The 57,671-nt window shown below is 55.1% G+C and carries 53 protein-coding genes and 1 tRNA gene (2 of these 54 running past the window's edge); 30 read left to right on the top strand and 24 right to left on the bottom strand.

The window, feature by feature from the left end; all coding sequences use genetic code 11:
- The 4 genes from AACZ64_RS01910 to AACZ64_RS01925 form a co-directional block, all read left to right on the top strand.
- Positions 1 to 1,131, top strand: the 3' end of a protein-coding gene (locus AACZ64_RS01910; protein ID WP_293613699.1) for an insulinase family protein. Its footprint begins 1,698 nt before the window's first position; the window shows 1,131 of its 2,829 coding nt (coding positions 1,699–2,829); its start codon lies beyond the left edge, outside the window; it ends in the stop codon at positions 1,129 to 1,131.
- Between the two features lie 228 nt (positions 1,132 to 1,359).
- The gene (gene aceE, locus AACZ64_RS01915) at positions 1,360 to 4,008 is read left to right on the top strand and encodes a pyruvate dehydrogenase (acetyl-transferring), homodimeric type (protein WP_293613700.1); all 2,649 of its coding nucleotides are present in this window, start codon (positions 1,360 to 1,362) and stop codon (positions 4,006 to 4,008) included.
- Between the two features lie 15 nt (positions 4,009 to 4,023).
- Positions 4,024 to 5,808 (top strand): dihydrolipoyllysine-residue acetyltransferase, encoded by a 1,785-nt coding sequence (gene aceF, locus AACZ64_RS01920; protein WP_293613701.1) that lies wholly within the window; start codon positions 4,024 to 4,026, stop codon positions 5,806 to 5,808.
- Between the two features lie 155 nt (positions 5,809 to 5,963).
- Entirely contained in the window at positions 5,964 to 6,422 is a 459-nt protein-coding gene (locus tag AACZ64_RS01925) for a DUF4864 domain-containing protein (RefSeq protein WP_293613702.1), read from the top strand.
- Between the two features lie 151 nt (positions 6,423 to 6,573).
- Here the strand turns inward: AACZ64_RS01925 and AACZ64_RS01930 are convergent, their stop codons facing one another.
- The 11 genes from AACZ64_RS01930 to metG all read right to left on the bottom strand — a co-directional run bounded on the left by AACZ64_RS01930 (position 6,574) and on the right by metG (position 20,751).
- Entirely contained in the window at positions 6,574 to 8,388 is a 1,815-nt protein-coding gene (locus tag AACZ64_RS01930) for a DEAD/DEAH box helicase (RefSeq protein ID WP_293613703.1), read from the bottom strand.
- Between the two features lie 105 nt (positions 8,389 to 8,493).
- Positions 8,494 to 8,943, bottom strand: a complete 450-nt coding sequence (locus AACZ64_RS01935; protein ID WP_293613704.1) for a YaiI/YqxD family protein — start codon at positions 8,941 to 8,943, stop codon at positions 8,494 to 8,496.
- Between the two features lie 19 nt (positions 8,944 to 8,962).
- Positions 8,963 to 10,423 carry a DASS family sodium-coupled anion symporter gene (locus AACZ64_RS01940; protein WP_293613705.1) on the bottom strand — a complete coding sequence of 487 codons (1,461 nt, stop codon included), beginning with the start codon at positions 10,421 to 10,423 and terminating at the stop codon, positions 8,963 to 8,965.
- Between the two features lie 95 nt (positions 10,424 to 10,518).
- On the bottom strand, positions 10,519 to 12,246 hold the full coding sequence (locus AACZ64_RS01945; protein WP_293613706.1) for a thiamine pyrophosphate-binding protein: 1,728 nt from the start codon (positions 12,244 to 12,246) through the stop codon (positions 10,519 to 10,521).
- A gap of 113 nt (positions 12,247 to 12,359) precedes the next feature.
- Positions 12,360 to 13,076 carry an electron transport complex subunit E gene (locus tag AACZ64_RS01950; protein WP_036860917.1) on the bottom strand — a complete coding sequence of 239 codons (717 nt, stop codon included), beginning with the start codon at positions 13,074 to 13,076 and terminating at the stop codon, positions 12,360 to 12,362.
- Positions 13,066 to 13,752, bottom strand: coding sequence for an electron transport complex subunit RsxG (rsxG, locus tag AACZ64_RS01955; RefSeq protein ID WP_339639632.1), 687 nt, complete (start codon positions 13,750 to 13,752; stop codon positions 13,066 to 13,068). Before rsxG ends, AACZ64_RS01950 begins: the two co-directional genes overlap by 11 nt.
- Positions 13,749 to 14,816, bottom strand: coding sequence for an electron transport complex subunit RsxD (gene rsxD / locus AACZ64_RS01960; protein WP_293613709.1), 1,068 nt, complete (start codon positions 14,814 to 14,816; stop codon positions 13,749 to 13,751). The genes rsxG and rsxD overlap by 4 nt, the downstream gene beginning before the upstream one ends.
- Before the next feature lie 12 nt (positions 14,817 to 14,828).
- Positions 14,829 to 17,339, bottom strand: coding sequence for an electron transport complex subunit RsxC (gene rsxC, locus AACZ64_RS01965; protein ID WP_339639633.1), 2,511 nt, complete (start codon positions 17,337 to 17,339; stop codon positions 14,829 to 14,831).
- Complete coding sequence (gene rsxB / locus AACZ64_RS01970; RefSeq protein ID WP_339639634.1) at positions 17,336 to 17,968, bottom strand: electron transport complex subunit RsxB; 633 nt, start codon at positions 17,966 to 17,968, stop codon at positions 17,336 to 17,338. The genes rsxC and rsxB overlap by 4 nt, the downstream gene beginning before the upstream one ends.
- A 9-nt stretch (positions 17,969 to 17,977) precedes the next feature.
- Positions 17,978 to 18,553, bottom strand: coding sequence for an electron transport complex subunit RsxA (gene rsxA, locus AACZ64_RS01975; RefSeq protein ID WP_036860913.1), 576 nt, complete (start codon positions 18,551 to 18,553; stop codon positions 17,978 to 17,980).
- A 176-nt stretch (positions 18,554 to 18,729) separates the two neighbouring features.
- On the bottom strand, positions 18,730 to 20,751 hold the full coding sequence (gene metG / locus AACZ64_RS01980) for a methionine--tRNA ligase (RefSeq protein ID WP_339639635.1): 2,022 nt from the start codon (positions 20,749 to 20,751) through the stop codon (positions 18,730 to 18,732).
- 129 nt (positions 20,752 to 20,880) lie between these two features.
- Between metG and apbC the strand changes: the two genes are divergently transcribed.
- The 4 genes from apbC to AACZ64_RS02000 all read left to right on the top strand — a co-directional run bounded on the left by apbC (position 20,881) and on the right by AACZ64_RS02000 (position 24,432).
- Entirely contained in the window at positions 20,881 to 21,708 is an 828-nt protein-coding gene (gene apbC, locus AACZ64_RS01985) for an iron-sulfur cluster carrier protein ApbC (RefSeq protein ID WP_293613713.1), read from the top strand.
- A gap of 157 nt (positions 21,709 to 21,865) precedes the next feature.
- Complete coding sequence (gene dcd, locus AACZ64_RS01990) at positions 21,866 to 22,438, top strand: dCTP deaminase (RefSeq protein WP_272981128.1); 573 nt, start codon at positions 21,866 to 21,868, stop codon at positions 22,436 to 22,438.
- A 558-nt stretch (positions 22,439 to 22,996) separates the two neighbouring features.
- Entirely contained in the window at positions 22,997 to 23,536 is a 540-nt protein-coding gene (locus AACZ64_RS01995) for a manganese efflux pump MntP family protein (protein ID WP_293613714.1), read from the top strand.
- Positions 23,537 to 23,796: 260 nt separating this feature from the next.
- Positions 23,797 to 24,432 (top strand): hypothetical protein, encoded by a 636-nt coding sequence (locus AACZ64_RS02000; RefSeq protein ID WP_293613715.1) that lies wholly within the window; start codon positions 23,797 to 23,799, stop codon positions 24,430 to 24,432.
- 49 nt (positions 24,433 to 24,481) lie between these two features.
- On the opposite strand, the gene AACZ64_RS02005 is transcribed toward AACZ64_RS02000, so the two are convergent.
- Positions 24,482 to 26,521 carry an LTA synthase family protein gene (locus AACZ64_RS02005; RefSeq protein WP_293613716.1) on the bottom strand — a complete coding sequence of 680 codons (2,040 nt, stop codon included), beginning with the start codon at positions 26,519 to 26,521 and terminating at the stop codon, positions 24,482 to 24,484.
- Between the two features lie 207 nt (positions 26,522 to 26,728).
- Between AACZ64_RS02005 and AACZ64_RS02010 the strand changes: the two genes are divergently transcribed.
- Positions 26,729 to 27,766: a CNNM domain-containing protein gene (locus tag AACZ64_RS02010; RefSeq protein WP_293613717.1), complete on the top strand. Its 1,038-nt coding sequence runs from the start codon at positions 26,729 to 26,731 to the stop codon at positions 27,764 to 27,766.
- A gap of 100 nt (positions 27,767 to 27,866) precedes the next feature.
- Here AACZ64_RS02010 and AACZ64_RS02015 read toward each other — a convergent pair whose 3' ends face one another.
- From AACZ64_RS02015 to purM, 6 genes are all read right to left on the bottom strand, one after another.
- The gene (locus tag AACZ64_RS02015) at positions 27,867 to 30,002 is read right to left on the bottom strand and encodes a bifunctional diguanylate cyclase/phosphodiesterase (RefSeq protein WP_293613718.1); all 2,136 of its coding nucleotides are present in this window, start codon (positions 30,000 to 30,002) and stop codon (positions 27,867 to 27,869) included.
- Positions 30,003 to 30,071: 69 nt separating this feature from the next.
- On the bottom strand, positions 30,072 to 30,920 hold the full coding sequence (locus AACZ64_RS02020; protein WP_293613719.1) for a DUF3014 domain-containing protein: 849 nt from the start codon (positions 30,918 to 30,920) through the stop codon (positions 30,072 to 30,074).
- A 3-nt stretch (positions 30,921 to 30,923) separates the two neighbouring features.
- Positions 30,924 to 31,148 carry a CDGSH iron-sulfur domain-containing protein gene (locus AACZ64_RS02025; protein ID WP_293613825.1) on the bottom strand — a complete coding sequence of 75 codons (225 nt, stop codon included), beginning with the start codon at positions 31,146 to 31,148 and terminating at the stop codon, positions 30,924 to 30,926.
- Positions 31,149 to 31,191: 43 nt separating this feature from the next.
- Positions 31,192 to 31,938, bottom strand: coding sequence for a DUF3108 domain-containing protein (locus AACZ64_RS02030; RefSeq protein WP_293613720.1), 747 nt, complete (start codon positions 31,936 to 31,938; stop codon positions 31,192 to 31,194).
- An 82-nt stretch (positions 31,939 to 32,020) separates the two neighbouring features.
- Positions 32,021 to 32,677 (bottom strand): phosphoribosylglycinamide formyltransferase, encoded by a 657-nt coding sequence (gene purN, locus AACZ64_RS02035; RefSeq protein ID WP_293613721.1) that lies wholly within the window; start codon positions 32,675 to 32,677, stop codon positions 32,021 to 32,023.
- A gap of 11 nt (positions 32,678 to 32,688) precedes the next feature.
- A complete protein-coding gene (purM, locus tag AACZ64_RS02040; RefSeq protein WP_293613722.1) occupies positions 32,689 to 33,744 on the bottom strand; it encodes a phosphoribosylformylglycinamidine cyclo-ligase in 1,056 nt (351 codons plus the stop codon).
- A gap of 111 nt (positions 33,745 to 33,855) precedes the next feature.
- On the opposite strand from purM, the gene AACZ64_RS02045 reads away from it, so the two are divergent.
- On the top strand, positions 33,856 to 34,944 hold the full coding sequence (locus AACZ64_RS02045; RefSeq protein WP_293613723.1) for a DUF2066 domain-containing protein: 1,089 nt from the start codon (positions 33,856 to 33,858) through the stop codon (positions 34,942 to 34,944).
- Positions 34,945 to 35,649 (top strand): DnaA regulatory inactivator Hda, encoded by a 705-nt coding sequence (gene hda / locus AACZ64_RS02050; protein ID WP_293613724.1) that lies wholly within the window; start codon positions 34,945 to 34,947, stop codon positions 35,647 to 35,649. It begins immediately after the preceding gene.
- 104 nt (positions 35,650 to 35,753) lie between these two features.
- On the opposite strand, the gene AACZ64_RS02055 is transcribed toward hda, so the two are convergent.
- Positions 35,754 to 36,236, bottom strand: coding sequence for a TlpA disulfide reductase family protein (locus AACZ64_RS02055; RefSeq protein WP_293613725.1), 483 nt, complete (start codon positions 36,234 to 36,236; stop codon positions 35,754 to 35,756).
- A gap of 95 nt (positions 36,237 to 36,331) precedes the next feature.
- Here AACZ64_RS02055 and arsC point away from each other — a divergent pair, with 95 nt between their 5' ends.
- The 4 genes from arsC to sppA are packed head-to-tail and all read left to right on the top strand — an operon-like array spanning position 36,332 to position 39,538.
- Positions 36,332 to 36,676, top strand: a complete 345-nt coding sequence (gene arsC / locus AACZ64_RS02060) for an arsenate reductase (glutaredoxin) (protein ID WP_293613726.1) — start codon at positions 36,332 to 36,334, stop codon at positions 36,674 to 36,676.
- Positions 36,676 to 37,269: an NAD(P)H:quinone oxidoreductase gene (gene wrbA, locus AACZ64_RS02065; protein ID WP_293613727.1), complete on the top strand. Its 594-nt coding sequence runs from the start codon at positions 36,676 to 36,678 to the stop codon at positions 37,267 to 37,269. Before arsC ends, wrbA begins: the two co-directional genes overlap by 1 nt.
- Positions 37,266 to 37,688 (top strand): DUF2069 domain-containing protein, encoded by a 423-nt coding sequence (locus AACZ64_RS02070; protein ID WP_293613728.1) that lies wholly within the window; start codon positions 37,266 to 37,268, stop codon positions 37,686 to 37,688. The genes wrbA and AACZ64_RS02070 overlap by 4 nt, the downstream gene beginning before the upstream one ends.
- Positions 37,685 to 39,538, top strand: coding sequence for a signal peptide peptidase SppA (gene sppA, locus AACZ64_RS02075; RefSeq protein ID WP_293613729.1), 1,854 nt, complete (start codon positions 37,685 to 37,687; stop codon positions 39,536 to 39,538). The genes AACZ64_RS02070 and sppA overlap by 4 nt, the downstream gene beginning before the upstream one ends.
- 89 nt (positions 39,539 to 39,627) lie before the next feature.
- On the opposite strand, the gene fdxA is transcribed toward sppA, so the two are convergent.
- Together fdxA and mutS are read right to left on the bottom strand one after the other, a co-directional pair.
- Complete coding sequence (fdxA, locus tag AACZ64_RS02080; protein WP_293613730.1) at positions 39,628 to 39,951, bottom strand: ferredoxin FdxA; 324 nt, start codon at positions 39,949 to 39,951, stop codon at positions 39,628 to 39,630.
- 127 nt (positions 39,952 to 40,078) lie between these two features.
- Positions 40,079 to 42,658, bottom strand: coding sequence for a DNA mismatch repair protein MutS (gene mutS / locus AACZ64_RS02085; protein WP_339639640.1), 2,580 nt, complete (start codon positions 42,656 to 42,658; stop codon positions 40,079 to 40,081).
- Between the two features lie 239 nt (positions 42,659 to 42,897).
- Between mutS and AACZ64_RS02090 the strand changes: the two genes are divergently transcribed.
- From AACZ64_RS02090 to AACZ64_RS02120, 7 genes are all read left to right on the top strand, one after another.
- Entirely contained in the window at positions 42,898 to 43,845 is a 948-nt protein-coding gene (locus tag AACZ64_RS02090) for a glutathione S-transferase family protein (protein ID WP_293613732.1), read from the top strand.
- 169 nt (positions 43,846 to 44,014) lie between these two features.
- A complete protein-coding gene (locus AACZ64_RS02095) occupies positions 44,015 to 45,160 on the top strand; it encodes a TRAM domain-containing protein (protein ID WP_293613733.1) in 1,146 nt (381 codons plus the stop codon).
- A gap of 53 nt (positions 45,161 to 45,213) precedes the next feature.
- Positions 45,214 to 45,702, top strand: a complete 489-nt coding sequence (locus tag AACZ64_RS02100; RefSeq protein ID WP_293613734.1) for a nicotinamide-nucleotide amidohydrolase family protein — start codon at positions 45,214 to 45,216, stop codon at positions 45,700 to 45,702.
- A gap of 82 nt (positions 45,703 to 45,784) precedes the next feature.
- Positions 45,785 to 46,834 (top strand): recombinase RecA, encoded by a 1,050-nt coding sequence (recA, locus tag AACZ64_RS02105; RefSeq protein WP_293613735.1) that lies wholly within the window; start codon positions 45,785 to 45,787, stop codon positions 46,832 to 46,834.
- Between the two features lie 164 nt (positions 46,835 to 46,998).
- Positions 46,999 to 47,769, top strand: a complete 771-nt coding sequence (locus AACZ64_RS02110) for a sterol desaturase family protein (RefSeq protein ID WP_293613736.1) — start codon at positions 46,999 to 47,001, stop codon at positions 47,767 to 47,769.
- A 74-nt stretch (positions 47,770 to 47,843) separates the two neighbouring features.
- Positions 47,844 to 48,524, top strand: a complete 681-nt coding sequence (locus AACZ64_RS02115) for a DUF4126 domain-containing protein (protein ID WP_293613737.1) — start codon at positions 47,844 to 47,846, stop codon at positions 48,522 to 48,524.
- A complete protein-coding gene (locus AACZ64_RS02120) occupies positions 48,521 to 49,000 on the top strand; it encodes a regulatory protein RecX (protein WP_272993301.1) in 480 nt (159 codons plus the stop codon). Before AACZ64_RS02115 ends, AACZ64_RS02120 begins: the two co-directional genes overlap by 4 nt.
- Here the strand turns inward: AACZ64_RS02120 and AACZ64_RS02125 are convergent.
- On the bottom strand, positions 48,972 to 49,973 hold the full coding sequence (locus tag AACZ64_RS02125) for an alpha/beta fold hydrolase (RefSeq protein WP_036860876.1): 1,002 nt from the start codon (positions 49,971 to 49,973) through the stop codon (positions 48,972 to 48,974). The genes AACZ64_RS02120 and AACZ64_RS02125 overlap by 29 nt on opposite strands.
- Positions 49,974 to 50,107: 134 nt before the next feature.
- Between AACZ64_RS02125 and AACZ64_RS02130 the strand changes: the two genes are divergently transcribed.
- The 8 genes from AACZ64_RS02130 (at position 50,108) to AACZ64_RS02165 (ending at position 56,703) form a co-directional block, all read left to right on the top strand.
- Positions 50,108 to 50,512, top strand: coding sequence for a hypothetical protein (locus AACZ64_RS02130; RefSeq protein ID WP_339639641.1), 405 nt, complete (start codon positions 50,108 to 50,110; stop codon positions 50,510 to 50,512).
- A gap of 35 nt (positions 50,513 to 50,547) precedes the next feature.
- Positions 50,548 to 51,381: a M23 family metallopeptidase gene (locus tag AACZ64_RS02135; protein WP_339639642.1), complete on the top strand. Its 834-nt coding sequence runs from the start codon at positions 50,548 to 50,550 to the stop codon at positions 51,379 to 51,381.
- Between the two features lie 99 nt (positions 51,382 to 51,480).
- Positions 51,481 to 51,675 carry a Trm112 family protein gene (locus tag AACZ64_RS02140; RefSeq protein WP_036860872.1) on the top strand — a complete coding sequence of 65 codons (195 nt, stop codon included), beginning with the start codon at positions 51,481 to 51,483 and terminating at the stop codon, positions 51,673 to 51,675.
- Positions 51,676 to 51,692: 17 nt separating this feature from the next.
- Positions 51,693 to 52,043, top strand: coding sequence for a histidine triad nucleotide-binding protein (locus tag AACZ64_RS02145; protein ID WP_293613740.1), 351 nt, complete (start codon positions 51,693 to 51,695; stop codon positions 52,041 to 52,043).
- A 61-nt stretch (positions 52,044 to 52,104) separates the two neighbouring features.
- The gene (gene alaS, locus AACZ64_RS02150; RefSeq protein WP_339639643.1) at positions 52,105 to 54,705 is read left to right on the top strand and encodes an alanine--tRNA ligase; all 2,601 of its coding nucleotides are present in this window, start codon (positions 52,105 to 52,107) and stop codon (positions 54,703 to 54,705) included.
- A gap of 90 nt (positions 54,706 to 54,795) precedes the next feature.
- Positions 54,796 to 56,028, top strand: a complete 1,233-nt coding sequence (locus AACZ64_RS02155; protein ID WP_293613742.1) for an aspartate kinase — start codon at positions 54,796 to 54,798, stop codon at positions 56,026 to 56,028.
- 169 nt (positions 56,029 to 56,197) lie between these two features.
- Positions 56,198 to 56,377 (top strand): carbon storage regulator CsrA, encoded by a 180-nt coding sequence (csrA, locus tag AACZ64_RS02160; protein WP_036860863.1) that lies wholly within the window; start codon positions 56,198 to 56,200, stop codon positions 56,375 to 56,377.
- 235 nt (positions 56,378 to 56,612) lie between these two features.
- A tRNA-Ser gene (locus tag AACZ64_RS02165) sits at positions 56,613 to 56,703 on the top strand.
- A gap of 113 nt (positions 56,704 to 56,816) precedes the next feature.
- On the opposite strand, the gene AACZ64_RS02170 is transcribed toward AACZ64_RS02165, so the two are convergent.
- Entirely contained in the window at positions 56,817 to 57,539 is a 723-nt protein-coding gene (locus AACZ64_RS02170; protein WP_293613743.1) for a GFA family protein, read from the bottom strand.
- A 97-nt stretch (positions 57,540 to 57,636) separates the two neighbouring features.
- Positions 57,637 to 57,671, bottom strand: the end of a protein-coding gene (locus AACZ64_RS02175) for a cytochrome P460 family protein (RefSeq protein WP_272981001.1). 589 nt of this gene lie beyond the right edge of the window; the window shows 35 of its 624 coding nt (coding positions 590–624); its start codon lies off the right edge, out of view; it ends in the stop codon at positions 57,637 to 57,639.

The following is a 57,671-nucleotide window of genomic DNA, read 5'->3' on the forward strand; positions in this document are numbered from 1 at the left end:
CGGGCAGTTGAATATTCATTGAATGAAACCAGCTATGAGGCAGCTCTGGCTGGTTTGCGCTATGGCATCAATCGCCGTCCAGATGGGTTGGGCTTCATGATCAGTGGTTTTGACGACAAGCTGTCGGTGTTATCAGCTGATGTGGTGGACGCGCTGCTATCCACTGAGCTGACGGATGAGAGACTTGAGTTACTGCGTCAGGAACTGATTCGGAAATGGCGCAACAGTACTCAGGATACGCCCTATATTCAGCTGATGCGCGAAGTCGGGCTGTTGCTCAATACCACTGCATGGCAGCCAGCGCGACTGGCCGATGAATTGGAGAAACTTGATTTCAGCACGTTCAGGCAGTATGTGAAAACGATTTTTAACGGTGCTTCGCTGGAATTGCTGGCCAGTGGCAACCTGCAGGCAGAAGAGGTAAAAGTGCTGGCGCAGTCACTGTCGGAACAGTTGGCATCCAGCAAGCCGGCTGACTGGTTGGCCAGGGGGATTGCCAGGGTGGCGCCTGGGGAAAAAATTAAAGCGCCCATGTCCATTCCGCACAAGGATGCGGGGATTCTCCTTTACTATCAGGGTCGCGATGACTCGGTGGCGGAAGCCGCCCGCTTCATGTTTCTGCGGCAGCTGATCAAATCCCCGTTCTTTCACGAACTGCGTACCGAGCAGCAGTTGGGTTATGTCGTTGCGGCTGTGGATCAGGGCCTGGATAGGGTGCCGGGGTTTGGGCTGTTGGTACAGTCTCCATCGGCACCTCTGGCACGGCTTGAGCAGGCTATTGATCAGTTTCTCGATTCATACGCAGAGCAGTTGGCGGTAATGCCGGCTGAGGAATTTGAGCGCCATCGCGCCTCTATCCTCACAGGTCTGACAGAGAAACCGAAAAGCCTCGCGGAGCAGAGTGGCCGATTCTGGGCTAGCATTGACTTGAGGGATTACCAGTTTGATATGCGTCAGCAATTGATTGCAGAAGTCCAGAGTCTGACACAGGCGCAAATGCTGGAGGTCTATAGGGACGTCGTTGTCGCGGCCGGTTTTTCAATGCAGGTTGATACTTCGGCAGGGGATTTTATGTCGGGGTCTGGGCTGGCTAAAGAGCGGGACGTCTATCGGCTACCCGAAAAAATGTAATAAAACTATTTATTGTTTTTCGGGAAAACTATTAATAATATTAATATATTTCATGTAGTTATAATATTTTTAGAAAAATATATTTATAAGCACCTTTTGTTTTTGCGGTTGAATAAGTATTTTTTGGTAGATAAACTACACAAAATGGCTTGAATCGTCGGGTTAACGGTGTTTTTGGTTACCCGACTGATCAAGTTGCCAGTTACCATAAAAAGAAAGGTATCAATCATGCAAGACGATATGGATCCCGTCGAAACCCGGGAGTGGCTCGAATCGCTGGATTCCGTATTGAAGTTTCAGGGCCCGGAGAGGGCCGCCTATCTGCTTCAGAAGCTGCTGGATCGAGCCACTGCCACTGGGGTCGGCATGCCGCCTGCCATTGTTACCCCCTACAGGAATACGATCCCGGTCATTCGTGAAAAACGCATGCCAGGTGACCTGTTCATGGAGCGCCGGATTCGCTCGATCATCCGCTGGAATGCGCTGGCGATGGTGATGAGGGCCAACAAAAATCCCGATGAGGGTATTGGCGGTCATATTGCCTCTTTCGCCTCCTCGGCCACGCTTTACGATATTGGCTTTAATTATTTTTTTCGGGGCAACGAGGGCGAAGAGCAGGGCGACCTGATCTACTTCCAGGGCCACAGTGCGCCTGGAATTTATGCCCGCTCCTATCTCGAGGGGCGTTTCGATGAAGACATTCTGGATAATTTTCGGCGGGAAGTGGATGGCAAGGGTCTCTCCTCCTACCCCCACCCCTGGCTGATGCCCGACTATTGGCAATTTCCCACTGTTTCCATGGGACTCGGTCCTCTGCAGGCGATCTATCAGGCGCATGTGATGCGTTATATGTCGGCGCGTGGCATGTCTCCGCGTGGCGACCGGAAGGTGTGGGCATTCCTCGGTGATGGCGAGTGCGATGAACCGGAAACCCTGGGTGCTATTTCCCTAGCCGGCAGAGAGCAGCTGGAAAATCTGATTTTTGTGGTGAACTGTAATTTACAGCGTCTGGATGGGCCGGTACGCGGTAATGGCAAGATTATTCAGGAGCTCGAAGGTGTCTTCCGCGGAGCGGGCTGGAACGTCATCAAGGTCGTCTGGGGTCGTCTTTGGGATCCATTGTTTGAGAAGGATCAAACAGGGCTGTTGCAAAAGCGTATGGATGAAACCTGTGATGGTGATTACCAGAACTACAAGCACAATGGTGGTGCCTATACCCGGGAACATTTTTTTGGAGCGTATCCGGAGCTGGAGTCATTGGTTGAAGATCTCAGCGACCGGGACATCATGTATCTGAACCGAGGCGGACACGATCCCTACAAGGTTTATGCCGCCTATGCTGAGGCGCTGGCCCACAAAGGCCAGCCCACCGTGATTCTGGCAAAAACGGTGAAAGGTTACGGGATGGGCGTGGGTGAAGCGTCCAATGATACCCACTCCATCAAGAAGCTTGATCTGGAAGGACTTAAACACTTCCGCGATCGTTTCGGAATCCCGATAGGGGATGATGATCTGGAAAAGGTGCCCTACTACCGGCCACCTGAAGACAGTCCTGAAATGATGTATATGAAGAAGCGGCGCGAGTCGCTGGGGGGGCCGGTTCCCTCGCGGCGGGCAGAGTTCACATCACTTGAGATACCCGCTCTGGAAGACTTTGACAAGTTGCTTGAGGGCAGCGGGGATCGCAAGGTATCCACCACCATGACCTTTGTGCGACAGCTTGGGATGTTGGTCAAGGACAAAAAGATTGGCGAGCGGGTGGTACCCATTGTGCCCGATGAGGCGCGAACCTTCGGTATGGAGGGCATGTTCAGGCAATTGGGCATTTACTCCTCAGCGGGCCAGAAATATGTGCCTCAGGACCGCGACCAGATCATGTACTACAAGGAGGACAAGCGCGGCCAGATTCTTGAAGAGGGGATAACCGAAGCCGGTGCATTTTCCGCGTGGATTGCGTTGGCGACGGCCTACAGCAATTACGATTGCCCCATGATTCCTTTCTACGTGTTTTACTCCATGTTTGGCTTTCAGCGCATCGGCGACTTTGCCTGGGCTGCGGGCGATATACAGGCGCGGGGGTTTCTGATCGGTGCGACCTCGGGGCGAACAACGTTGAATGGCGAGGGCTTGCAGCATCAGGATGGACACAGCCACCTGCTGGCCAATACCGTGCCGAACTGCCGAACCTATGATCCGGCGTATGGTTACGAGCTGGTGGTCATTATTCAGGACGGTTTGCGGGCGATGTATCAGGATCGGGAAAACTGCTTCTATTACATCACCACCATGAACGAAAATTATGAGCAGCCCGCTGTACCAAAGGGGGTTGAAGAGGGTATCGTCAAGGGAATCTACCTGTTGGAAGAGGGAAAGAATACCAAGCTGAAGATTCAACTGATGGGCGCCGGGGCAATCCTGAATGAAGTCCGGGCGGCAGCGGAAATTCTCAGGGATAAATTCAAGGTGGCAGCGGATATCTGGAGCCTGACCAGTGTCAATCAGCTGGCGCGCGATGGGCAGGCGGTTCAACGCTGGAATCGCATGCATCCCGAGAGCGAGCCGAAGATACCTTACCTTACTGCGCAATTGCAGGACAGAAAAGGACCTGTGGTGGTGGCCACGGACTATGTCAAAACCTATACCGAACAGCTTCGCGCCTTTATTCCTGCCAATTACCATGTGTTGGGTACAGATGGCTTCGGTCGCAGTGATAGCCGTGAAAAGCTGCGCCATTTCTTCGAAATTGACCGTTATTTCATTGCGGTGGCGGCGCTGGGTGCGCTGGCCGATGAAGGAAAAATAGAGAAATCCCTGGTTGCCAAGGCTATTAAAGAGTTCGGCCTTGATCCGGATAAAGCCAATCCACTGTGCTGTTGAAAACGAGAATAAACTGTGACTTCTGAAACAATTCTGGTACCTGATCTCGGTGGCGCTGATACGGTCGACGTCATTGAGCTATGTGTTGCGGTGGGTGATACCGTGGCACTGGAGCAATCCCTCATCGTATTGGAGTCCGATAAAGCCACCATGGATGTACCGAGCCCTCAAGCGGGCCAGGTCAAAAAGCTGTTGGTGAAGGAGGGAGACAAAGTCAGTGAAGGGTCCCCCATCCTCGAAATCGAGAAAACGGCGGATGAAACGGATTCAGCAGAAGAGTCAGCCGCTTCGAGAGAGCGGGACGACGCTCCACAGCCAGAAGATAAGGATGAGACCCCTGAGAGTGCAGAGGAAGAAGACTCCGAGTCTGAAGCTGCAGAAAAGCCTGACAACCAGGCCGAGCCCTCTGAGGCTAAAAGCCCGGCCGTTGAAGAAGATGTGCTGGTACCAGATATTGGCGGTACCGATGCGGTTGAAGTCATCGAAGTTATGGCAGACTCAGGAGACCAGCTGGCCGAAGGCGATGGCATCCTGGTGGTGGAAACGGATAAGGCCAGCATGGAATTGCCGGCACCCTTTGCCGGGGAATTAATCAGTGTAGCGGTCAAAGTGGGTGACAAAATCGCCACTGGAGACAAGATTGCCCGCATGAAAATAATGCCGGATTCAGATCAACCCGGCACCACCGATAAGACAGCAGAGCCTGATAAAAAGACAGGCGCGGACAGCGCGTCCAGTCCTTCAGAAAAAAAGGTCGGTTCCGAATCTGACTCCTCTGAAACCGATATTTCTTCTTCCGGTAAAAAACCGGACGTGGCAGAAGCGCCTGTGGCCAGTGAGGAACCCTCCAAACCGGATGCAGCATCGACAATAGAGGATGTCGCAGCAGCCGAGGTTTATGCTGGCCCCGCCTCGCGGGCACTGGCCCGAGAGCTGGGTGTTGATTTGCGTAAGGTTTCCGGTTCTGGACCGCGCAATCGTATTCTCAAGGAAGATCTGCACGAATATGTCAAAAATGCGGTGGCAAAGTCAGAAAATGCTGCTGTCTCCGGTGCAACAGGCGCGGGAATTCCTCCCATACCCACGGTGGATTTCGCCAGATTTGGTGAAATTGAGATGGTGCCGTTGCAGAAAATTCACAAGCTGACGGCTGCAAACATGCAGCGCAGTTGGCTCAACGTACCCCACGTTACGCAATTTGATGAGGCCGATATTACGGAGCTTGAAGCCTTTCGCCATGCACTCAAGGCTGAGGCCGAGAAAAGGAATTCCCGGCTTACCCTGCTGCCATTTCTGCTCAAGGCCTGTGGCCATGCCCTGGCGGTCAATACCTCGTTCAATCGCTCTCTCGCCAGTGATGGCGAACATTTTGTCGAGAAAAAATATATTCATATCGGTGTGGCGGTTGATACCCCCCGGGGGCTGGTCGTGCCGGTGATTCGCGACGTGGATCGCAAGGGACTCTGGGAGCTGACCGATGAAGTCAATGAAATGGCAGTCAAAGCCCGCGAAGGCAAACTGTCAGCCGCTGAGATGCAGGGCGGCTGTTTCACGATCTCCAGTTTGGGTGCCATCGGTGGCAATGGTTTTACACCGATTGTGAATGCACCCGAGGCGGCCATCCTCGGTGTTTCGAAATCCCAGATCAAACCGGTCTGGGATGGAGCAGAGTTTCAGCCGAAGCTGATGTTGCCGCTGAGTGTTTCCTATGACCACCGTATTGTGAATGGTGCCGATTGTGGCCGTTTCTTTACCTGCCTCGTTGACGTGATCGCCGATATACGCCGGTTGTTGCTGTAGGCCCGTCCAGGACTCGACAAAACGTTGTCTTCCCCATCCAGGTTGAGGAAGACAACGTTTTGGAACTGATTGCCCATCCCGGGTTCTAACCTCTGAGTTATGTGCCAATAACGGCGTACCGTATTTGGCCTGTTCAAGCGACCAGAGAAACCGCTATGGCAATTCAACGTTTCCACCTGATTTTCTGCAGTTCTGTCATCATTGCTATCTTTATGGCTCTGTTCCTCTCCCCTGCTGTCGCGGCCAAGGAAAACCTGTTGAGCGAGTCCGATCAGCAGGCAGTGCAACAGGTGATTGATGGTCAGATCTCGGCTTTCAAAACCGATGATTACAATACTGCCTACTCTTTTGCTGCGCCGAATGTCAGGCATGCATTCCCGTCGGTCCAGATGTTTATCGAGATGGTCCGCAGTCAGTATATGCCGCTCTACCGGCCTGCAGCCTATCTGTTTGGCAGGAATACCCTCTCGGAGGGCCGTGTTTACCAGGAGTTGATTGTCACTGACCCCAACCGCCAGCTATGGCAGATTATTTATACCCTTCGTCAGCAGGACGATAAGAGCTGGAAAGTGACAAATGTTGTGATGTACCCCTATGACGGCGTTTCCGCCTAGGTCGGCATTGCATATTGTCTCGCGACGTATTGCCGTCGTGAAATCGACGTTGTTGGTTGACTGATCCCGGTGTATAAATCGGGAAACATTTCCAGCACAAAAAACCGGGCTTTCCAGCCCGGTTTTTTTAGCCCGATTGTCCTCTAAAAAATTACTTTTTCGCCGATCGCGAGCCGCTTCGTTTTTGGGCGGCTTCCGGTTTCCTGGCCCGTGGTTTGCCGCCAGGTTTGGTTTTCAGTGACAGCTTTCCTTTCGATGGCGGTGGTCTATGACCACCTTCCCCTCCGAGTGGACTCAGTTTCATCGGTTGTTGGCAAACCCTGACCTTGTTCTTCAGGTGATTGAGCAGCTCAGGTGGCATGCCTTCGGGTAGGTCAACTGTACTGTGGTCGTCATACAGTTTGATTTGTCCGATATAACGGCTTTCAATGTCGGCTTCGTTGGCAATGGCGCCGACGATATCGCCGGGGGTGACCCCGTGGTTCTTGCCCACTTCCATGCGGTATGTGGTCATCTCAAATTCGCCGAACTCGTCGCGTTGCTTGCGTTTGTCGGTGGGTCTTTCCTTGCGTTTCTGGCTGCGGTCACGGGGTAAAGCATCAGATCTTTTGTCGCGACCAATGGATTTTTCGTGGCTGGCCACTTCAATTGACGCCAGTTTTGGAAAGAGTGGACGTTCCTGCTGCAGTTGCCATGCCATAGCCGCAGCGATATCAGACATGGACAGTTCACGGTCGTGCGCCATTCCTTCCAGCAACTCACGAAAACGGTCGAGATCCTGGGTATCGAGATTGCGCAGAATATGCTCCTGGAACTGCTGAACCCGCTGGGTGCTCACCTGTTCGCCGGTGGGCAGCTCCATTGACGTCACCTGCTGACCCGTTGATTTCTCAATGGCGCGCAGCAGATGCCGTTCTTTGGGGGCGACAAACAGGATTGCGCAACCCTCGCGACCGGCGCGACCGGTGCGACCAATCCGGTGCACATAGGATTCATTGTCGTAGGGAATGTCGTAGTTGACCACATGGCTGATGCGATCAACATCCAGACCCCGCGCTGCCACATCGGTGGCAACGACGATATCCACGTCACCTTTCTTCAGTCGATTGACGGTGCGCTCGCGCAGGGCCTGACTTAAATCACCGTTCAAGGCGGCGGCGGAGAACCCCCTCGCTTCCAGTTTTTCAGCGAGTTCGACGGTGGTGGATTTAGTGCGCACAAAAATCAGCATGCCATCAAATTCTTCCACTTCCAGAATCCGGGTGAGGGCATCCAGTTTATGGCGGCCCTGTACCATCAGATAGCGTTGGCTGATTCGTTCCACGGTACGGGTTTTGGCGGCGATACTGACTTCCCTGGCATCGCCGAGGTATTTCTTCACCACACGGCGAATAGCCGGGGGCATGGTGGCCGAAAACAGTGCGCGCTGACAGGTGGAAGGGGTTTCCGCCAGAATGGTTTCTACGTCGTCAATAAAGCCCATGCGCAACATTTCGTCTGCTTCGTCCAGCACCAGTGCGCGGAGTTTGCTCAGATCCAGACTGCGACGGCGCAAGTGATCCAGGATGCGTCCCGGCGTGCCGACAATCACCTGGACGCCACGCTGTAATCCCCGCAGTTGTCCGCGCATGTCCTGGCCACCGTAAATGGGTAACACATGGAAGCTCTTCAGGTGGCGCGCGTAGGTCTGGAAAGCCTCGGCAACCTGAATGGCCAGTTCCCTGGTAGGGGCCAGTACCAGAATCTGTGGTGCTGACTGGCTGCTATCCAGTCGGCTCAGTAGCGGCAGGGCAAAAGCTGCGGTTTTACCGGTGCCAGTTTGTGCGATACCGAGCAGGTTGGCACCTTCCAGCAGGATAGGGATACTCTGGGCCTGAATGGGAGAAGGCTGTTCATAACCGAGTTCCTGAACAGCCTGAAGCACTGGTTTGGAGATGCCCAGTGATGCAAAGTCGGGGGAAGACATAAATACGCCTGTATGGCCGTGGGCCGGATGAAAATAGGGGCGTAAGTATACGCGTATCGCTATGAGGGATAAAGAATTTTCCCCTCTCAGACATATGGAGAGGAACTATTTTGGCCTCGCTTCCAGCAGTCTGTCCAGTACATTGGCAAACTGCTGGCGCTCGCTATGACCGAGGCTGCCGGGGCCGCCTTTGACCTCACCCGTATTGCGCAGTTCTTCCATGAGGTTGCGCATGGCCAATCGCTGGCGGATATTGGCCGGGGTAAAGTGTTCGCCGCGTGGCCCGATCACCTGTGCGCCTTTCTCAACAGCTTCCGCAGCCAGAGGGATATCTCCAGTGACAACGATATCGCCGGGCAGAACCTGTTGAGCGATATAGTTGTCGGCCACATCAAACCCGCTCTCTACCTGTCGTGCTTTGATCAGTGGTGATGGGGGAACTTTCACCAGGTGATTCGCAACCAGTGTCAAAGGAACCTGGCAGCGCTGCGCTGCCCGAAACAGAATTTCCTTAATGGGGTTTGGGCAGGCATCGGCATCGACCCAGATATGCATTGGAACTCCTTGTTTTGGGCTAGCCAATCAAGCCGCTTTTCAATGTCAGGTGCAGGGTCAGCGTAATGACCAGTGCACCGCAAATATTGAGCCAGAATCCGGCTCTGGCCATTTGTGGAATACGGATAATATTGGCGCTGAACACAATGGCATTCGGTGGTGTGGCCACTGGCAGCATAAAGGCAAAACTGGCGGCAATGGTGGCGGGGATAATGATAGTCAGCGGATCAATGCCCAGTCCGATCGCCATGGCCGCAAAGATGGGTATCAGTGTCGTGGTGGTGGCTGTGTTGCTGGTGAGTTCGGTCAGGAAAATAACCAGAATGACCACCAGAAGCGTCACCACCAGCGATGACAATCCTTGAGCGCCTGCCAGCTGCAGCGCCAGTAACTCCCCTACACCTGTGCTACCGATGGCCCCCGCCAGTGCCAGCCCGCCACCGAACAGTAACAGTACCCCCCAGGGCACACGCATTGCCGTATCCCAGTCCATTAAAAATTCACGCTCTTTCAGGTTTACCGGAATGGTGAATAATAACAGGGTAGCGATGATGGCCACGCCGGTATCACTGAGTCCACCTAGCCAGGGCAGTTTTGTCAGCAGTGGCCGGGCAACCCAGCCCAAAGCCGTCAGCAGAAAAATAACAAGGGTTAATTTTGCGCCAAGGGTCCATGGCTCTGTGGGTTCGTGGAGAAATTTGCTATCGATGGGCGTTTTGCCCGGTGGGTATATACAGTGGGTCAACAGCCACCAGGTAAGTGGCACAAAGATCACTACCATAGGTAGGCCGATGCTGAGCCAGCGGGTAAAACTGATTTCAATACCGAGCTCTCTCTGGATAAACGAGACGGTGAACATATTTGGCACTGTGCCGATAATGGTCCCTACACCGCCGATCGAAGCAGCATAGGCCACTCCCAAAAGCAGGCAGAGACTGAAGTTTTCACGGTTGGGCGCACGTTTGTCCAGCAGCTGGATAATGCTGAGCAGCATCGGCAACATTACCAGTACGGTGGCTGTATTGGTGATCCACATGCTCATGGCGGCAGAGACAAACATGAACCCGCCGACCAGAGTTGCCGGTTTGGTCCCCACCAGCCGCAATATTGTAAAGGCAAAGCGGCGGTGTAAATGCCATCGCTCCAGTGCCAATGCCAGGATAAATCCTCCCAGAAACAGGAAAATCATCGGGTGGGCATAGGCTTTTGCGGTGGCATTGATATCACTGGCCCCGACCAAAGGCAGCAGGGCGAGTGGCAAAAGTGCTGTCGCATAGATAGGGATGGCTTCCGTTAGCCACCAGACTGCCATCCAGGCGGCCAGACCGGCAGTGGCTCTGCCCGCCGTGCCGAGCACAATCGGGCTGTCATCCAGGGAGAGAGCCTGATCGGGGACTATTGTAAACACCAGTATGCCCAGCAGGGGGCCGGCAAGGATAGCTAACAGGCGAAACTGGCCGAGCCACAGAGTCGGGTTCATAGTCGGGTGCTTATTTTATTGGAAAACCGAGCCTAGCAGGCTTTGATGAACAGTTTAAGCGTCTTGTCCTGTCGGGTTTGTGCCTCTGTTGTCTCTCAGCCAATAATTTTTTCTTTCAGGGCGCGGGCAAACATTCTGGCCTTCGATGGATAGGCAAAGTGCTTTGGGCGGGTTGCCCGGATGCCTTCACTGAAGGCACTTTGTCGGCTGTAATCAATGAGGATGTCTATCATCACCGGCCTGTTTTCTGTCGCCAGAGAAAAGGCCGTATCCAGGGCCGATTCAATGTCGTCGTTGTCTTCAATGGCCACATATTCACAACCGATAGCATGGGCAAAAGATACCCAGTCCGCTTCACCGAGCTTGATCATCTGTGTTACCTGGCCGGGGAGTTGTCGGATCTCGCCAGATATCTCTCCATCGTTGAACAGGCAGTAAATGACACCGAGCTGATACTTGCTGGCGGTGAGGGCTTCCATTCCCGTCATCATCATCGCGGCGTCACCCACCAGGCCAATGACTGTGCACTGGGGATGGGCCATTTTCAGTGCGTTGGCTGCGGGCACACCATACCCCATGGCATTGAAATCGCCGGGACAGATAAAGCCCCCGGGATGATGGATCGGCAACAGCTCTGCAGCCAGAAACATGTGGTTGCCATCGTCGCAGGCCACCAGTGCATCATCTGGCATGTGCTGTCTCAGTGCGGTAAAAAAGCGGGCCGGATTGACCCGCTTGCCGGATTGTTTCTGCCAGTCAGCCAGATAGTTCCGCTTGTCGGTAGCGATTTTTGTGAGCAATGTGTTGTCAGGGGCTGAAGTCAGCACATGTTTTTTGATGGCCTCTGTCAGTGCTGCAGCCACGTCGGCCGCATCGCCAAGCAGAGTCAGCTCCGCCGGGTAATTGGCATTGAATACCGCCGGGTTGATATCCACATGGATCAAGGCCTCCGGCATGTTGAGACCGTAGTTGCCGGTGGGTATTTCCGAAAAACGGGTAGCGATTGCCAACAGACAGTCACAGTTTGCAAAGGCGTGTTGTGCCGCGGGTACAGCAGCGGGGCCAAAGCCCATGCCGGTATGCAGGGGGTGTCTGGCGGGAAATACGCTCAGCCCTTGCAGGGTAGTCGCAACCGGGGCATTCAGGTGGGTTGCCAGTCCCTGTATTGACTCACTTGCTTCGCGAGCACCCCAGCCAATCAAGATTCCCGGATGTTCAGCCTTTGCCAACATCCCGGCGGCCAGCTCGATGGCGGCCATATCCAGTGGGGGGGTGATGCGATGCCCATCGAAAACGGGCAGGGACCCGTCGTTATCGATGCTGTGGGTTTGCAGATTAATCGGAATTTCCACAAATACCGGGCCGGGCTCCCCTTCTATTGCGGTGCGGTAGGCCTCAAAAATGGTGGGCACAATGTCCGAGAGGTGTTCTACCAGATAGGTTGCTTTGGTGATCGGCGCCAATAGGGCACGGTGGTCGATATCCTGTCGCTGAAAACGGTGACTGGTCTGGTAATCAATACCCCCGGCAATCACCAGCATTGGAATGCCGCCGAGAAACGCTTCTCCAATCCCGCTTGCCGCATGGGTGACGCCGGCACCGGGGATAACCAGCAGTGTGCCAATCGACCTGGTTGTACGGCTGATGGCATCGGCCATAAAAGCAGCTGAGGCCTCGTGGGTCACCAGGGAGGGGGTGATGGTGTCGGACTGTTGGAGTTCAGTATAAATAGCCGTATTGTGAAAACCGGGTATCCCGAAGGTATGCGTGACCCCGATCTGTTCAAGTGCGTATCGAGTGAGCCAGGCGCCGGTCTTTTTCATTCGTCTCCCCAGATATCCTGAACTGCATACGGCTTGATGCTATGAGACGCGCGGGCCCGAGTCAACGTGGTAGTGTGGCGTTGTTCCCTGTCATCCGGTTTTGGCAAACAACCTCAGCTGATTGCACCGGTAGTTCTCACCCGTTTGGCGCCTTTGGTGACTGGTAACTGGCGCATCATCCTGCGTCGCTCAATACGACCGTCGATGACATTTTTCAGGGCGATCAGCATACCGGCCACCAGAAAAGCGCCGGGAGGCAAAATGATCACCAGAAACCCGTAACCATTGCCAAATAATTGCAGAGCCCAATTTTCCGCTATGGGGCCGAACAGCAGGTGCATGTTGGCAAACAGCGTGCCACTGCCCAGGATTTCCCTGATAGCCCCGATTGCAAGAAGCACCAGTCCGAAACCGGCACCCATCATCAGTCCATCCAGCGCGGAGGCCCCCACAGGATTCTTGCTGGCAAATGCCTCGGCGCGTCCCAGGATGGCACAGTTGGTGACAATCAACGGGATAAAAATACCCAAGATGACATACAGTTCATAGGTGAATGCCTGCATCAGCAATTCCGTGCAGGTGGTAAATGTGGCAATAATCATGACAAAAGCCGGAATCTTGACCGCTTCGGAAACCCGGTGGCGAATCATTGACACGACAATATTTGAGCCTACCAGTACCAGCATGGTGGCAAGACCCAAGCCCAGGGCATTCACCACTGAGCCTGTTACGGCCAGTAAGGGGCAAAGGCCAAGTAATTGAACCAGTGCAGCATTGTTTGTCCACAGGCCATTGCGGGTAATGTCGCGATAGCTGGTTTCATCCGCCATTTTTGGCATCCTCTTTCGCTGGTAGTGGGTTCGAAACTGGCCGTTGAGCGGCTTTCAGCAGTTGCTCCCGGTTTTCCTTAAAATATTGCAGAGACTTGCGCACCTGATTAACCACGGCTCGGGGAGTGATGGTGGCGCCGGTGAACTGGTCGAAATTTCCGCCGTCTTTTTTCACTTTCCATTTGTCAGGGGGCGGGTTGCGAAGTGATTTGCCGTTGAAGCCCAGAATCCAGTTACTCTTGTTCAGGTCGACCTTATCCCCCAGGCCGGGTGTTTCCCGGTGTGAAATCACTCGAACCCCCGCCACTGTACCATCCATATTGATACCGATAATCATCTGAATATCACCGCTGTAGCCATCCTTGGCCACCGAGGGCAGTATGACGGCGACCGGATCATCGCCCTTGCGGGCGATGTTGGCTAGGCCCTCTTCGACCCCGAGCATTGGCCAGAATTCGGCGGGGATGGCTACGGTATCCACCAGCAAATTGTTGGTGTGTCTGTCCAGCGGGACGATTTCCAGTAGGGCACGCTTGGCTACCTCCCGCTTGGCCTCGGCGATGGGTTCTTCCGTCCCGAGGTAGGTGACGGATAGCAGTGTTGCAGTAATCAGGGCAAACAGGCCCAACAGCAGGCTGTTGAAACTGATGGACCTGACCAGTGAAGCCATGCTCATTCCTTTTTCTCCGTAGCCCGGCGGGATTTTTTGTGGCCATAGGTCCGGGGCAGCGTGTAATTATCAATTAGAGGTGCGGCAAAATTCATTAATAGCACCGCGAAAGCTACGGCGTCCGGATAGCTGCCCCAACTGCGAATAATGAATATCAGTACCCCGATAAGCGCACCGAAAATCAGCCGACCACGGTTACTGGTGGCGGAACTGACCGGGTCAGTCAGAATAAAGAAAGCGCCCAGCATGGTGCCCCCAGAGAGCAGGTGCATGAGGGGTGAGCCGTGACTGGCAGAGCTGCCGCCGTCATAAAACAGCGCTGCACAGAGACTGAGACTGGCCAGCATGGCAACCGGGCCGTGCCAGGTAAACACCCGGCGATACAGTAAAAAACAACCCCCCAGTAAAAAGCCCAGATTGACCCATTCCCAGCCGGCCCCGGCCCAGCGGGCGAGACTGAACAGAGGGTCCTGCTCGTACAGTTGGGCGATCAGCAGACCGCTGTTTTGCCGGAGGGTGTCCAGTGGCGTTGCAGCGGTAAAGGCGTCCACCGTTCCAGCGCCGGGCAGTCCAAGGACGATTTGTAATGAGGCCAGAAACCCTGGCGGAGAGACGCCCTCTGCATACAGCGGTAGTGGTGCCGGCCATGCGGTCATCTGCACGGGAAAGGAAATCAGCAGCACCACGTAGCCCACCATGGCGGGGTTAAACGGGTTATAGCCCAGTCCACCGTAGAGGTGTTTGGCGATCAGGATAGCGAAGCTGGTGCCGACAACGACCACCCACCAGGGTGTCAGGGGCGGTAGGGCCAGTCCCAGCAGAACGGCGGTGACCAGTGCACTGTTGTCGCCCAGATAAAACATCACCGGGCGCTTGCGAAGACGCATCACCGCAGCTTCGCAGAGTACGGCTACGGAGCCAGCCAGCAGAATGTTGATCAGTGAGCCCCAGCCGAAAAACAGGGTCAGTGCGATCAGACCGGGAATGGTCGCGAGCAGTACCAGCCGCATCACCGAAGCCGTACTCTGGGCCGTGTGCGCATGGGGTGATGTGATTTTAAGCAACGCCATAGCGGGATCCGGTCAAGGGTGATATTCGGCGAGCTGTTGCTCGGCTTCGGTCAGTCTGACCTGCAGCTTTTCAGCGGCTGTACGCAGGCTGTCCACATGCTCGGAGCGTTCTGCTTCCGCGTCCCTCAGTTTGATACGGGCTTTCTCCAGCCTGCTTTTCAGGGAGGCGACAGTTTCGCGCAGTTTGTCCTCCTCGGACATGCTGGCCAGTTCGGCTACCCGTGCCTGTGCGCGGGCTATGGCCGATGAAGCGGCATCAGCGGTGTCGTCATCGGCAGTCGATGGCTGGGCAGTGACGGTGTTCAGTTGCTGTTGTGCGTCCAGTAGCTTGTTCTGTAATTTCTCCAGGCCAGCCTGCAGGGCATTGACGTGCTCTGACTCGCCGGCTCGTGCCTCGTCCAGTTTTGCTTTGGCTTTCTCAATGCGTCCCTCCAGAGCCACCACTGTCTGACGGAGCTGTTCCTCTGCCGGGAGATCGCGGGTGGCCGCTGCGCGGGCCTGGGCCCGTGCAATCGCGTTAGCCGCCGCATCGGTAGTTTCCTGGTTGACGGGCGTGTCGGGCGTATTGTCCGGGAGTGCCGCCAGTGCCTGCTGTGCGTCGGCCAGTTTGGCCTGTTGCTTCTCAAGACCGCTTGTCAGGGCAGCCTTCAGCGTCTCATCATCGCTGTCGATAATCTTCTGCCGAGTGACCGCAATCCGTTCCTTGCAGCTGGCAATTTTCTTTTCCAGCGTATCTCTGGGGCTGGCCTGTAGCCGTTCCATTACTTTATCGGTATCCGATGCCCCTGCAGTATTGTCGAGCTGTGCCCGTTTGCTGCGGGCGTCCTCGAGTCGTCGCCGGGCATCTTCGACGGCCGCCAGGGCCTGTTCCTGTTGCTGCTCCGTGCCTTCCTTGCGGATGGTCTCCAGCCGTTTCTCAACTGAATGTAAATGACTTTCTGCGCGGGCAATGCCGCGCTCCAGTCTGGCCTGCTGCTCTGCGGGAGAGGCCTGATGCTCGGCTGCACGTGCCATGGCGGTCTTGACAATGTCTTCGCTTTCCTGGGGCTTGTCGCTGCGCCCGGCAGTCATGGCCTTGGCCTGCTCAGCTGCCTGTTTACGGGCTTCCCGCTTGGCGGCTTTGGCCATTTCTTCCTGTTCCTTGCGGGCTTTCTGGAACTCGAATCGCGCTCTGGCCCGATCGGATTTGATTTTTTCCTGTGCCTGTTTGCGAATTTCACCTTTTGAGGCGCGGTAATACTGCACCAGAGGGATATTGCTCGGGCAGACATAGGAGCAGGCGCCACATTCAATGCAGTCGAACAGGTTGTGGGCTTCCAGCCGCTCGTGGTTGTGGGACTGGGCATACCAGAATAGCTGCTGAGGAAGTAGGCTGGCGGGACAGGCTTCCGCACACATGCCACAGCGAATGCAGGGCTGGGCCGGTGGTGGGGGCGGGGCTTCTTCCCACGACGCGGCGAGGATGCAATTTGTGGTTTTGATGACAGGTATGTCCGGGTCTGTGAGAGTGAAACCCATCATCGGACCACCCATGATCAGTCTGGAACAGTTGTTTTCATCAAAACCGTTATGGGCCAGTAGGTGCGTGATAGGTGTTCCGATCAACACCTCATAGTTCCGGTTGGTTGAGCAGGCTCGTCCGGTGACCGTTGTAATTCGCGAAATCAGCGGCTCGCCGAGATAAATTGCTTTTTGTACCGCGAAAGCCGTGCCCACATTCTGGCAGACAATGCCTATGTCGGCGGGTAGTCCACCGCTGGGGACTTCGCGGCCAGTGAGAATCTGAATGAGCTGTTTCTCGCCACCGGAGGGGTAGCGAGTGGGAAAACTGACCAGCTGAATGTGGGTGTCCCGGACAAAGGGCTCCAGTGCCGCGCGCGCCTCCGGTTTGTTGTCCTCAATGCCGATCAGGACTTCTTCCGGTCCGCCCAGGATATAGCTGAGGATCTGGATGCCCTCCACAATGGCTTCCGCCCGCTCGCGCATCAGCATGTCGTCGGCAGTGATATAGGGTTCGCACTCCGATCCGTTGATAATCAGGGTGCTAATGGTTTTGCGTGGAGTCAGTTTGACTGCCGATGGAAAACCGGCACCACCGAGACCAGCAATGCCGGCGTGGCGGATCATTTCCAGTAATTTGGCCGGGCTGTAGTCCTGAAAGGTGTACGTCGTATCGATGCCGACATGGTCAATCCACTGTTCCTTCCCGTCGGGGATCAACGTGACGCAGCGGGCCGCCATCCCCGAGGGGTGGGGGATCGGGTACTCACTGATATCGCTGATGGTGCCCGATGTGGGGGCGTGAACACCGACACTGACGAGTCCGCTGGGTTCTGCGAGCTCCTGTCCTTTGAGAACACGGTCTCCGGTGGCCACCAGCAGTTTGGCGGGCGCGCCGATATGCTGGTTGAGCGGGATGACCAGTTTTTCCGGCAAGGGGAGAACATCAATCGGTAGCTGTACCGACTGGTGCTTGTTTTCCGGAGGGTGGACGCCGCCGATCAGATCCCAGACCTTTCTCATGCCGCCTTGTCTCCCCGGTCCGTGGCGATGATCTCGGCAGGGTGTCTCTGAGCTTTAATCTGTTCCTCTGCGGGCGGAGGCATATCCCATGTCCAGTCAGACAACCCCTGGGGTACCGGGATCATATCAATGCAGTCCACCGGGCAGGGTTCTACACACAGGTCGCAACCGGTGCACTCGCTGGCGATCACCGTGTGCATCATCTTGGCTGCGCCGAGAATGGCATCCACCGGGCAGGCCTGGATACACTTGGTGCAGCCAATGCATTCGTCCTCGCGGATATACGCCACGGTTTTGACATCATTTTCCTCGCCATGCTCGGCATCGAGCGAGGGGGCTTCGACGCCCAATAAAGTGGCCAGCGAATTGATGGTGCTTTGGCCGCCGGGAGGACATTTGTTGATCGCATCGCCATTGGCGATAGCCTGGGCATAGGGTCTGCAGCCGGGATAGCCACATTGGCCGCACTGGGTCTGGGGTAACAGTTCGTCAATCTGTTGGACGATGGGGTCGCCTTCAATGCGGAATTTAATGGCGGCAAAGCCCAGCACGGCACCAAATACCAGTGCTAGCCCCACCAGTGCAACCAGTGCGGCGATCAGAGGGTTTTGCAATATCAACTCAATCACACAGAACCCCTATACCAACCCACTAAAGCCCATGAAGGCCAGTGACATCAAGCCGGCGGTAATCATGCCGATGGCGGCTCCGCGAAACGGGGTCGGCACATCGGCCACCGCCAGCCTTTCTCGCATGGCGGAAAACAGGATCAATACCAGCGAAAAGCCGATGGCGGCACCAAATCCATACAGTGTGGACTGGAACAGATTGTGGGCCTTCGCAGTATTCTGCAGCGCCACCCCGAGCACGGCACAATTGGTGGTGATCAGCGGTAGAAATACTCCCAGCACTCGGTACAGCAGTGGGCTGGTTTTTTCGATAAACATTTTTGTGAACTGCACGACCACTGCGATAACGAGAATAAAGGAAATTGTTTTCAGGTAGGTCAGGCCCAGCGGCTGAAGAATCCAGGTATTCACCAGGTAGCTGGACATGGCGGCGAGCGTCAGCACGAAAGTGGTGGCCCCAGCCATACCGATGGCGGTCTCCAGCTTGTTGGAGACCCCCATGAAAGGGCACAGGCCCAGAAACTGGACCAGAACAAAGTTGTTCACCAGGATGGCGCTGATCAGAATGACGGCAAATTCCTGCATTTCGTCCTGTCTCGTATGCAAAGGGAAATAATGTATACGCCAGCCATTATAGCGGCCTGTGCTACTGACTAATAAGCATAAAACATGAGCTGTTTAGTTTATTTGGCCATAAGGCATAGCGTTTAGTGATATGGCGACGTCGCTGTCGGCGGTTAATTCGAACAGACCCCAGGGTATCAGACGATCCGCTGCCCGGGTTGTGCGCCGCTGTCGGGAGACAACAAATAAATGCTCTGTTTGTCTCCGGCCGCCAGCACCATACCTTCCGACAGACCAAAACGCATTTTGCGCGGTGCCAGATTGGCTACCAGCACAGTCAACCTGCCCTCCAGGTCTTCTGGCTGATAGGCGGCCTTGATTCCGGAAAATACCGTGCGGGTTTCGCCGCCGATATCCAGTGTCAGTTGCAACAGCTTGTCGGCTCCCTCCACGGCATTTGCTGCCACAATGCGCGCTACACGCAGGTCGACCTTGATAAAATCCTCAAAACCGATTTCCGCCGCCAGCGGCTCTTCCATCAGTGGACCGGAGAGCGGTGCTGCAGTCGTTTCCGCCAGTATTTCTTTGCTGGCCTCCAGCATGGCGTTCACTCTGTCCGGATCTACCCGTTGCATCAACGGTTTGAAATTGTCGATGCGGTGGTTCAGCAGCGGTTCAATTTTAGCGGGCCAGTCCAACGGGCTATTAAGGAATGCTTCCGCATCTGCGGCCATCGCGGGCAGCACTGGCTTCAGGTAAATCATCAGGGCGCGGAACAGGTTGATACCGAGGGAGCAGATGTCCTGAACCTCTTGTTCGCGGCCTTCTTCTTTCGCCAGTTGCCAGGGTGCTTTCGCGGCAATATATTCGTTGGCTGCATCGGCAAGGGACATAATTTCGCGGATCGCTCTGCCGAATTCCCGTTGCTCATAGTAGTCGGCTATGCTGTCGGCAGCTGCCGAAACCCGTTGCCACAGGGCTTTATCCGCAATGCTGGCCGCCAACATGCCGTCGTTACCCTTGCTGACAAATTTGGCGCAACGACTGGCGATATTGATAACCTTGCCCACCAGATCGCTGTTGACCCGCTGGATAAAATCGTCCAGGTTCAGATCCAGATCATCCACGCCGGAGGAGAGCTTGGCAGCAAAATAATAGCGCAGGTATTCCGGGTTGAGATTGTCCAGATAGCTGCGGGCATTGATGAAAGTGCCACGGGATTTCGACATTTTCTTGCCGTTCACCGTCAGAAAGCCGTGTACGCAAACAGCTGTGGGGGTGCGAAAACCGGCACTGCTGAGCATGGCCGGCCAGAACAGGGCGTGAAAATTGACAATGTCCTTGCCGATAAAGTGATACAACTCGCTTTCGGCCTGTTCGCCCCAGAAGGTATCGAAATCGATACCTTCGCGTTCACAGAGATTCCTGAAACTGGCCATGTAGCCGATCGGCGCATCCAGCCAGACATAGAAATATTTGCCTGGCGCATCGGGGATTTCAAAGCCGAAATAGGGCGCATCGCGACTGATATCCCACTCGTGCAGACCACCCTCCAGCCATTCCCCGAGCTTGTTGGCCACCTCTTCCTGTACGTGACCGGCGCGGGTCCAGGTCTTGAGAAAGTCACTGAATTCCGGCAGCTTGAAAAAAAAGTGCGTGGAAGCTTTCTCTATGGGCGTCGCACCAGAGATGACCGACACCGGATTGATCAAGTCCGTTGGCGCATAGGTGGCTCCGCAGGCTTCGCAGTTATCGCCGTACTGGTCGTCAGTTTTGCACTTTGGGCAGGTGCCCTTGATATAGCGATCTGCCAAAAACAGATGTTTTTCCGGATCATAGGCCTGGGTGATTTCCCGTGTGGCAATATGACCGTTGTCCCGCAGGCGGGAATAGATCAGTGATGACAGCTCGCGGTTCTCCACAGAGTGGGTGGAGTGGTAGTTATCAAAGTCGATCAGAAATGCTGCAAAATCCTGCTGGTGTTCTGTCCGGACCTGGTCGATCAGTTCTTCGGAGCTGATGCCGAGTTGTTCTGCCTTGAGCATGATGGCGGTGCCGTGCGCATCATCGGCGCAGACGTAGTAACATTCATGGCCGCGCATTTTCTGGAAACGAACCCAGATATCTGTCTGAATGTATTCCACCAGATGCCCCAGATGGATTGAACCATTGGCATAGGGCAGGGCACTGGTAACAAGAATTTTTCGGCGTTCAGTCATGTTGGGAGCTGCTGTGGTTGGCGTTGGGAATCGACGCGGTCAAAAGCGGTTGTCATCGAATGCTGGTAAAGGGGCGCAACTATAACGGTTTTGTCCCGTTTTTTCATCCGTTGTCAAGGGGGATTTCGTATGGCTGATGTAACCATTCAGGACGGTTTGGCAGAGATCAAACATATTATCGGTGTGGCGTCCGGTAAAGGTGGTGTCGGCAAATCCACCACGGCGGTGAATCTGGCACTGGCATTGGCTGCCAACGGTGCCAAAGTCGGTATTCTGGATGCGGATATTTATGGCCCCAGTGTGCCGATGATGCTGGGTTTGCCCGACGGCACCCGGCCTCAGGTAGAGGAAGAAAAATACTTTTTGCCGGTGCCGGCCCACGGTATTGTATCTATGTCCATGGGTTACTTGGTCACCGAGCAGACACCCATGGTCTGGCGTGGACCAATGGCAACCGGCGCCTTGATGCAGATGCTCAACCAGACCCGTTGGGGTGCACTGGACTATCTGGTGGTGGATATGCCGCCGGGGACCGGCGATATTCAGCTGACCCTGGCCCAGAAGGCCCGTATGGCGGGTGCGGTGATAGTCACCACACCGCAGGATATTGCGTTACTGGATGCCCGCAAGGCGATTGAAATGTTCGGCAAGGTAAAGATTCCGGTATTGGGTATTGTGGAAAATATGGCAATGCATCGTTGCAGCCAGTGCGGTCATGAAGAGCCGGTCTTTGGTGAAGGCGGTGGTCAGCGGGTTGCAGCGCAATACCACACTGAGGTGCTGGGTTCCCTGCCGCTGGACCGGCTGATTCGGGAGCAGGTGGATGGCGGCAGACCCTCTGTGGTTGCGGAGCCGGAAGGCTCGGTTGCACAACGTTATGTTGAGATTGCCGCGCGTATCGCAGTGCTTCTGGCAGAGATTGACAGTTCTGGTGGCCCGCAAATCACGATTGAGTAACCGGTTCAAGATCGCCCTTTTTAGGACTTTGACCGGTTGATTCAAACCGGTATCATGGCCCACTTTCGGGCATACCGGGCATGCAGCAGCGAATTTTGAGGTGGTTGTTTGTAAGCCCATTCAGGGCCCCCGTCACTTTACTTGAGAGCATCACAGTATGAGCATCAAATCCGACAAGTGGATTACCCGTATGTCCAGAGAACACGGCATGATTGAGCCGTTTCAGGGGGCCCAGGTACGACAGCCCGATCCCAACGGCCAGAAAGTAATTTCCTACGGGGTGTCGAGCTATGGGTACGATGTGCGCTGTGCCGACAATTTCAAGATTTTCACCAATATCCACTCCAAAACAGTCGATCCAAAGAATTTCGACTCCGATGCTTTTGTGGATGTGAAGGGGGATTACTGCATTATCCCGCCCAACTCCTTCGCTCTGGCCAGCACGATCGAATACTTCCGTATACCACGCAATGTACTGACCATCTGTCTCGGTAAATCCACTTATGCCCGCTGCGGCATTATCGTCAATGTCACCCCGCTGGAACCGGAGTGGGAGGGTCACGTGACGCTGGAGTTTTCCAACACCACCAGCCTGCCGGCAAAGATTTATGCCAATGAAGGTGTCGCACAGATGCTGTTTTTTGAATCCGATGAAGTCTGTGAAATCTCTTATGCAGACCGGGGGGGGAAATACCAGGGGCAACGCGGGGTTACCCTGCCGAAAGCTTGATGGACAGGGTGCTGCAAAGCCTCGGCGCTGGCATTTGAGCGTTTATAAAGACGGTGAATGCGTCGTTGCCACCGCAAGGATGTAACAGAAAATCGCCACCGATATCAGGCTGAATAGTAACCGGGTGCCTGCCGTTCGGCCCCGTTTGATAGCATAAGTTCCCGTTCCAATATAGGCAACCAAAGCGATCAGCTTGGCGGTTAACCAGTTGTCGGCAAACGGATACTGGTGGCTGGCAACCATCAGATATAACGCGGAGGCCAGCAGCAGAGTATCGATAATGTGCGGTACGATTTTGGCCCAGGTCTGTTGCAGTTGTTGACCGACCAGACAGCCCGTACAGTAAACAGCGTAAGACTGAGTAAGGCGAGTGTGATGTGAGTGTTTTTCAGGATCAGGTACATAATATTATTCTGGCAGCAGTAAATTTGGGTCGGTGAATCTTAGCCTGCCTGGTCGGGTTATCCCAACCCGGCGACGGGGGTATGGTGCCACCGGGCTGTCTTTCCTGCGGTTTGCCACTGGTGGCAAACCCCGATGAGTTTAAGGGAATCGTTTGTGATTGAAGTCTTGTTTCTGGCCGTTGCATTGAGTATGGACGCATTTGCCGTGTCCATTGGCCTGGGTTCAAAGCACAAGGGCAAAGCCATTGCTCTGGCGTTGATGGCAGGCACTTATTTCGGTATTTTTCAGGCGCTGATGCCGCTGATAGGCTACTTGGGTGGTAAGGGTGTACTGGGCTGGATTGAGGCTTTTGCGCCATGGGTGGCATTTTTCCTGTTGCTGTTGATCGGCGGCAAGATGATTTACGAATCCTTTGCCGAGGGTATCGAAGAGGACATTGCCCATATCACCCATCGGGTGATGCTGATTCTGGCGATCGCCACCAGTATTGATGCCATGGCCGCCGGTTTTGCCCTGACCCTGTTGGATGTGGGGCCAATTCTGGCCTGCCTTATCATCGGTATCACCACTTTTATGTTCAGTATTCTCGGTATATTGGTCGGTATCAAAAGTGGCACCTGGTTGGAGAGTAAAGCGGAACTTTTTGGTGGCATCGTATTGATTTTAATCGGCTTTAAGGTGCTTTTGGCCTGAAAACTGGACTCGTCAAACTGATGGTCCAATGCCGGTTTCTCGGGGTGGCGACGTTTTTATTGCCATGCCGGGTATGGCATTTTTTCAGTTTCTCCAGCCTTTCCAAAAATCCGGTGGCCTATTGCTATTTAGTTGATTGGCGTCTGAAAGGCGCCTGCTGGCCTTGAGGCCGTCACGCTCTTGTCATACAACTGGCACAATAAACCTGCTATGGTCGGCCTTATTCTGAAGAAACCCATCAATATTCAGCGGATGTCGCCATGAATTTAGATACCCCGATTAGCAGTAACCGGCATAGATGGCTTGTGGTTGCCGCGGCCCTGGTCGTGATCGCCCTGGCTGTTATTGTCTTTGAATCCCCCGCGATTGCTGACCTGTCGGAAGAGAACCGTCACGAAGTGCCGACCTTGAAAGCGCAATGGCAAAAGGGTGAGGTGATCGTGTTGGTCAGACATCTGGAGCGCTGTGACAAAGAGGATGCTCCCTGTCTGGTTGGTACTGAAGGTATCACCGAACGATCCGTTGCTGAGGGGCAAGCGCTGGGTGAAGACTTTTACCGGCTGGGATTATTGAATAGTGACGTCTACAACAGTCCACTGGACCGCACGGCCCAGACGGAAAGTATTGTCTTCGGTGATCGCGGTTTAGATCAGGATTGGTTGTTCAAGTGTAAAAAAACCATCTTCAAGGACGCCATGGCAAAGAAGGCGCCCGGCAGAAACCTGATTATGGTGACCCACAGCAGCTGTATCGACAGTTTTGAAGAGTCCCTGGGCTACTCCAGTGAAACCCCTGAATACGGCACCTCCCTGTTTTTCAGCCCTGGCCCAAATAACAAGCTGGAAGTCCACGGTTTTCTCGAAATGGAAGACTGGGATCATACACTGGGTTTTTGATCGCCGATCTCCCGCCTGCCCTGATCCATTAGCCAACCCTGGCTTCTGACTACCCATGGTTGTTGCCCGGTTGTTTGTTCAAAGCTTTGCCGTCCCGGTTTTCCGCCGTCAGCACTAACGGTTTGCTTGGCATATCGTAGCGTTGTTGCCGGTACAGCCACGAGGGCATCAAGGCATGGGCCAGTGCTTCGCGGGTGTCACTTGCGGTGGCTTCGCCAGTGAGTTGCAGTTGCCTGGCCTCCGGGTCATAAACACCGCCCAGGGCGGACTGACCGGGTCGCAAAATCGTCACTTCCTGACCCTGCAGCAGGGCAAAATAATTCGCAAATTGCATCACGGCCCTGCCCGGGGAATGCTGTTCCTCAGGAATGGTCATATCGCGACCGATCATGGGTGTTTCTGCGTCTATGCCCAGCAGAGAGAGCAGGGTAGTGGGCATGTCAATCTGACTGGTGACACTGGTGATGCGCTTGGGTTCAATATCTGCACCCAGTATCAGACCGGGGATCTGAAAGCGCTCGATGGGCACGAGGCTGTCACCAAACACCTTCAAATCATGGTCGGCGATCACCAGAAACAGGGTATTTTGCCAATAGTCACTCTGCCTGGCCCGGTCAATATAGTTACCGAGCGCAAAGTCCGCATACTTCACGGCATTGGGGTAGGTTTGTTTTTCCGGGTTGTGCAGTTCGATCCGGCCATCGGGAAACTCGTAGGGCGAGTGATTGCTGGAGGTGAAGACCAGACCGAAGTAAGCCTCATCGTGTTGCTGTGCCTCACTGAGCCGTTGGTGGGTTTTTTCGAAGAGGTCTTCATCGGACACGCCCCAGCTACCGACGAAAGTGGGGTTTTCGTAATCCCGTTGATCAATGACCGACTGAAAGCCATTGCCGATGAAAAAGCTGGCCATATTGTCGAAGTGTGATTCACCGCCATAGATGAATTCCGTGGTGTAACCCTGCGTACCAAGCAGCTCGGCAATGGTGAAGAAGTTCTGTTGTGACAATGACAGCTTGACCACGCTACGGGCTCGCGTGGGCAAAAAACCGCTCACGGTTGCCTCAATGCCCCGGACAGACCGGGTGCCAGTGGAGTAGAGTTGCTCAAACCACCAGCCAAACTCCTTGAGTCTTTCCAGTTCCGGGGTGACCGGTATTTCACCACCCAGAGAGCCGACAAAGGTAGCACCCATGCTTTCTTCGAGGATGATCACCAGATTGAGTGGATTTTTGCGCGGGTGTGTGGCCTGGCGGTAATTGAGCGTCGGGAAGGGCCTGTCGCCATCGGGTTGCAGCCAGGGGTAAAGTTTGTCCAGTTGCTCCATGATTTCATCATTGCTGAGGGTGCCGTACACCTCGGCCGAGCGGTCTTCGTGTTTCAGGTTATAGAGTGCAAAGTACACAGACCAGGTGGAATTGATGATCAGACTGTTCACCAGTGGATCTGGCGTCAGTGCAAAGATGGCCGGATTGGCGGGGCGATGGCCCACCGAAGATCGCACCATCACCACCAGCAGTACAGCAACGACCGGCCAGGTCAGCCAAAGCTTCCAGAAAGGCCAGATTTTGTTGTAGGTCCCCAGCCAGTTTTTCATCAGGCGCGTGATGGCCCAGCCCGCCAGCGCTGTGATCAGTACCCCCAATAGCAGCGGCAGTCGAAAGTCACCCCAGAGGGTGGCGAATACTTCACGGGGGTATTTCAGGTATTCGACAAACAACCGGTTGGGCCGCAGGTCGTACTGTAGGATGAAAGCTGGTGTGGCGGCTTCCATAAACACCAGCAAGGTGATGGCGATGACACCCCATACCAGCACCAGCACTCGCCAGACCGGCCATGCCAGTCGCGTGGCCAGTATTGGCCCCAGCAATGCAAGTGGTGCCAGCAGCATGCCCATAATGATCAGGTCTGCCCGGATACCCTGACTGATCATCAGCCACAGGTCGGTTGCGGACGTCACCCGATCCCACTGCCAGGCGATCAGACCCAGCCGTGACAGGGATAAAACCGTCAGCCCTGTGAGTAACAGGAAGAGCAGTACCCCGTAGGGGCCAAACAGATTGAAAAAACGTGTGTGAAGAGGGCTTTTCATGGATTTGGGCACTTGGGTTCTGAGACACCTTTTTCGTAGGGGGCTTGTTTCAGGCTGCAGTCTAGCTGTCTGTACCTTAACGGAGCCTTAAGACCGGGCACGGTGGCTCCGTGATCCAGAGGCTGGATCCTTCTTCGAGCGGGGGAGAGTGCTTGGCGGGAGGGGGGGGGGATTTTAAAACCTTGCTGGATGCTCTAATCTGCTGCCATGACGTTGCTCATCGCCTTTGCCCTGTTATCCATTGCCGTCTCTTTCATCTGCTCGGTTCTCGAAGCTGCACTGCTGTCAATCACGCCCAGCTACATTGCGCAACAAAAGCTGGTGAACCCCAGGCTCCATGATCGGCTCGGCTATCTGAAAGAACAGATTGATCAGCCGCTGGCCGCCATCCTGACTTTGAATACGGTGGCCCATACGGTGGGTGCAACTGGTGTCGGTGCGCAGGTGGCGATAGTCTTTGGCAGTGGCTATCTGGGAATCGCCTCGGCGGTGATGACATTGCTTATTCTGGTGTTGTCAGAAATCATTCCGAAAACCATTGGTGCCCGCTATTGGCCGGTTATCGCGCCCTTTATGCCGATTACACTGAACAGCCTGATCACATTGTTGAGACCCTTTATCTGGTTGTCCGACCAGATCATGAAGCTGTTTGGCGGCGGCGGTCATGAGCCCGATATCCGTCAGGAGATCAAGGCGCTTACCGTGCTGGGAAGAGAACAGGACAAGCTGGATGACGATGAGCAAAGGGTGATTGGCAATATTCTTGATCTGCATGATGTGAGGGTGAAAGACATCATGACGCCGCGCACTGTCTGTGAAGTTGCCAGGCCGGATGAGTTGCTCAGCAGCTTCATTGAGCGGGTAAAAGTGGGCCAGTTTTCACGCTACCCGGTGCTGGACAGCAATGAGGTACCGATGGGCATGATCTTCCGTCACGAACTGTTGGACATCCAATGGCAGAAAACCGTCTCTGACCTGATGAAACCGGTCGAGGTGGTCTCGGAAAAATTGAGTGTGGAAGCGCTGATGTCACAATTGATCCATGATCGGCAACATATGCGGCTTGTCTATAATGAATACGGGGTCTGGTTGGGTCTGGTGACACTGGAGGATGTGATTGAAGCCGTGATTGGCCGGCCCATCATGGATGAGACGGATGATGTCCCCAGCATGAGACGTCTGGCCCGGCGGCGTTGGCAGTACAGACAGCGGTATTTTTCAGGTGCTCAGACAGAAGAGCCATAGCTGCTTCCGGTTTTAGCCGCGGGCCAATATCCCTGCCCTCCGGGTCAGATGCTTTTTATACCCGCCACATACGCCATTTTAATGTGATTTTCGTGAAAGGTTATTTTGGCTGTGCGGTTTTTAGCAAATCGAGAAAATCACTAGCCGGCAGCGGCTGGCTGAAGTAGTAGCCCTGGATAACATCGCAGCCTATTGTCTGGAGAAACTCAAACTCAGCATGAGTTTCAATGCCCTCTGCCACGACTTCCAGATTAAGAATATGGGCCATGGAAACAATAGCGCGGTAGATATCCCGACCGCGTTTGTCTGTTTCGATGCTTCTGGCGAAGACCTGGTCAATTTTAAGTTGATCCACGGGCATGTCCCTGAGATGCCGCAGGTTTGAGTAGCCACTGCCAAAATCATCAATGGCTATTTGTAGCCCCAGCGCCTTGAGTTGATTCAGGGTCGAGAGAAAGGTGGTTTCATCCTGTGCCAGGCAGCTCTCTGTGATCTCGAGTTCCAGCAGGGATGGAGAAAATGTATGTGCCTGCAGGGCGGTGTCGATGGTCTCAATCAGATCGGGTTGGTTGAACTGTCGCGGCGAGAGATTGACCGATACGGGAACTTGGTCAAAGCCTCTGTCTGCCCACTGCTGCAACTGCGCACAGGCCTGCTCAATGACCCATTTGCCGAGCGGTTCTATAATGCCGGTTTTTTCGGCCAGGGGAATAAAGCGGGCAGGTGAAATCAGTTGGCCGTCCCCCATTGGCCAGCGTATCAATGCCTCGGCGCCGATAATCTTACCCGACGAAATAGACATCTTGGGCTGGTAATACAGGACAAATCCGCCGGTGGACAGCGCGGTTCGCAGCTGCTGTTCCATCTCGAGATTGGCCGTGATGATCCTGTTCAGCTCTTCGGTGAAGAATTTATAGTTGTTGCGACCGGCCTCCTTGGCCTGGTACATGGCCATATCGGCCTGCTTGAGCAATTCATTGGCATCGGTGCTGTCATGGGGGTAGACGCTGACACCAATGCTGCAGGTCACCTCGATATTCCGATTGGCAACACAGCAGGGTGCCTGCACGATGTCCAGTATGCGTTTGACCAGATGTGACAGGGCGTCCGTGCTTGCCGTTTGGCTTGGGTTGTCAGGGGGGTAGGCCAGCAGCAATACAAACTCGTCGCCGCCGATACGCGCCACCGTATCGCCATCGCGAATGGATTTTCGCAGGCGGTCGGCAATCGCTTCAATCAGGCAGTCCCCCGCTGCATGACCGAGACTGTCATTGACGTTCTTGAACAGGTCCAGGTCGAGCAATACCACGGCCAGTTCGCCATCGCTCCGTCGGCCACTTTTTGTCAGTTGCTGTAGCCGGTCGAGCAGTAAAAGCCGGTTGGGCAAGTCGGTCAGGCTGTCATGAGTGGCCTGGTGAGAAATGCGCTGTTCATAGTATTTCCGCTCGGTGATATCCTCGACGGAACCCTCGAAATACAGCAGGCGCCCGTTCGGTCCGTATACCGTCCGTGCATTTTCCGAAATCCAGATTACAGAGCCGTCTTTCCTGAACACCTGTGATTCAAAGTTTTTGACCCCGCCATTACTTTGCATGAGTTGTACAAATGTCGCCCGCCTGCCGGGGTCGACGTACAACTGCTGGCTGATATTCTTGAGTGCCTGCTGCAGTTCGTCAGTTGTCTCGTAACCGTAAATCGTTGCCAGGGCGGGGTTGACGTTCAGGTAGTAGCCATCGGTGGTTGTCTGAAAAATACCCTCAATCGCATTTTCGAAGATACTTCGATAGCGATGCTCGGCCTCAACCATGGCCTCTTCATTTGCGTGGCGCTGGGTTATATCCTGAATGAAGCCATGCAGTGCGCCGGGATAACCATCCATGGAGACGCCCTGACCCCGCTCCCAGACCCAGCGTACGCTGCCATCCGCATGGTAGATTCGGTATTCGACATTGATGGAAATGCCTTTTTTTAGTGCATCGTCGATCGTTTCCCGCACCCGTTTGCGATCATCGATGTGCGTGATTTCCTCGTATGATATCCGGCTGTTGAGCAACAGGTCTTTTGCCGGGTAGCCGGTGAGTTTCAGACAGCCTTCACTGACAAAATCCATTGTCCAGTGGCTGTCCTGCCGACAGCAGTAAACCATGCCGTCTAGCTCGGACAGCAGCATTTCCAACAAAGGTTCACGCTGCAGTTCGTTGGAGGAGTGAACAGTATAGAGATTGAGGTCTGCCATGAAGCATGAGCAAGCAACTATCGTGCCGATGAGGCAGAGGGTGCGCGATCGATGACCTGATGGTGGGGACTAGTCCGCCAGCAGACTTTCCCGGAGTGCTCTGGCTTTGTCCTGAATCCGCCGGGTATGTTCGGGGCCCATGCGGATCAGCTGTTTTTGCAGGGCGGGCAGCGCCTCCAGTTTCGGGTCCGCGTATTTGTACTGCACGGAATCCTGCACCAGATAAACGGGCTGTAGAGGTAGCGGGGTGGCCAGAACCTGATCCAGTGCACTGATAACCGCTTTGTCTAGACTTTCAGAGGGATAGCCGAGCTCACCATAGGCCTGTTCAAGCAGTGGCCGAAGTAGATGAAAAAGCTTGGTCAGCTTTTCGTTGTCCATGGCTTCCAGGGTGTCGACCAGATAGTCGTAACGTTGATAGTTGGTCGGGCTGATCGAACGTTTTTGTCCATCCTGGACGACTGCGAAACTACCTTTCGGCGTGGGGGCTCTGAGCATTTTGCGCAATACGTCACCGCGGGATAGACCATCCAGCAGGCTGACCGTGCGGCGAAGGACATGGTTTGGAGGAAACCACTGACCCAGCTGGTCATTGGGGGTCAGCTCTGTAAATTGTCTGCGGGCGAATTCATCGCTGTCGTCCAGTGACGGCAGTTCCGACGTGGTCGGTTGTGGCGGTTGCTCGGGAACGGTTTCTTCAATGTCAGCGACCGGGTTTGTTGTCGCCGGTGTCGGGGCTGGCAATGCCGGGGTGCTGGCTTCAGGTGCTGTCATGGTGACGGGTGTTTCATCCGTCGGCGTGAGAAAAAAGTAGCTTAGCAGTGCCAGGCCCGCCAGCACGATGACCAAGCCAATCCACAGGGCAAGTTTGTTTCTGCCAGCTTCTCTTTCCGGACGCTCGTCGGGGTTGACCCTCATTGGTTACTCCTTGGTCAGCTGTGTATGGCTGCCATCACAAAGTGGCGGTGTGGCAGTACGTTTACAGGTGCAGAAGGCGACTTTGCCAGTTCTGGTTGCCTGCCAGGGTTTTGGTTCAAAGTCCGTGCCTGTGTGCGAGCCATCGCAGAATGGTTGATTGGCACTTTTCCCACAAGCACACCACCAATAGGTCTGCCCTTCTGTGACAGTCTGGATAATTGGTGTCATACCGCCCGGTTCTGGTGTTGTCACGGGGGATGCCCTCCCGGTGCTAGTGGCTGCCTGTGGTGATGGGTTTATTGTTCACTGTGCCTTCCTTCAGGGTGATGCGGTGGTCGTCATCATCCTCATTCTGCCAGATCTGCACCAGGAGATAATTCATTTGCGGCGCAAACCACATGTAGGTTTCCCGATCACTGTCTTTGCGGATGCGGTGAACCTTGACGGTATTGATCGGACCCAATGTGGTATCAACGATTTCCTCACCGATGATTTCGAAGTTGTACTGCTTTATTTTGCCGCGGTCAATCACCTGGTACTGCAGGGGGGTCTTACCCCTGATCAGGTCTCGTTGTAGCTGGATCTGATAGGTCAATTTGTCCAGGTAGTTACTGTCGAGCTTTACCTGTCGTTGTTTCTTTTTTTTCTGATAATTGGCAACACCCGCTGCCCGGTCGTAGGTTAGTGACTCATTTTTCTTGATGCCGAAAATATTGCGTTCGTAGGTGTACTGTTGCCCGAGAATGTTGCCTGCTGAGTCAATTTTGAAAGTACCCTTCTCGGTAATGCTGGCCAGTAGGGTGTCAGCTTTGCTCACCAGTTTATAACTGTCCCCTTCCCTGGCCAGATACCGCTCCGCCTGGATATCCATACCCTTGATGGTGGCATCGTAGACGAGATGATAGGGGACCAGAGCCGGCTCTTTTGTTTCAGCGAGACACAGGCCAGAAAACAGTGATAACAGAATCAGGCCTGTCAGAGGAATGGGGGATCGGACGTGGCGGCGAGTGTAGCGCATTAACTGTGAGTTCCCTCAATTGTTGATATTGGCAGTTTGTCAGACTCTTTGGGTGCCATTTAGTTGTGAATATTTCAGTTATTTATCCCTGGAAGGGAAACCCTGTGGGTGGCAGAGGCCGGCCAAACAGGCAGGCCCTGCCGTTGCTCAGCGACAGTCTGCCCTGGCAATACCAGCGCACGGCCATCGGGTAAATCAGGTTTTCCTTCTCAAAGACACGGCTGCGCAGTGTTTCGGCAGTGTCATCTTCAAGAATGGGGACTTCTGCCTGAATTATCGGTGGGCCACCGTCGAGCTCAGATGTCACGAAATGCACCGTGGCGCCGGTTTTGGTATCGCCAGCCTCAATGGCACGCTGCTGAGTGTGCAGGCCGGGGTACTTTGGCAGCAGGGATGGGTGGATGTTCATCGTCATGCCTGCAAAGCGTTCGACAAATGCCGTGGTCAGAATACGCATGAAACCGCACAGCAGGATCAGATTGGGTTTATAGCCTTCCAGCAGGTCAGCCAGTGCCACATCGAAACTGTCCCGATCGGGAAATTGCCTATGGTCCAGCGCCTGGCAGGGTATGCCGGCGGCCTCGGCTTTCTCCAGCCCGGGGGCATCGGGGTTGTTGCTGATCACACAAACGATTTCGGCATCGATCACGTTCATCTGTATCGCATCGATAAAGGATTGCAGGTTGCTCCCCTTGCCGGAAATCAATATTGCCAGCCTTGGTTTATAACTCGTGTTCATATTTAATCAGCCTATCCTACTAGTTGAACGCGTTGTTCGCCGGGTTCAGCGTGGGCGATTTTGCCCATGACAAATGCTTCCTCGCCAGCAATGTGCAGGGTATCCAGTGCCGTTTGCACGGCATCCTGTGGAACGCAGATCACCATGCCGACGCCGCAGTTAAAAGTCCGGGACATTTCGGTGGCACTGACGTTACCGTTGCGCTGCAGCCAGTCAAAAATGGCGGGCATCTGCCAGCTTTGGGTGTCGATGACGGCCTTGGCGCTTTCCGGCAGAACCCGTGGGATATTTTCCAGCAGGCCGCCACCGGTAATATGGGATATTGCGTGGACCGGCACGTGCGCATGCTCCACCAGGCCAAGCAGGGTCTTGACATAAATTCGCGTGGGGGTGAGCAACAGCTCACCCAGCGGCTTGCCATCGACCATTTCTGTGAGTGGGTCTACGCCGGAGACCTCGATGATTTTGCGGATCAATGAATAGCCGTTGGCGTGCGGGCCGGAGGAGGCCAGGCCGATCAGGGCATCGCCCACATGCACGGCGCTGCCATCAATAATACCTGACTTTTCGACAATGCCGACACAAAAGCCCGCCAGGTCGTAATCCTCACCCTCATACATGCCGGGCATTTCCGCCGTCTCACCGCCCACCAGCGAGCAGCCTGCGAGTTCACAGCCCTCACCAATACCCGTGACAACTGCCGCAGCTGTATCGACATGTAATTTACCGGTGGCGTAATAATCGAGAAAGAACAGTGGCTCGGCACCGCAGACCACCAGGTCGTTGACACACATGGCCACCAGGTCAATACCGATGGTGTCATGGATGCCGAGGTCAATAGCCAGTTTCAGTTTGGTGCCAACACCGTCCGTGCCCGATACCAGTACCGGTTCCTTATAACCACTGGGCAGGCTGAACAATGCGCCAAACCCTCCCAGGCCGGCCAGTACTTCCGGTCGGCGGGTGCGCTTGGCAACCTGTTTGATCCGTTCGACCAGGGTGTTGCCTGCGTCGATATCAACACCGGCATCTTTGTAGCTGAGAGAGGGCTGCTTGGGATGACTCATTGGCGGGCCTTGCTGGCTAGTGGGTGAAAAGGTGGGATATTTTATATGAAAAGACGACGTCTGACAGTTAGATAATGTGCCTATTTGCAGGCTGCTGTTACAATCCCGACCATGAAAAACATCGCGCTGTTGAAGAATCTTGTCGTCCTGCTGTTTGCGGGGCTCTCAACCCTGCCCATTGCTGCGGCTCCGCTGGTCGATCTCTATGAGGCACTGGTGCCCGTGGCGGATCAGAGCGATGCTGCCAGAGAACGGGCATTGAAGATCGGCCTGGAAAAAGTGCTGATCAAGGTGACTGGTGACAGCCAGGTACTGTTAAATCCTCGGTTGGATAGCGTCGCGGCAGAGCCCCGACGCTATGTGACGGCATACAGTTACAGGAGTTATCGCGATCCGCTGGTGGCGCCCGCTGAAGACACTGCCGCGACCAGAGAGGGTATGGCGATCAATATCCGTTATTCCGAACCGGCGATCGACCAGCTGTTGCGACGTTACCAGTTGCAGATATGGCCGGCGGAGCGTCCGCTGCTGCTGACCTGGGTTGTGGTGGATGATCCCGTCGCCGGAAAACAGTTTGTCACCAGCGAACAGCTTCCGAATGCTGATGCTGCGCTCAGCCAGTTGATGTCTGACCGGGGTGTGCCATTGTTGCGGCCGATGTTTGATTTATCAGACAGCCAGACGTTGTCGGAAGCGCAGGCATGGGCATTTGACCAGGCCCGGCTGGCAGCGGTTGCGGAGCGCTATGATGTGAATTCCTGGCTGATTCTGCGAGCCTACCGGAGCGCCACCGGCCTGTGGCGCGGTGCCTGGCTGTTGAATGTGGAAGGTGAAGACAGTCTGTACAGCCTGACCGCTGATTCACTGCCAAAGCTGATCGCCGGCATGGTGCCCGCTGCGGCAGACAAGCTTGCCAGTCGTTACGCCTATGTACCCCAGGATATCGCCCGGAAACTGGTTATTCAGCTGGATAATATCAACGATTACCGGGCTTACCGGGAAGTGACGGGGTTTATCGAATCCCTCGAACCGGTCCGGACACTGGCGGTAGACTATGTGGATGCCGACCGGGTTGGTCTGCGCGTTTCCGTGGAAGGCGAAGCCGCACTGTTACTGGGTATGCTGCGTCGCGACAGCCGGATCACCGAGCGGCAATCCGATCAACCCGAGCACCATCGCTTCAGCTGGAGACAGCCCTAGATGCCCGTCCAGCTCAGCTTGCCGATCAAGCTGAATGATGCCGCTACGTTCGAGAATTTTCTGGTTTCTCCCGGTGACGACAGGCTGCTGTTACTGACGCTGTTGCGCGTTCAGTGGCCACAGGGCAGAGAGCCAATACTCTATCTCTGGGGTCGGCACGGCAGCGGGGTTTCACACCTGCTCCAGGCCAGTTGTCACGCTGTCCATGCACGAGGGTTGCCCGTTCAGTATCTGCCGTTGTCCGTATTGATCGATCATCCTCCAGCAGAATTGCTCGATGAGCTGGAGCAGCTGCCGTTAGTCTGTCTTGATGATGTTCAGTTGGCCGCGGGCCGGCGCGATTGGGAGGAAGCCCTGTTCGGGCTTCTCAATCGCATGCGGGATACCGGCAGTTGCCTGCTGGTGGGTGGAGACGCCGCGCCGCGTGAGCTGCCACTGGTGCTGCCGGACCTGCGGTCCCGGCTCGGCTGGGGTCCGGTGTTTCAGTTGGAGGCGCCGGACGATACTCTGCGGGAGCAGGTGGTTCAGTTTCGTGCCATGCGACGCGGTATGACACTGGATAACGGCGTGGCACGGTTTCTGGTGAATCGGGCCGGCCGGGATCTGCACAGCTTGATGGCTTGTCTCGATCAGCTGGAAAACCGTTCCCTGCAGGACAAGCGGAGGCTCAGTATCCCATTTGTGAAGCAGGTGTTTGGTTGGTAATTGATGGGGCAAGCCGCCGATACTGATCCTCAATATAAACTTTTCGGCGGCCCGATCGCTGGTGAGATGTTTTCAGTTTCAGGTACATTCAGTGGCTGGAGCGATTATTGGTCAGTTGCTGATTCGTTCGACAACTGTTCCAACAGCGCCGACAGCTTTTCTTCGGTCTGGGGTCCCAGCAGGACCTGACGGTAATTGCCAGCAGCATCAATAACCAGCGTTTCCGGCAACACACCACTGGGTTTGACATTGAAGTGCTGGCGGGGATCGTCAAGCAGTACAGGGAAATCTATTCCCAACGCTGCGGCCTGTTGTTTCAGTGCCTCGCCAGTGACCCCGTCGAAATTGACGGCTAGCAATTGCACCCGGTCGCTGTGGCTGCGCTGGAATTCATTGAGTTCTGGTATTTCCTCGCGGCAGGGCTTGCACCACTCGGCCCAGTAATTGATCAGCACCACTTTGCCGTGCAGCTGGTCGAAATCAATACGACCGCCATCGAGCAGGGCATAACCCTGTTCCCCATCGCTGCAGCCGATGGCCGTCAGGAGTAATAAAGTTGTCAATAATCGCATGGCACTGTGTTTCAATGGCGGTGTCCTCCTGCTCCGGTTGGTCTGTCTGGCCCCGTCCACCGGTTTGCAGCTAGAATGTATTTTTCTCAGGACTATTCTACACAAACATTATGATCAGCATTTATCACAATCCCCGTTGTTCCAAATCCCGTCAGACACTGGCCCTCCTCGAGGATCGCGGTCTTACGCCGAATATCATTCTCTATCTGGATAACCCGCCCGACAGCAAGACTCTCAAGGACCTTCTCGGCAAGCTCGGCATCACAGCCCGGCAATTGCTGCGCAAGGGAGAGGATGCCTACCGGGAGAATAATCTGGCGGACAAACACCTGACAGAAACACAACTGATTGATGCCATGGTTGCCAATCCCAAACTCATTGAGCGCCCCATTGTCATTAACGGCAGCCGGGCGGCACTGGGGCGTCCGCCCGAAAACGTACTGGAGATTCTCTGATGTCGCACATACTGGTTCTTTATTACTCCCGTTACGGTAACACCCGGGCCATGGCCCATCAGGTAGCGCTGGGCGTGGAGCAGGGCGGCATGGAAGGGCGATTGCGTACTGTGCCGGCGGTGTCTGCCAACTGTGAGGCCACAGAACCGGACATTCCGGAAGAGGGTGATATTTATTGCACCAATAAAGATCTTTCTGAATGTGCCGGTTTGATATTGGGAAGTCCGACCCGGTTCGGCAATATGGCCGCACCCCTCAAGTATTTTCTCGATGGCACTGGTGATCTATGGATGAATGGCGGTCTGATCGGCAAACCCGCGGCGGTGTTTACATCCACGGGTTCACTGCACGGTGGCCAGGAAACCACGCTTATCAGCATGATGCTGCCGTTGCTGCACCAGGGAATGCTGCTGATGGGGCTGCCCTACAGTGAGCAGGCGCTGCATACCACCACGACCGGCGGCACTCCCTACGGTGCCTCTCACAGGGCTGGCGATGGTACACAGCCATTGAGCCCGGAAGAAACCGAACTTTGCATCGCTCAGGGCAAGCGCATGGCCGCGCTGGTGAAAAAACTGGCGGTGAGCCAGTGACAGATTCAGAACATTCTGCCGAGGTTCATGCTGCCGAGGTTAAAGTCATCAAGGCTATCCCCCGCTTGCGGAAAAAGCTCACCATTGCGCGTTGGCTCACCCGGGTCAGTTATACGCTGTTGCTGGTGACGTTGCTGGCCAACGGATTATTGTCTGCTACACCGCTTAGTTTGATGATTTTTACCCTGGTGCCGCTGGCGATTTTTATTCCGGGCCTGCGCCGGGAGCACTATAAAACCCTCTCCATGCTGTGTTTCGTCACCCTGCTTTACTTCATGGTGACAGTCAGTAATCTGTTTGCTCCCAATGCCAATTTGCTGGATGCCGTTGAACTGGTGTTGTTGGTGATTCTGTTTGGTGCCGCCATGATGTTCAGTCGCTGGAAGCAATATTCGCTGTATCAGGAGGATCAATCATGAGCCGTGAAAAACCGGGTATTTTTCGCCGGCTGTTCGGTTTTATCGGAAAGCTGGCCAGTGGTTTGCGGATATTACTCAATATTCTTTTTTTGCTGGTGGTGGTGGTTTTCATCCTCAGTATTTTTCGCAAGGATGTGCAACCGTTGCCGGAAAAAGCAGCCCTGCGCATTGCCCCCGGAGGCTTTCTGGTGGAGCAGAAAACCTATGTGGATCCACTGACCCAGCTATTGCAGCAGAGTGGCCCGGCCGATGCAGAAACGCTGGTGCACGATCTCACAGAGGCCATTGATGAGGCCGCTGAGGACCCCCGCATTACCTCGCTGGTGCTGGAACTGGATTATCTGCTCGGCGGTGGTCTGACCAAACTTGAGGAAGTCGCGCAGGCGCTCAGCAGGTTTCGTGAGAGCGACAAGCCGATTATTGCGGTGGGTGACAGCTACACCCAGGAGCAGTACTACCTGGCCAGCTTTGCCGATGAGATCCACCTCAACCCGATGGGTGCCGTTCTGATAACCGGCTACGGCAGCTACCCCAACTATATCAAGGGTGCCCTCGACAAACTTCGCATCAATGTCCATGTGTTCAGGGTGGGCAGTTACAAGGATGCTATTGAACCCTTTACCCGCACGGATATGTCCCCCGCTTCACGGGAGCACAACAGCGCCTGGCTCAATGCGCTCTGGTCGACCTATACCCGTCGGGTGGAAACCCAGCGCGGGCTGCCGGTGGATGCCATCAATGATTACGTCAATAACCTGACGAGCAAACTTGAAGATCATCGGGGCAATACCGCTGAAACGGCGGTTGCCAGTGGGCTGGTGGATAAACTGTCAACCCGCCCGCAGATGCTGGCCAGATTGCAGGCGCTGGCGGGCAGTAATGACAAGGGTGGCTACCAGGCCGTGGATGTGGATCGTTATCTGGGCCATACCCGTCGGGCCGAGGCAGCGAAGGTACTGCCCTCAGCTGATAAGGTGGGCCTGATTGTAGCCAGGGGTGCGATTCTGGATGGTGAGCACCCCGCCGGAACCATTGGCAGCGACAGCCTGTCAAAATTGTTCCAGCAGGTGCGCAAACAGCAGTTCAAGGCTCTGGTGCTGCGTATCGACAGCCCCGGTGGCAGTGCGTTTGCCTCTGAAGTGATTCGCCAGGAGGTGGTGTTGACCCGGCAATCGGGTATCCCGGTGATCGTTTCCATGGGCTCCATGGCGGCGTCCGGAGGTTACTGGATGGCCATGGGTGCAGATCAGATCTGGGCCAGCCCTACCACGATTACCGGCTCCATCGGGGTGTTTGGCGTGATTCCGACGTTTGAAAACAGCCTGGCGGCGCTGGGTGTCAATAGCGATGGTATCGGCACCACCAATCTGGCCGACCTCTATCGTCTCGACCGCCCCATGTCGCCTCAGGCAAAACAGCTTATCCAGTTTGGGGTCAACCATGTCTACGATCAGTTCCTCGGCATTGTCGCGGAAGCTCGCAACAGTACGCCGGAACGAATCCACGATATTGCCCAGGGTCGAGTCTGGACCGGTGAAAAAGCAAAGGCGTTGGGCTTGGTTGACCATCTCGGCAACCTGCAAGAGGCGATAGATGCTGCGGCCCTGGCGGCCAGTCTCGACACCTACCAGACCGAAGAGGTAAAGAGTCCGATGGATTTCCGCGAGCAGCTGATGCGCCAACTGTCCGGCAGTATGGTGGGTCAATGGGTCCGCTGGCTGCCGGCCGACTGGTTGCCGCAGGGTTTGCTGGCAGAGGTCTACGGTGTGACCAGAGAGCTGCAGCTGCTGAATCGCTTTAATGATCCCCGCGGTCTCTATCTGCACTGTTTCGAATGCACGGCGCAGTAGCTGTATTTAAGCTGCACAATAAAAAATAGAGCAATAAAAAAGCGGCCATCAGGCCGCTTTTTTTACGCTTGTTTGTCGGACAGCGGCGATCAGCGCTCCAGATATTGCAATTTGTCGGGCACTCCGTCCCACTCTTCGGCGTCTGGCAGCGCATCTTTCTTTTCGGTGATGTTTGGCCACACCTCTGCCAGTTCGGCATTCAGTTCCAGATACACTTGCTGATCGGCAGGCAATTCATCTTCGGAAAAGATCGCATCCGCCGGGCATTCCGGTTCGCAGAGTGCGCAGTCAATACATTCGTCCGGGTGGATGACCAGGAAATTAGGGCCCTCGTAAAAGCAGTCCACCGGGCAAACTTCGACACAGTCAGTGTGTTTGCACTTGATGCAGTTATCGCCGACAACAAAAGTCATGGGTTGTTCTCCGAAAAGCGGGTGATAGAACAGGCGCGCATTATACAGAAATAAAAACGGTTATTTAAACAATCAGACCGGGAAATTAAATTCGGGAACAGATTTTTTGTGTTACCGGGCCGGATCATCACTCCTGAATGAGTTGTTTAAGTGCGTACAGTTTCTCCAGTGCCTGTTTGGGGCTTAATTCATCTGGGTCGATAGTGACCAGCATTTCCAGCAAAGCTGTTGAGACCGGGTCGCGAAACAGCTCCTGTTGCCGGGGCTTGGCTGCCGATCCAGCTGTTACCACCGGGCGTGCACCAGCTTCGAGGCTGGCCAGCTCAAGCCGGGCCAGCGCGATCACTTCCGCCGGAATGCCCGCCAGCTTGGCCACCTGAATGCCATAACTCTGGCTGGCGGGGCCTTCCTGAATGGCGTGGAGAAATACGATGTCATCATTGTACTCGGTGGCATCGAGGTGGACATTGGCCACCCCGGCGGTTTTTTCCGGTAGCCCGGTGAGTTCAAAATAATGGGTGGCAAACAGGGTGAAAGCCCGGACTTTTTCCGCCAGCTGTACAGCGCAGGCCCAGGCTAGAGACAGGCCGTCAAAGGTGCTGGTGCCGCGGCCAATTTCATCCATCAACACCAGGCTCCGGGCCGTGGCATTGTGCAGAATATTGGCTGTTTCTGTCATTTCCACCATAAAGGTTGAACGGCCACCGGCCAGATCATCTGACGAGCCGATGCGGGTGAAAATGCGGTCGACCAGACCAATCGTGGCGCTGGCGGCCGGCACACAGCTGCCGATGTGGGCCAGCAGGATAATCAGTGCGGCCTGGCGCATATAGGTGGATTTGCCACCCATGTTGGGGCCGGTAATCACCAACATGCGCCGCTGTTCGTCCAGGTTCAGGTCATTGGCGACAAAGGGTGTTTCCAGCACCTGTTCAACCACAGGGTGGCGACCACCACTGATCTCGATGCCCGGTTGCTCCGAGAGGGAGGGTGGAATCAGACCGAGACTGTCGGCGCGTTCTGCGAGACAGACCAACGCGTCCAGTTCGGCCACTGCTGCAGCGCTCTCTTGCAGCGGCAGTAACTGTTCGTTGAGGGTTTCGAGCAGGGCTTCATAGAGGGCTTTCTCGCGGCTCAGGGCGCGACTTCTTGCACTCAAGGCCTTGTCCTCGAAGGTTTTCAGTTCGGGGGTGATATAGCGCTCGGCATTTTTCAGGGTCTGGCGCCGGATGTAATGTGCCGGTGCCCGTTCGGACTGGCCGCGGGAAATTTCTATGTAGTAGCCATGCACCCGGTTATAGCCCACCTTTAGGGTGCTGATACCGGTGTTCGTTTTTTCCTGCTCTTCGAGGTCCACCAGAAACTGGCCGGCATTGCTGCTCAGATTGCGCAGCTCATCCAGTTCGGCGTCATAGCCTTCGGCAATCACGCCGCCGTCGCGGATCACCACCGGAGGGTTTTCGGCAATGGCTCTCGTCAGCAGGGAGACCATCTCAGGGAATTCCCCAACCCCGGTGAGTAACTGTTGCAGTGGTGCAATATCTGATGAGGACAATTCCTGTTGAATACCGGGCAGAGTGGCGAGTGACTGTCGCAGCCGGGTCAGGTCCCGTGGGCGGGCAGAGCGCAGAGCCACCCGCCCCAGAATGCGCTCCATATCGCCCACCTGCTTGAGGTGTTCCGCCACCGATTCATGGCAACCGTTCAAGCGCAGGGCGGCCACCACCTGCTGTCGACATTGCAGTGCAGCCAGGTTGCACAGGGGACGGTTGATCCAGCGATTCAACAGGCGACTGCCCATCGCCGTGCGGGTGCTGTCCATCACCGACATCAGCGTGTTATCCGATGTGCCATTCAGGCCGATACTCAGCTCCAGATTGCGCCGGGTGGCAGCATCGAGAATAACGCTGTCGTCGCGGTTTTCATGGCTGATACTGCGAATATGGGGCAGGGCGGTGCGTTGGGTTTCCCTGGCGTATTGCAGCAAACAGCCGGCAGCGGCCAGGGCCAGCGGTAAATGATCGCAACCAAAGGCGGACAGATCCCGGGTACCAAACTGGTCGGTTAACTGGCGCTGTGCGGTATCCCGGTCAAATTCCCAGGGTTGGCGATGGCGCAGGCCCCGTTGCTGGCTGATGAGTGCCGGGCAGGGGAAATCATCGGCGACCAGCAACTCGGCGGGACTGAGGCGTTGCAATTCGCTCTGCAAACTTTCCGGGCTATCCACCTCCAGCACCAGAAAACGCCCGCTGCCGATATCCAGTGTTGCGAGGCCGAACCGGTCATTGTGATGGGCGATAGCGGCCAGCAGATTGTCCCGCCGCTCCTCCAGCAGCGCTTCATCGCTGATCGTGCCGGGGGTGACGATACGGACTACCTGGCGATCCACCGGCCCCTTACTGGTAGCCGGATCACCAATCTGCTCGCAGATCGCCACCGATTCCCCCAGCTTGACCAGTCGTGCCAGATAGCCCTCTGCCGCATGGTAGGGCACCCCGGCCATCGGGATCGGCTGACCCGCGGACTTGCCCCGGGCCGTCAGCGTGACATCCAGCAGCCGCGCCGCTTTCTTGGCATCGTCGAAGAACAGCTCGTAAAAATCACCCATGCGGTAGAACAACAACTCGTGGGGATGCTGGGCTTTGATGCGGAAGTACTGTTGCATCATAGGCGTATGCTGGGACGGGGTATCCGTTTGGGCTGTCATCGGCTTGCGGTGGTGCCTCTTCTTCGCGCGGGAAAGCCGTCCATTCTACGGTAAGGGCGGTGCAGTAAAAAACTGTTGATTTCGAGGGCGCTCTGAAATGTTGTCGGTTCTGGCGCCGCAACGCTCAATACTCAATCTTTATAGCCCCGGTAAGAGATGTTTCGGGATTGCTAGGCCTATGGCAGTTGCGTCATGCTGGCCGATCACACAAGGCGATAAACCGGTTTCGGGAGAGCATCATGGGATTGTTAGTGAACGGGACATGGCAGGACAAGTGGTATGACACCCAGGCAAGCGGCGGGGAGTTCAAGCGGCAGGAAAGCCGGTTCCGACATTGGATCACAGCGGATGGTGGCCCCGGCCCCGATGGGCAGCGGGGGTTTGCCGCCAGCAGTGGCCGGTATCACCTGTATGTTTCGCTGGCCTGTCCCTGGGCCCATCGGACGCTAATTTTTCGCCAGTTAAAAGGACTGGTGGAGCATATTGGTGTCACTGTGGTGGAGCCACTGATGCTGGAAAATGGTTGGGAGTTCAGCGCGGAGGGCGATGATCTCTACGGGCTGGATTATCTCTATCAACTCTATTTGAAAGCGGCCCCTGACTATGAAGGTCGGGTGACTGTGCCGTTGTTGTGGGATAAACAGCAGCAGACCATCGTCAATAACGAATCTGCTGACATTATCCGAATACTGAACAGTGCTTTTGACTCGATCACCGGCAATCAGCTGGATTTTTACCCGGCGGCTTTGCGCGCGGAGATAGATGCCATTAATCAGCGGGTCTACGACGAGATTAATAACGGCGTGTACCGGGCCGGATTTGCCACGACCCAGGCCGCCTACGAAAAGGCCTACGCCGGGCTTTTTGAGGCGCTGGACTGGGTGGAGGGCAGGTTGGCGAGTCGGGATTATCTGTTGGGCGAACAGGTCACAGAGGCGGACTGGCGATTGTTCACCACGCTGGTGCGTTTCGATGCGGTTTACCACGGTCACTTCAAATGCAATCGCAACCGCTTGCTGGAGTTCTCGAATTTACCCGGCTATCTGTCCCGGTTATACAAAACCCCCGGTGTCGCAGAAACCGTCAACCTGGACCACATTAAAAAGCATTACTATGGCAGCCACAAAACTATCAATCCCACCGGTATCGTCCCGGCGGGGCCGGCCCGGCTGTTCGTCGCCGATTGATCGTTCATTGCTGATACCCTTTGATACGTTGCCAGTGATCACCAGTAGGCCCTGTGCACACCGGAGGGTGTTATCGAGAAATCCCAATGGCTGTAAAACTAGGGCATACTTGAAGGCTGTTTTAGCGTCGGCCGGTTTGTCTGCCGACAGTCATATGTAAGGAATCCCATTGAAACCCAGAAGACCTCACCCTAAAGCCAGGCGGCAATCGCCAAACCGCCCGATTGAATTCCTGATTGAGAGCATCGATCCGATGGGGCAGGGGGTGGCAAAGATTGACAGCAAACCCTGCTTCATTGCCAAGACATTGCCCGGTGAACAGGGTGCTGCAACTATTACCCGCGCCAGCAAAGGGGTGCTGTTTGCCCGGATGGACAACCTTTCCAGCACCGCTGAAAACCGTATTGCGTCAGCTTGCGAGCATTTTGAGCAGTGCTCCGGCTGTCACTTTCTGCACACGGATTATGAAAGCGAACTGACCTACAAGCGCAATGCCCTGGCGGATCATCTCAAGCGGCTCAGTGTGGAGACCCCCGACATTCACGTGGCGCCTGCCGAGCAGCGGCTGGGCTACCGCAATCGCATGCAGTTGCACTACCGTCACAAGTATCTGGGTATGATCGACCCAGTCACCGATGCTGTTCTGGAAATTCCGCACTGCCAGGTGATTGATGAGCGACTTCGCGAGACCTTTGACAGTCTCTACCAGGACAAAAGCTGGACTGAAGATCACCAGGGTCAGGGGCACTGTGAGCTGTATCTGACCGATGACGGCGTCAGTGTGCAATGGGATCAACCCTATGCCCACGGCGGCTTTACCCAGGTCAACGGGGCCATGAATGAGGTGCTGCGGGAGACCGTAAGAGCCCAGCTGGACGATCTTGAGGTCAGGACGTTGCTGGATCTGTTCTCCGGAGAGGGCAACCTGTCAGATTTGATTCTGCCGGAGCACCCCGGTATCGAACGGGTGATGGTGGACTATGCGCCGGAGCGGGCGAAGTTGAAGGAAGAACTGAGCTTTATTCACCTTGATCTTTTTTCCGACACGGCGTTGCGGGCTTTCAAGGCGCGTAACGAGCACACCCGGTTCGATGTGCTGCTGGTGGACCCACCCCGCAAGGGCTTTGCCCATCTGGCACAATGGGTGAAAGCCTATCGGCCAAAGAAACTGATTTACGTCAGTTGCAGTGCCCCCACCATGGTGCGCGATCTGCAGTTGTTGGGCGGTGATTACCGGATCGAACAGGTGAATCTGATTGATCTGTTTCCCGGCACCTATCACTATGAAACACTGGTTACCATTAGCTTCAAATAAGGGTATTTGTATCACCTCTTTCATCAGCAGATCAGTTGCAGTAAGTTGTCGACATGGATAAGCAGACGGTTACGCTGTCGGCGCGCCTGGGAGAGCTGTTGCTCAATCGCCATGCCACGGTTACCTGTGCGGAGTCCTGTACCGGTGGCGGCGTCGCCAGTGCCATCACTCATATTCCTGGCAGTTCCCAATGGTTCCAGCTGGGGTTGGTGACTTACGCCAACAGTGCCAAGCAACAATTGCTAGGTGTCTCTCCCGACGTGCTCGCCACTGAGGGCGCAGTGAGTGAAGCGGTGGTGGTCGAAATGGCCCGGGCTGTCCTGGCCCTTGCCGATGCTGATATCAGTGTGGCGGTGAGCGGGGTGGCGGGGCCGGATGGTGGCACCGAGGCGAAACCGGTGGGGACGGTCTGGTTCTGCTGGATGCTTCGCGATGGTTCCCCGATCGCCCGCTGTTTCAGGTTTCCCGGTGATCGTGTGGCGGCCAGAGCGGCCGCCGTACAGCAGGCATTGCTGGGATTAATTGAGTTGTTGGATAATTAAATACTGTATGACTATACAGTGGTTTTGCGTTGGGTTAAGCTAGCGCCATTCTCTACACAGAAGATAGCAAAGGAGACCTTTCATGGATCCAAACAAGGAAAAAGCGCTGCAGGCGGCGCTCGGTCAGATCGAGCGGCAATTTGGCAAGGGAACTGTCATGCGGATGGGCGACCGGGAACATGTGGTCATGCCATCTATCTCAACCGGGTCGCTGGGTCTGGATATCGCATTGGGCATTGGTGGTCTGCCGAAGGGTCGTGTGGTGGAAATTTATGGACCGGAATCCTCCGGTAAAACCACGTTGACGCTTCAGGTGATTGCCGAGGCGCAAAAGAAAGGCGGCACCTGTGCTTTTGTGGATGCGGAACATGCGCTGGATCCAGACTACGCTGAAAAACTGGGTGTCAATGTGGATGACCTGATTGTCTCCCAGCCGGATACCGGCGAACAGGCTCTGGAGGTCACCGATATGCTGGTGCGTTCAGGAGCCATTGATGTGCTGGTGGTGGATTCGGTGGCGGCCCTGACGCCCCGTGCAGAAATCGAAGGTGAAATGGGCGATCACCATGTGGGCTTGCAGGCCCGTTTGATGTCCCAGGCACTGCGCAAGCTGACCAGCAATATCAAGCAAGCCAACTGTCTGGTGATCTTTATTAACCAGATCAGAATGAAGATCGGGGTGATGTTTGGCAATCCGGAAACCACCACGGGCGGGAATGCCCTTAAATTTTACTCCTCGGTGCGACTGGATATTCGGCGTATCGGTGCCGTCAAGGAAGGCGAAGAAGTGGTGGGTAATGAAACCCGCGTGAAGGTGGTTAAAAACAAGGTATCTCCTCCGTTCAAGCAGTGTGAATTCCAGATTTTATACGGTGAGGGCATCAACCATCTGGGTGAAGTGGTTGATCTGGGGGTCAAGTGTGGCCTGATTGACAAGGCGGGTGCCTGGTATGCCTATAACGGCACCAAAATTGGACAGGGAAAAGCGAATGCCTGCGAGTATTTGAAGGAAAATCCGGAAATTGCCGCTGAGGTTGAACAGAAAATCCGTCAGCAGTTAATGGCCCCGGCCAAACCTCCAAAACAGGAGCTGCCAGCGGATCCTGCAGAAACGGAAGAGATTCAAAACTGACCGCTGTGAACAGCTGGTCGCAGGAGGTAAAAAAACCGCATCCGGAACCTGATGCGGTTTTTTTGTGGCCATCTGGATTTCCTGATTCAATATCAGTTTGATGGTGAGGGGCGCGCTCGCGACTCTCCGGAAAGGTTCCCCCCGATGGGACGGTAAAACAATTGATGGATATATCAGAGCTGGTTTTCTATAAAAGTATTCTGGTGCTGGGGTTTCTGCTGCTTCTGTTTGTCTCTGAACGAAAATGGCCCGCTGCGCAACGGCCCGACGTCATCGCTACTCCCCGTCGGCTCGGTAAAAATCTCTCGCTGTGGCTCTGTAACAGTGCCCTATCGCCGCTGATCGTCCTGCCTATTACGCTGTTTGCCGTGAACCAGAGCGCGGCGGATTGGCGAACTGTTTGGCCGGGGGATGGCTGGGGCATTGCATTGGATATCCTGTTGCTGGATCTGTGGATTTACTGGTGGCACCGCGCCAATCATCGCTTACCTCTGTTATGGCGTTTCCATCGGGTTCATCACCTCGATCAGTGGCTGGACGTGACCTCAGCTGTGCGGTTTCATTTCGGTGAGGTGGTATTGTCGGCACTGGTGCGTGGTACCGTTATTCTGTTGGTCGGGTTCCCGTTGCTCTCGGTAATTCTTTTTGAATCCCTGGTGCTGGCAATGGCGGGTTTTCACCATTCCAATATCCGGCTGCCCGCGAATCTGGAAAAGTGGCTCTCGTTGGTGATCGTGACGCCCTCTATTCATTGGGTGCACCACCATATTGACCAGCGCGACACGGACAGTAATTATGGGGCTATATTCAGCTTCTGGGATCGCCTGTTTGCCAGTCGGTCGGACAAGGTTCGCGAACCGGCCATGCCGATTGGTGTGGATCAGACAAAGGATGAGGGGTTGTGGTCCCTGTTGTTAATACCATTTCGGCGTTGACCGTTGGGTCGACTGGGCAGTGCTTTTAACAATGAAATAGTCAACCACCGGATTCGTCCGGCAGGAGTAGATCAATGGATAGTTATCAGGAGCTGATCAGCGTGATTGCCCTGACAGCAGGGGTTGGCTGGGCCAGCGGTATCAATTTGTATGCGCTGGTGCTGGTATTGGGGATAGCGGGGGCCACCGGCAATATCCAGTTGCCCGCAGAGTTGGCTGTGGTGCAGAGTCCTATGGTGATTATGGCCGCCGGCGTCATGTATGTGATTGAATTTATCGCGGACAAAGTGCCGGGGGTAGATACCGGCTGGGATACCCTGCATACCTTCATCCGCATACCCGCCGGGGCCATGCTGGCCGCGGGGGCGGTCGGCGATGTCACGCCGGCGCTGGAAATTGCGGCGGGGTTGATGGGGGGTACTCTGGCCGGTGCCAGCCATCTCACCAAGGCCTCCACCCGGGCGGTGATCAATACGTCTCCTGAACCCGTCAGCAACTGGACCGCATCCATCAGTGAAGACCTGCTGGTGTTGGGAGGACTGTGGACAATGTTTAATCACCCGGTATTGTTTCTCTGTCTGATGGTGCTGTTTATTGCACTGGTGATCTGGTTGTTGCCGAAGTTATGGCGACTGATTAAAAAGATTTTTCGCAAGATTGGTGAATGGCTGGGCATGGTCGAGAAGCCCGTCACCCGGACCGTTCCGGATGTCGAGCCGCCGGTTGCGCTGCCGCCGGAGGAGCGGTCGCCTTGAAGAAACCCGACGAATTGGACCCGCAGCGTTTGATTCGCCACCGGGCCATGGATCTGCTGGCCCGTCGTGAGCACTCCGCCCATGAATTGCAGGCCAAGCTGGTGGAGAAGTTTCCCGAGCACGCCCCGCTGGTAGAGCCGGTGTTGGCGGGGCTGACGCGGGACAACCTGCAATCTGACCAGCGTTTTGCTGAGTCCTATGTTTGCGCGCTTATTCACCGTGGGCAGGGGCCCTATCGGATTCGTCAGGCACTACAGCAGCGCGGGGTCGATACGTCCCTGGCCGAGCAGACGATTGCCGTTTGCGATGAAGACTGGTTTGAACTGGCCGTTCAGGTGATGCATAAGAAATACGGGCGTCAGCCCTGCACCAGTTTTGCCGAGCGCGCCAGGCGCAGCCGTTTTCTCCAGTACCGCGGGTTCAGTGCTGAACAGATTCAGGCCTGCTTTACTGATAATGAAACGGATGATGGCTGAAAATTTCAGCCAGACAGCGATCGATCCAGCAATCCAACCGGTAATTTTCAACGAAACCACAGTGTCCACCCAATGCCGTCACCACGAACGCGAGTGCATCGGGGCGGTGAATTTTTTCCAAATCGGTAACCGGCACAATCGGATCATCCTCACTGGTGATAAGGTAGGCCGGCACGCTGAGGCTGGACAACCTGTCGCCGCTCAGTGCGTAGGCCGAAAAGTATTCGCTGGCATCCCTGAAGGGAGTGAAGGTGGGCACAAAGTAGTCATTCAGGGCGACCAGTGACGAGAAATGCGGCAGTGATTTGTCATCCAGCAGCTCGGGGAAAAAATGCAGTTTTTTCTCCAGTGAACGGGTCCACTTGTCAAAGAAATGGTTGCGGTAAACCGGGCCGTCCATAATGCGTTCCATGGCATGTGCTGGGTCCACAGGTGGGCAGATGGCCACTACTGACGACAGCGGTATCTCGGTGCCGACATCGGCGGCAATGCGCAGGGCAAAGTTGCCGCCCAGCGAGTAGCCTGCCAGGGAGCAGTGATGGTGGGGTTGCTGACGCAAAAAATCCATGATGGCGGTGGCAACTTCCTCGGACAGGGTGGAGTTGAACGTCCCGCTGTTGAGATGCAGGCTCCCACCGTGGTCGCGAAGGTTGAGTCTCAGCACATTGAAACCGCGTTGGTAAAGATAGTGGGCGGCGGAAAGTATATAGGTGGACTCTCCGCTGCCCTCCCAGCCATGCAATAACACAGCCAGTTTATTATTGTCGCGATCTGCCCGATCAAACGCTGCCAATAGTTTTACTGCCTGACCATCGTGTGAGCCGTTGAGTAGCAAGGTCTTGCTGCGTGCTCTCATGGCGAGACACCGATTGTTAACCAGCCATTGTCTGGGACCTGCGTTGCTGAGCAGGCTCTGGATGTGTGCATTGCGCAAACCGGGTGGTGGGCAAAAGTCGGGCAGCTGGAGGTGCATGGCTACTACTTGAACTCCCGGGGTGAATACGGGCTATCATAGCACCCATAGAATTAAATACATGCTCTCAGGAACGGAGGCGCCGGGATACAATCTAACAGGCAGGTTTGAACCATTTTAGTCGGGGTGTTGAAGTGAAATCGTGGAAGCGTTGGACCATATTCTGGGTCGTCCTGGCCTTCGGGCCTCAACAACTTCTGGCTGCAGAGTGGCACCGGTATGGTGCCTCGAAAACCGGGCAGCAGGCAAAACCGGAAATGGTTACTGATGCTGAACTGGCCCTCTGGGGGATTGTGGATGGCTGCCTGAACAGTAAGCTGGTCCATTATTTTTACGTGCTGAATTCCCACGCGGCGGTACTTGAGTTGGCCGGTGGTAAAAAAGTGCTGATGCGTTTCCATGGCGACTGCCAGGGTGTCGAACAGTACGGTTTCGTTCACACGGCGCAAAATGATAAATTTTGTGCGGATTCCCACTCAATCAGAGTGCTGCAAACCGGTGATCGGTGTAAGGTTAAATCGCTCGAACCCTATCCCTGATATTGTCATTACTGCTAACCCAACACGAGTCGATCATGTTATTGAGATGTCTGTCCCTATGTCGTCGGCCGCTTGTTCTGCTGATATGTCTGCTGCCGATGGGGTCCTTTTCGCTGGAGCTTCAAGGCGAGCTGGTGCAGGGTGGCATGCTGATCGGCCGGGTGACGCCCGGCGAGCAGATTGAGGTCATGGGCCGTCCTGTCAGGGTGGATGATCAGGGCCTGTTTGTATTTGGGCTTGGCCGGGATACTCCGGCAGAAATCAAGCTCACCCACACCAAGGGCGGTAATGAAGTGGTGACCTACAGTTACGCTGTGGCGCAGAGAGTTTATCGCGAGCAGCGTGTGGAGGGTGTCCCACAGAAGACCGTCACACCGCCGCCTGAGGTGCTGGAGCGAATTCGACGGGAGGCGGCCCTGGTGCGTGAGGCGAGAACCGTGGACGATAAGCGAACAGATTTTCTGACAGGCTTTGTCAAACCCCTTGAAGGGCCTATCACCGGCGTCTATGGAAGCCGCAGGGTTTACAACGGTACGCCGGGAAACCCTCACTACGGTCTGGATATCGCCGCTCCCACTGGTACTGAGGTTTTTGCCCCGGCACCGGGTGTCGTGACGCTGGTGCACCGCGATATGTTTTATTCCGGTGGCACCCTGTTGATCGATCACGGTTACGGTATCAGTTCCACCTTCATCCACCTCAGCGAGCTGCTGGTTGAAGAGGGGCAGCAAGTGACCCCCAGTGACCCGATTGCCCGTGTCGGAGCGACCGGTCGTGCCACTGGCCCGCATCTGGACTGGCGGATCAACTGGTTCGATGTCCGTCTCGACCCGGCGCTGGTTCTGGACCAGTTTCCCGCAGCAAAGTAATGTAACCGGATACCGAATCCCGATACCACAGGCGTAGTCTTGGGGCCGCCTTTCCCTTAAACTTCTTCCTTGCAACTTTCGCTACGCTCCGGATTCGTGATGATTGATAAAAAACTACTCAGTATTCTGGTCTGCCCGGTGAGTAAGGGATCACTGGAATATGACAGGGAAAAAGACGAGCTTGTCTGCCGGGCCAGCGGTCTGGCCTACCCGATTCGCGATGGTATCCCGGTGATGCTGGAAAGTGAGGCCCGCCCACTCAGCACCGACGAAAAACTCGGTGACACTCACTAGCCGGAGGTCAACAAACCATGTCAGAAGAAACCATCTTCAGCCGAATTATCAAGGGCGATATTCCTGCCGACATCGTCTATGAAGACGAGCTTTGTATCGCCATCAATGATATTGCCCCCAAGGCGCCTACGCATCTGCTGGTGATTCCACGGAAACCCATTCCCCGACTGGTCGATGCTTCTCCGGAGGATCAGAAAATCCTCGGTCATCTCATGCTGGCGGTGGGGGAGATTGCCCGCAAAGCCGGTATTGGTGATGCCTTCAGGGTAGTGATTAACAATGGCGAAGGAGCTGGTCAGACGGTGTTCCACCTCCATTTGCATATTCTTGGCAATAAAGCATTTTCCGAGGCTGAACTCGGATTCTGACGATTGCCCGCACACGATTGATTAACCGACCCCCAGTCAGGGTTATGGAACCTGCTTGTTTATGAAAAGTGCTGAAATACGTGATGCTTTCCTGAAGTATTTTGCCAGCCAGGGACATACTGTTGTGCCCAGTAGTAGTCTGGTACCCGGCAATGACCCGACATTGCTGTTTACCAATGCCGGGATGGTGCAGTTCAAGGATGTCTTTCTGGGCGTCGACCAGCGTCCATACAGTCGTGCCGCTTCGTCGCAGCGCTGTGTCAGGGCGGGGGGCAAACACAACGACCTGGAAAACGTGGGCTACACCGCACGTCACCACACCTTTTTTGAAATGCTGGGCAACTTCAGCTTTGGCGACTATTTCAAGCGCGATGCCATCCGTTTTGCATGGTCGTTCCTCACTGAGGTGCTCGGGTTGCCGCAAGAACGCCTGTGGATCACCGTGCATATCTCCGATGATGAAGCGGCGGACATCTGGCTGAATGAGGTGGCTGTCAGTCCTGAACGATTCTCGCGCCTCGACGAAGATAACTTCTGGCAGATGGGCGACACCGGCCCCTGTGGACCGAGTTCGGAAATTTTCTACGACCATGGCCCGGATGTGCCCGGCGGCCCCCCCGGCAGCGAAAATGACGATCTGGATCGCTACATCGAAATCTGGAATCTGGTTTTCATGCAGTTTGAGCGCAGTGCCGACGGGCACCAGACGCCTTTGCCAAAACCCTCCATCGACACCGGCATGGGGTTGGAGCGCATTGCTGCCGTGATGCAGGGTGTGCACAGCAACTACGACATCGATCTGTTCCAGGCATTGTTGAGGGCTGCTGCAGAGGTGACTGGCACCCGTGACCTGGAAAACAAGTCGTTGAGAGTCATTGCTGATCACATTCGCTCCTGCAGTTTTCTGATTGTGGATGGTGTGCTCCCGGCCAACGAAGGGCGTGGCTACGTACTGCGACGGATTATTCGCCGCGCCGTTCGTCATGGCCATAAACTGGGTCAGACAAGTCTGTTTTTCCACAAGCTGGTGGCGTCGCTGGTCGCCGAAATGGGCGATGCCTACCCGGAATTGGCCAGAGCCCAGGCCCAGGTTGAGAAGGTCTTGCTGGCAGAAGAACGTCAGTTTGAGAAGACCCTGGATAAAGGCATGGCTCTGCTCGAATCGGCCCTCAATGATTTGCAGGGTGATGTGATTCCGGGAGAGCTGATCTTTACCCTGTACGACACGTTTGGTTTCCCGGTGGACCTGACCAATGACATTGCCCGGGAACGCGGATTGTCACTGGATATGGCCAGTTATGAAGCAGCCATGGAGCAGCAGCGCCAGCGGGCGCGCAGCGCCGGTGCCTTCAAGGTGGATTACAGTCATTCGCTGGCATTGGATGGCGCCACGGCCTTTACCGGGTACGACAACCTCGCTGGTAAGGGTGAGGTTCGGGCATTGCTGAGGGAGGGGGCTCCGGTCAGTCAGCTTTCTGCCGGGGAGGAGGGCATTGTTGTGCTCGATCAGACCCCTTTCTATGCCGAGTCCGGCGGCCAGGCTGGCGACAGCGGTTACCTGCTCGCCGAGGGTGTCGAATTTGAAGTGCGTGATTGTCAGAAACAGGGCGGCCACTATCTGCACATTGGTACGCTGTTGTCGGGCACGATCACTGAAGGGCAACCACTGGAAGCGCGGGTCGACAACGCGGTTCGCGCTGCAACTGCGCTCAACCACTCTGCTACTCACCTGTTACACGCTGCACTGCGAGAAATTCTCGGCGATCACGTCACCCAAAAAGGTTCGCTGGTGGACAGCAGGCGGCTGCGGTTTGATTTCAGCCATCCCGAGGCGATCGACGCAAAACAGCTGAAAACCATTGAGCGGCGGGTCAACGAAGAAATTCGCATCAACAGTCTGGTGCAAACAGAAATCTGCGATATGGAGACCGCCAGACAGAAAGGTGCGATGGCCCTGTTTGGTGAGAAATACGGTGATCAGGTTCGTGTTCTGACCATGGGGGCTGGTTTTTCTGTCGAGCTCTGCGGTGGAACCCACGTGTTGCGCACCGGTGATATCGGTTTGCTCAAGATCGTCAGTGAAACCGGCATTGCCTCCGGTGTGCGCCGTATTGAGGCCGTGACCGGCGCACAGGCACTGACTTACCTGGATGAGCTGGAAGTCCAGTTGGAACAGATTGCCGAGCTCGTCAAAGCCCGTCCGGCGAATGCCGCCCAAAAGGTGGGTGCGCTCTGTGCCGACATGAAAGCGCTGGAAAAGGAAAATGCCCAGCTGAAGGGGCGGCTGGCCAGTAGTGCGGGCAGCGACCTGGTCGGTCAGGCGATAACGATCAACGGTGTTCAGGTTTTGCTGGCTGATATCAAGGGTGCAGATCCGAAATCCCTGCGGGATACCGTGGATCAATTGAAGAACAAGCTGGGTACCTCGGTCATTCTGCTGGCTGCGGTGAACGACGGGAAGGTTGCCCTGGTAGCCGGTGTGACGCCTGAGGTGACGGGCCGTCTGAAAGCGGGTGACCTGGTGCAGCGTGTCGCCGTTGATTTGGGTGGAAAAGGCGGTGGTCGTCCGGACATGGCGCAGGGTGGTGGTACAGATGTGCATGCGCTCCCGTCGGCACTGAAATCAGCGGCCGAGTGGGTGCAGCAACAGCTTTCCGGCTGAGTGCGTGCACGCCATATTATCTGTTAACTTTGTCAATTATTTGGTGTTTAATTGCCGCCCATTTCCGGCGGCAAGAACTGTAGAGTTGTCATGAGTCTGATTGTTCAAAAATACGGTGGCACATCGGTCGGCACCATAGAGCGTATTCAGGCGGTCGCCGAGAAAGTCCATGCTTTCCGCAATCGCGGCGATAGCGTGGTGGTGGTGGTTTCTGCCATGAGTGGCGAAACCAATCGCCTGATTCGGTTGGCCAGAGAGATTGAGGCCGAACCCAGTGCGCGAGAGATGGATGTTCTGGTTTCCACGGGTGAGCAGGTCACCATTGCGCTGCTGACCATCGCCCTTCATAAGCTGGGTTGTGATGCACGCTCCTATACCGGTGGTCAGGTGCGTATCCTCACGGATGACGCTCATTCCAAGGCTCGCATTCAGGAAATTGACGCGCACCGTATGCAGCAGGATCTCTCGGCTGGCCGGGTGGTCGTGGTGGCCGGTTTTCAGGGCGTCGATGAAAATGGCAATATTACAACGTTGGGTCGCGGTGGTTCCGATACAACCGCAGTGGCTCTCGCCGCAGCCCTGAAAGCAGACGAGTGCCAGATTTATACCGATGTGGACGGTGTTTACACCACAGATCCACGTGTGGTCGCCAATGCGCGACGGCTCGACCGAATCACCTTTGAAGAAATGCTGGAGATGGCCAGCCAGGGGTCCAAGGTATTGCAGATACGTTCGGTTGAGTTTGCTGGAAAATACAAAGTCCCGCTGCGAGTGCTATCTAGCTTTGAGGATGGCCCCGGTACATTGATTACCCTGGAGGACGACGACGATATGGAAAAACCGGTTGTTTCTGGCATCGCATTTAACCGCGATGAAGCCAAGCTGACCATCCGCGGTATACCCGACGTGCCCGGGATCGCCTCCAAAGTCCTTGGCGCAGTAGGTCGCGCGAATATTGAGGTCGATGTGATTGTGCAGAATGTGGCACATGACAATACCGCATCCCTGACGTTTACCGTCCATCGCAATGAACTGGCAAAAGCGAAAGACATCCTTGAACGTATTGCTGTAGAACTGGGTGCCACTCAAGTAGATACAAATGCCAGCATTGCCAAGCTTGCTTTGGTTGGCGTCGGGATGCGCTCTCATGCGGGTGTCGCCGCCAAGATGTTTGAAGCGCTGGCGCAGGAAAATATCAACATTCAGATGATCAGTACTTCGGAAATTAAAATTACCGTCGTTATCGATGAAAAATATCTCGAGTTGGCTGTGCGTGCCCTGCACAGTGCCTTCGAGCTGGAAGAGTCTGACAGGGAGGAGTGAGCAAAAGACTATTTACCGCAATATGGAATGGTTGGTATAGTTCCGCCTGCCCGACTGTGGAAGCATTATCCATCAGGGAGGTGGCCCGCTGAATAACAATAACAATGCGTGGTTAAACCAGGAAAGCCAGCATAGACGTTGGTATTTGGCAGTATACAGGAGCTAAACCATGTTAATTCTCACGCGTCGCGTCGGGGAAACCCTCATTATTGGTGACGATGTCAGTGTCACCGTGCTCGGAGTCAAGGGCAATCAGGTGCGTCTGGGTGTGGATGCACCCAAAGAAGTTTCCGTTCACAGGGAAGAGATTTACCAGCGGATTCAGCAGGAAAAAGACGAAGATCAATAACCTTTGCCCGCTTTGATTTTCCATTTGGTATGTTATCATGCCGCCACTTTTGCGAGGCGGCATTTATCGTCGTTTCAATAGTATGGTGAGGTGGCCGAGCGACTGACAAGTTGTGACAACAACTTGGGCGACCACAGGTCGACCCCGCAGGGGCGAGGGCGAAAGCCCGAAGCAACGCGCGACCGGGGAGCGCCCTTACCAATACATGATAGACAGAAGAAGATAAACGATAACTGGTGAGGTGGCCGAGTGGCTGAAGGCGCTCCCCTGCTAAGGGAGTATAGGCTAATCCCCTATCGAGGGTTCGAATCCCTCCCTCACCGCCACCCATAAAAATCCCGGCTTTATGCCGGGTTTTTTATGGGTGGGTGTCAGGAGACATGGATGAGAATACCCCTTCGACAAAACGGCTTGACCGTTTTGGGCGCCGGCGCTATCTTCAGCCTTCAAAGGGCGGGCTGCTAAAGCCGCGCAAGTGCTTGGGCAGATTGTCGCTGACATCAATAATGCGCTGTTCATAGAAAACATGTGTCACGGCGGTTAATTCCCGGGGCAGTTGGTTGTTGTGGTTCTTGGCGATCAGCCACTGGGGAACAGCCCGCCAGTCCACGCTGTTGGTGTTGAACAGCACTTCTCCGCAGTTGGTGCAGAAATACTTTTTCATTTTCAGCCTGGGGTGTTTGTAGATGCTGAGGTTGCTTTCGCCATGGGTGATGGAAGCAGTTTGATCAGTCCACACGGTGACCGGATAAAACGGGCCGTCAAGCAATTCCCGGCAGTCGATACAGTGGCAAATGACCCGCGCCCTGGGCTCGCCGCATAGAGACAATTCGATGCGGTTACAGCTGCAGTGGACGGTATAGGTTTTCATAATGGCTCCATAGATACGGGTAAGTACTGCTGATGTGGGCGGGCGGTTTTGTTGCTTCTGCTGTGTGGCATATTGGCGAGTGAAATATAACAGTGCCAATGCCAGTATTAATACGAGAATGCCGGAGGCAAGCAGAAACCTGTTGAAGACAGTGTAGAAACTTAGCTTGGCGTTTGTCTCAAATAGTGACAATTCTTCTTCGCTTAGCCCCGATGTGATCTCGTGATTTTTGTCTGACAGGTAGGTGCAGACATCCTCGATCTGTGTGTCGAGTAAAACCCATAAATTCACTTTGAATGCGCCAGCGACTGACAAATGAGCGTTTGAATCGGCCGCAGTGCTACGAATATTATTAGCCCTCGCTGGCTATCGGTTTTCTAGTGGGTTGCTATTCTGAAGGGCCGTCCAGTTCCGGATAGCGTG

The organism is uncultured Porticoccus sp., assembly GCF_963975625.1.
GTDB lineage: Bacteria > Pseudomonadota > Gammaproteobacteria > Pseudomonadales > Porticoccaceae > Porticoccus.

Bases quoted from the DNA above. Each gene is read 5' to 3' on its own strand.
- rsxA (WP_036860913.1), bottom strand. From the start codon at position 18,553: ATGCAGGAATTTGCCGTCATTCTGATCAGCGCCATCCTGGTGAACAAC.
- AACZ64_RS02140 (WP_036860872.1), top strand. From the start codon at position 51,481: ATGATTGATAAAAAACTACTCAGTATTCTGGTCTGCCCGGTGAGTAAG.
- AACZ64_RS02125 (WP_036860876.1), bottom strand. From the start codon at position 49,973: ATGCACCTCCAGCTGCCCGACTTTTGCCCACCACCCGGTTTGCGCAAT.
- AACZ64_RS02015 (WP_293613718.1), bottom strand. From the start codon at position 30,002: ATGGCAGACCTCAATCTCTATACTGTTCACTCCTCCAACGAACTGCAG.
- apbC (WP_293613713.1), top strand. From the start codon at position 20,881: ATGGCTGATGTAACCATTCAGGACGGTTTGGCAGAGATCAAACATATT.
- AACZ64_RS02000 (WP_293613715.1), top strand. From the start codon at position 23,797: ATGAATTTAGATACCCCGATTAGCAGTAACCGGCATAGATGGCTTGTG.
- AACZ64_RS02020 (WP_293613719.1), bottom strand. From the start codon at position 30,920: ATGAGGGTCAACCCCGACGAGCGTCCGGAAAGAGAAGCTGGCAGAAAC.
- AACZ64_RS02010 (WP_293613717.1), top strand. From the start codon at position 26,729: ATGACGTTGCTCATCGCCTTTGCCCTGTTATCCATTGCCGTCTCTTTC.
- recA (WP_293613735.1), top strand. From the start codon at position 45,785: ATGGATCCAAACAAGGAAAAAGCGCTGCAGGCGGCGCTCGGTCAGATC.
- AACZ64_RS01945 (WP_293613706.1), bottom strand. From the start codon at position 12,246: ATGAAAAAGACCGGCGCCTGGCTCACTCGATACGCACTTGAACAGATC.
- purM (WP_293613722.1), bottom strand. From the start codon at position 33,744: ATGAGTCATCCCAAGCAGCCCTCTCTCAGCTACAAAGATGCCGGTGTT.
- AACZ64_RS02100 (WP_293613734.1), top strand. From the start codon at position 45,214: ATGGATAAGCAGACGGTTACGCTGTCGGCGCGCCTGGGAGAGCTGTTG.
- AACZ64_RS02115 (WP_293613737.1), top strand. From the start codon at position 47,844: ATGGATAGTTATCAGGAGCTGATCAGCGTGATTGCCCTGACAGCAGGG.
- rsxD (WP_293613709.1), bottom strand. From the start codon at position 14,816: ATGGCGTTGCTTAAAATCACATCACCCCATGCGCACACGGCCCAGAGT.
- sppA (WP_293613729.1), top strand. From the start codon at position 37,685: ATGAGCCGTGAAAAACCGGGTATTTTTCGCCGGCTGTTCGGTTTTATC.
- AACZ64_RS02090 (WP_293613732.1), top strand. From the start codon at position 42,898: ATGGGATTGTTAGTGAACGGGACATGGCAGGACAAGTGGTATGACACC.
- aceE (WP_293613700.1), top strand. From the start codon at position 1,360: ATGCAAGACGATATGGATCCCGTCGAAACCCGGGAGTGGCTCGAATCG.
- AACZ64_RS01925 (WP_293613702.1), top strand. From the start codon at position 5,964: ATGGCAATTCAACGTTTCCACCTGATTTTCTGCAGTTCTGTCATCATT.
- AACZ64_RS01940 (WP_293613705.1), bottom strand. From the start codon at position 10,423: ATGAACCCGACTCTGTGGCTCGGCCAGTTTCGCCTGTTAGCTATCCTT.
- alaS (WP_339639643.1), top strand. From the start codon at position 52,105: ATGAAAAGTGCTGAAATACGTGATGCTTTCCTGAAGTATTTTGCCAGC.
- rsxG (WP_339639632.1), bottom strand. From the start codon at position 13,752: ATGAGCATGGCTTCACTGGTCAGGTCCATCAGTTTCAACAGCCTGCTG.
- AACZ64_RS02155 (WP_293613742.1), top strand. From the start codon at position 54,796: ATGAGTCTGATTGTTCAAAAATACGGTGGCACATCGGTCGGCACCATA.
- AACZ64_RS02025 (WP_293613825.1), bottom strand. From the start codon at position 31,148: ATGACACCAATTATCCAGACTGTCACAGAAGGGCAGACCTATTGGTGG.
- AACZ64_RS02045 (WP_293613723.1), top strand. From the start codon at position 33,856: ATGAAAAACATCGCGCTGTTGAAGAATCTTGTCGTCCTGCTGTTTGCG.
- AACZ64_RS01935 (WP_293613704.1), bottom strand. From the start codon at position 8,943: ATGCATATCTGGGTCGATGCCGATGCCTGCCCAAACCCCATTAAGGAA.
- rsxC (WP_339639633.1), bottom strand. From the start codon at position 17,339: ATGAGAAAGGTCTGGGATCTGATCGGCGGCGTCCACCCTCCGGAAAAC.
- AACZ64_RS02030 (WP_293613720.1), bottom strand. From the start codon at position 31,938: ATGCGCTACACTCGCCGCCACGTCCGATCCCCCATTCCTCTGACAGGC.
- AACZ64_RS01930 (WP_293613703.1), bottom strand. From the start codon at position 8,388: ATGTCTTCCCCCGACTTTGCATCACTGGGCATCTCCAAACCAGTGCTT.
- hda (WP_293613724.1), top strand. From the start codon at position 34,945: ATGCCCGTCCAGCTCAGCTTGCCGATCAAGCTGAATGATGCCGCTACG.
- AACZ64_RS02005 (WP_293613716.1), bottom strand. From the start codon at position 26,521: ATGAAAAGCCCTCTTCACACACGTTTTTTCAATCTGTTTGGCCCCTAC.
- AACZ64_RS02110 (WP_293613736.1), top strand. From the start codon at position 46,999: ATGGATATATCAGAGCTGGTTTTCTATAAAAGTATTCTGGTGCTGGGG.
- dcd (WP_272981128.1), top strand. From the start codon at position 21,866: ATGAGCATCAAATCCGACAAGTGGATTACCCGTATGTCCAGAGAACAC.
- purN (WP_293613721.1), bottom strand. From the start codon at position 32,677: ATGAACACGAGTTATAAACCAAGGCTGGCAATATTGATTTCCGGCAAG.
- wrbA (WP_293613727.1), top strand. From the start codon at position 36,676: ATGTCGCACATACTGGTTCTTTATTACTCCCGTTACGGTAACACCCGG.
- AACZ64_RS02135 (WP_339639642.1), top strand. From the start codon at position 50,548: ATGTTATTGAGATGTCTGTCCCTATGTCGTCGGCCGCTTGTTCTGCTG.
- csrA (WP_036860863.1), top strand. From the start codon at position 56,198: ATGTTAATTCTCACGCGTCGCGTCGGGGAAACCCTCATTATTGGTGAC.
- AACZ64_RS02145 (WP_293613740.1), top strand. From the start codon at position 51,693: ATGTCAGAAGAAACCATCTTCAGCCGAATTATCAAGGGCGATATTCCT.
- arsC (WP_293613726.1), top strand. From the start codon at position 36,332: ATGATCAGCATTTATCACAATCCCCGTTGTTCCAAATCCCGTCAGACA.
- metG (WP_339639635.1), bottom strand. From the start codon at position 20,751: ATGACTGAACGCCGAAAAATTCTTGTTACCAGTGCCCTGCCCTATGCC.
- fdxA (WP_293613730.1), bottom strand. From the start codon at position 39,951: ATGACTTTTGTTGTCGGCGATAACTGCATCAAGTGCAAACACACTGAC.
- mutS (WP_339639640.1), bottom strand. From the start codon at position 42,658: ATGACAGCCCAAACGGATACCCCGTCCCAGCATACGCCTATGATGCAA.
- AACZ64_RS01950 (WP_036860917.1), bottom strand. From the start codon at position 13,076: ATGGCGGATGAAACCAGCTATCGCGACATTACCCGCAATGGCCTGTGG.